This is a genomic window from Granulicatella sp. 572.rep1_STHE, assembly GCF_001073445.1.
Classification (GTDB): domain Bacteria; phylum Bacillota; class Bacilli; order Lactobacillales; family Aerococcaceae; genus Granulicatella; species Granulicatella adiacens.
The window spans coordinates 57,672-113,562 of the sequence record NZ_JVBO01000019.1 but is presented as its reverse complement, the minus strand read 5'-3'; the positions used below and the strand labels follow the sequence as shown (position 1 = coordinate 113,562).

73 protein-coding genes and 1 pseudogene (2 of these 74 only partly in view) are annotated in these 55,891 nt (G+C 37.4%); 70 read left to right on the top strand and 4 right to left on the bottom strand.

Going from position 1 to position 55,891, the window contains the following annotated elements:
* From ADH99_RS04515 to ADH99_RS04350, 35 genes and pseudogenes are all read left to right on the top strand, one after another.
* Nucleotides 1–136 carry the 3' end of a hypothetical protein gene (locus ADH99_RS04515; protein WP_049555220.1) on the top strand. Its footprint begins 185 nt before the window's first position, so the window shows 136 of its 321 coding nt (coding positions 186–321); its start codon lies beyond the left edge, outside the window; its stop codon occupies nt 134–136.
* Between the two features lie 2 nt (nt 137–138).
* On the top strand, nt 139–699 hold the full coding sequence (locus tag ADH99_RS04510) for a hypothetical protein (RefSeq protein WP_049555219.1): 561 nt from the start codon (nt 139–141) through the stop codon (nt 697–699).
* Nucleotides 700–1,191 carry a class I SAM-dependent methyltransferase gene (locus tag ADH99_RS04505; protein ID WP_049555218.1) on the top strand — a complete coding sequence of 164 codons (492 nt, stop codon included), beginning with the start codon at nt 700–702 and terminating at the stop codon, nt 1,189–1,191.
* Between the two features lie 61 nt (nt 1,192–1,252).
* A complete protein-coding gene (locus tag ADH99_RS10515) occupies nt 1,253–1,429 on the top strand; it encodes a hypothetical protein (protein WP_160313166.1) in 177 nt (58 codons plus the stop codon).
* A gap of 345 nt (nt 1,430–1,774) precedes the next feature.
* Nucleotides 1,775–1,984, top strand: coding sequence for a hypothetical protein (locus ADH99_RS04495; protein ID WP_049555216.1), 210 nt, complete (start codon nt 1,775–1,777; stop codon nt 1,982–1,984).
* A complete protein-coding gene (locus ADH99_RS04490) occupies nt 1,965–2,201 on the top strand; it encodes a glutaredoxin domain-containing protein (RefSeq protein WP_049555215.1) in 237 nt (78 codons plus the stop codon). The genes ADH99_RS04495 and ADH99_RS04490 overlap by 20 nt, the downstream gene beginning before the upstream one ends.
* 8 nt (nt 2,202–2,209) lie before the next feature.
* Nucleotides 2,210–2,494: a hypothetical protein gene (locus ADH99_RS04485; protein WP_049555214.1), complete on the top strand. Its 285-nt coding sequence runs from the start codon at nt 2,210–2,212 to the stop codon at nt 2,492–2,494.
* On the top strand, nt 2,484–2,924 hold the full coding sequence (locus ADH99_RS04480) for a DUF1492 domain-containing protein (RefSeq protein WP_049555213.1): 441 nt from the start codon (nt 2,484–2,486) through the stop codon (nt 2,922–2,924). Before ADH99_RS04485 ends, ADH99_RS04480 begins: the two co-directional genes overlap by 11 nt.
* A gap of 135 nt (nt 2,925–3,059) precedes the next feature.
* Entirely contained in the window at nt 3,060–3,515 is a 456-nt protein-coding gene (locus ADH99_RS04475; protein WP_049555212.1) for a terminase small subunit, read from the top strand.
* On the top strand, nt 3,508–4,860 hold the full coding sequence (locus tag ADH99_RS04470) for a terminase (protein ID WP_053091356.1): 1,353 nt from the start codon (nt 3,508–3,510) through the stop codon (nt 4,858–4,860). The genes ADH99_RS04475 and ADH99_RS04470 overlap by 8 nt, the downstream gene beginning before the upstream one ends.
* Before the next feature lie 19 nt (nt 4,861–4,879).
* Nucleotides 4,880–6,388 carry a capsid protein gene (locus ADH99_RS04465; protein WP_244266378.1) on the top strand — a complete coding sequence of 503 codons (1,509 nt, stop codon included), beginning with the start codon at nt 4,880–4,882 and terminating at the stop codon, nt 6,386–6,388.
* 146 nt (nt 6,389–6,534) lie between these two features.
* Nucleotides 6,535–8,448 carry a phage minor capsid protein gene (locus ADH99_RS10120; RefSeq protein ID WP_053091355.1) on the top strand — a complete coding sequence of 638 codons (1,914 nt, stop codon included), beginning with the start codon at nt 6,535–6,537 and terminating at the stop codon, nt 8,446–8,448.
* Nucleotides 8,435–8,563 carry a hypothetical protein gene (locus tag ADH99_RS10650; protein ID WP_275452440.1) on the top strand — a complete coding sequence of 43 codons (129 nt, stop codon included), beginning with the start codon at nt 8,435–8,437 and terminating at the stop codon, nt 8,561–8,563. The genes ADH99_RS10120 and ADH99_RS10650 overlap by 14 nt, the downstream gene beginning before the upstream one ends.
* Before the next feature lie 140 nt (nt 8,564–8,703).
* The gene (locus ADH99_RS04455) at nt 8,704–9,291 is read left to right on the top strand and encodes a hypothetical protein (protein WP_049555210.1); all 588 of its coding nucleotides are present in this window, start codon (nt 8,704–8,706) and stop codon (nt 9,289–9,291) included.
* Between the two features lie 26 nt (nt 9,292–9,317).
* Entirely contained in the window at nt 9,318–10,211 is an 894-nt protein-coding gene (locus ADH99_RS04450; RefSeq protein ID WP_244266377.1) for a capsid protein, read from the top strand.
* Between the two features lie 16 nt (nt 10,212–10,227).
* Nucleotides 10,228–10,503 carry a hypothetical protein gene (locus ADH99_RS04445; protein WP_049555208.1) on the top strand — a complete coding sequence of 92 codons (276 nt, stop codon included), beginning with the start codon at nt 10,228–10,230 and terminating at the stop codon, nt 10,501–10,503.
* A 2-nt stretch (nt 10,504–10,505) separates the two neighbouring features.
* Nucleotides 10,506–10,877 (top strand): hypothetical protein, encoded by a 372-nt coding sequence (locus ADH99_RS04440; protein ID WP_049555207.1) that lies wholly within the window; start codon nt 10,506–10,508, stop codon nt 10,875–10,877.
* Nucleotides 10,877–11,215, top strand: a complete 339-nt coding sequence (locus ADH99_RS04435; RefSeq protein ID WP_049555206.1) for a hypothetical protein — start codon at nt 10,877–10,879, stop codon at nt 11,213–11,215. The genes ADH99_RS04440 and ADH99_RS04435 overlap by 1 nt, the downstream gene beginning before the upstream one ends.
* 6 nt (nt 11,216–11,221) lie before the next feature.
* Complete coding sequence (locus ADH99_RS04430) at nt 11,222–11,602, top strand: minor capsid protein (RefSeq protein WP_049555205.1); 381 nt, start codon at nt 11,222–11,224, stop codon at nt 11,600–11,602.
* Between the two features lie 2 nt (nt 11,603–11,604).
* On the top strand, nt 11,605–12,012 hold the full coding sequence (locus ADH99_RS04425; RefSeq protein ID WP_049555204.1) for a phage tail terminator protein: 408 nt from the start codon (nt 11,605–11,607) through the stop codon (nt 12,010–12,012).
* A gap of 2 nt (nt 12,013–12,014) precedes the next feature.
* Entirely contained in the window at nt 12,015–12,461 is a 447-nt protein-coding gene (locus ADH99_RS04420; RefSeq protein WP_049555203.1) for a phage tail tube protein, read from the top strand.
* 61 nt (nt 12,462–12,522) lie between these two features.
* Nucleotides 12,523–12,732, top strand: a complete 210-nt coding sequence (locus tag ADH99_RS04415; RefSeq protein WP_049555202.1) for a hypothetical protein — start codon at nt 12,523–12,525, stop codon at nt 12,730–12,732.
* Entirely contained in the window at nt 12,732–13,031 is a 300-nt protein-coding gene (locus tag ADH99_RS04410) for a hypothetical protein (protein WP_049555201.1), read from the top strand. Before ADH99_RS04415 ends, ADH99_RS04410 begins: the two co-directional genes overlap by 1 nt.
* Nucleotides 13,028–13,213: pseudogene (locus tag ADH99_RS10645) on the top strand (Gp15 family bacteriophage protein); the annotation flags it as partial. The gene ADH99_RS04410 and the pseudogene ADH99_RS10645, both read left to right, overlap by 4 nt.
* A 12-nt stretch (nt 13,214–13,225) precedes the next feature.
* Nucleotides 13,226–13,357 carry a hypothetical protein gene (locus ADH99_RS10640; protein WP_275452439.1) on the top strand — a complete coding sequence of 44 codons (132 nt, stop codon included), beginning with the start codon at nt 13,226–13,228 and terminating at the stop codon, nt 13,355–13,357.
* Nucleotides 13,358–13,375: 18 nt separating this feature from the next.
* Nucleotides 13,376–16,615 (top strand): hypothetical protein, encoded by a 3,240-nt coding sequence (locus ADH99_RS10510; RefSeq protein ID WP_049555200.1) that lies wholly within the window; start codon nt 13,376–13,378, stop codon nt 16,613–16,615.
* A gap of 10 nt (nt 16,616–16,625) precedes the next feature.
* Nucleotides 16,626–16,964, top strand: coding sequence for a hypothetical protein (locus ADH99_RS04395; protein ID WP_049555199.1), 339 nt, complete (start codon nt 16,626–16,628; stop codon nt 16,962–16,964).
* Between the two features lie 10 nt (nt 16,965–16,974).
* Complete coding sequence (locus tag ADH99_RS04390) at nt 16,975–18,912, top strand: hypothetical protein (protein ID WP_049555198.1); 1,938 nt, start codon at nt 16,975–16,977, stop codon at nt 18,910–18,912.
* A gap of 14 nt (nt 18,913–18,926) precedes the next feature.
* The gene (locus ADH99_RS04385; protein ID WP_049555197.1) at nt 18,927–20,978 is read left to right on the top strand and encodes a DUF859 family phage minor structural protein; all 2,052 of its coding nucleotides are present in this window, start codon (nt 18,927–18,929) and stop codon (nt 20,976–20,978) included.
* A gap of 11 nt (nt 20,979–20,989) precedes the next feature.
* Nucleotides 20,990–21,205, top strand: a complete 216-nt coding sequence (locus ADH99_RS04380; RefSeq protein ID WP_049555196.1) for a hypothetical protein — start codon at nt 20,990–20,992, stop codon at nt 21,203–21,205.
* Nucleotides 21,205–21,633, top strand: a complete 429-nt coding sequence (locus tag ADH99_RS04375; RefSeq protein ID WP_244266376.1) for a phage holin family protein — start codon at nt 21,205–21,207, stop codon at nt 21,631–21,633. The genes ADH99_RS04380 and ADH99_RS04375 overlap by 1 nt, the downstream gene beginning before the upstream one ends.
* A gap of 2 nt (nt 21,634–21,635) precedes the next feature.
* Entirely contained in the window at nt 21,636–21,992 is a 357-nt protein-coding gene (locus tag ADH99_RS04370) for a phage holin, LLH family (RefSeq protein WP_049555194.1), read from the top strand.
* 58 nt (nt 21,993–22,050) lie between these two features.
* Complete coding sequence (locus tag ADH99_RS10115; protein WP_053091354.1) at nt 22,051–22,944, top strand: CHAP domain-containing protein; 894 nt, start codon at nt 22,051–22,053, stop codon at nt 22,942–22,944.
* 81 nt (nt 22,945–23,025) lie between these two features.
* The gene (locus ADH99_RS04355; protein WP_049555193.1) at nt 23,026–23,355 is read left to right on the top strand and encodes a hypothetical protein; all 330 of its coding nucleotides are present in this window, start codon (nt 23,026–23,028) and stop codon (nt 23,353–23,355) included.
* A 339-nt stretch (nt 23,356–23,694) separates the two neighbouring features.
* On the top strand, nt 23,695–25,728 hold the full coding sequence (locus ADH99_RS04350; protein ID WP_082160265.1) for a heavy metal translocating P-type ATPase: 2,034 nt from the start codon (nt 23,695–23,697) through the stop codon (nt 25,726–25,728).
* Between the two features lie 66 nt (nt 25,729–25,794).
* Here ADH99_RS04350 and ADH99_RS04345 read toward each other — a convergent pair whose 3' ends face one another.
* Entirely contained in the window at nt 25,795–26,070 is a 276-nt protein-coding gene (locus ADH99_RS04345) for a hypothetical protein (protein WP_005606727.1), read from the bottom strand.
* 195 nt (nt 26,071–26,265) lie between these two features.
* Between ADH99_RS04345 and ADH99_RS04340 the strand changes: the two genes are divergently transcribed.
* From ADH99_RS04340 to ADH99_RS04265, 16 genes are all read left to right on the top strand, one after another.
* Nucleotides 26,266–26,667 (top strand): DUF2187 domain-containing protein, encoded by a 402-nt coding sequence (locus ADH99_RS04340; protein WP_308609700.1) that lies wholly within the window; start codon nt 26,266–26,268, stop codon nt 26,665–26,667.
* A gap of 110 nt (nt 26,668–26,777) precedes the next feature.
* The gene (locus tag ADH99_RS04335) at nt 26,778–27,683 is read left to right on the top strand and encodes a hypothetical protein (RefSeq protein WP_005606723.1); all 906 of its coding nucleotides are present in this window, start codon (nt 26,778–26,780) and stop codon (nt 27,681–27,683) included.
* A gap of 51 nt (nt 27,684–27,734) precedes the next feature.
* Complete coding sequence (locus tag ADH99_RS04330) at nt 27,735–27,950, top strand: cold-shock protein (RefSeq protein ID WP_005606721.1); 216 nt, start codon at nt 27,735–27,737, stop codon at nt 27,948–27,950.
* On the top strand, nt 27,943–28,350 hold the full coding sequence (locus tag ADH99_RS04325; RefSeq protein ID WP_005606720.1) for a ribonuclease HI family protein: 408 nt from the start codon (nt 27,943–27,945) through the stop codon (nt 28,348–28,350). The genes ADH99_RS04330 and ADH99_RS04325 overlap by 8 nt, the downstream gene beginning before the upstream one ends.
* Before the next feature lie 12 nt (nt 28,351–28,362).
* Entirely contained in the window at nt 28,363–28,626 is a 264-nt protein-coding gene (locus ADH99_RS04320; RefSeq protein ID WP_005606719.1) for a hypothetical protein, read from the top strand.
* A 3-nt stretch (nt 28,627–28,629) separates the two neighbouring features.
* A complete protein-coding gene (locus ADH99_RS04315; protein ID WP_049555192.1) occupies nt 28,630–28,920 on the top strand; it encodes a DUF1294 domain-containing protein in 291 nt (96 codons plus the stop codon).
* A 5-nt stretch (nt 28,921–28,925) separates the two neighbouring features.
* The gene (locus ADH99_RS04310; RefSeq protein ID WP_049555191.1) at nt 28,926–29,582 is read left to right on the top strand and encodes a YoaK family protein; all 657 of its coding nucleotides are present in this window, start codon (nt 28,926–28,928) and stop codon (nt 29,580–29,582) included.
* Between the two features lie 11 nt (nt 29,583–29,593).
* On the top strand, nt 29,594–30,112 hold the full coding sequence (locus ADH99_RS04305; RefSeq protein WP_049555190.1) for a cysteine hydrolase family protein: 519 nt from the start codon (nt 29,594–29,596) through the stop codon (nt 30,110–30,112).
* Between the two features lie 12 nt (nt 30,113–30,124).
* Nucleotides 30,125–30,337 carry a hypothetical protein gene (locus tag ADH99_RS04300; protein WP_005606713.1) on the top strand — a complete coding sequence of 71 codons (213 nt, stop codon included), beginning with the start codon at nt 30,125–30,127 and terminating at the stop codon, nt 30,335–30,337.
* 65 nt (nt 30,338–30,402) lie between these two features.
* Nucleotides 30,403–30,744 carry a thioredoxin domain-containing protein gene (locus ADH99_RS04295; protein ID WP_065427315.1) on the top strand — a complete coding sequence of 114 codons (342 nt, stop codon included), beginning with the start codon at nt 30,403–30,405 and terminating at the stop codon, nt 30,742–30,744.
* 155 nt (nt 30,745–30,899) lie between these two features.
* Nucleotides 30,900–32,228, top strand: coding sequence for a DUF2130 domain-containing protein (locus tag ADH99_RS04290; RefSeq protein ID WP_049555188.1), 1,329 nt, complete (start codon nt 30,900–30,902; stop codon nt 32,226–32,228).
* Between the two features lie 269 nt (nt 32,229–32,497).
* Nucleotides 32,498–33,856 carry an FAD-dependent oxidoreductase gene (locus ADH99_RS04285; protein WP_005606708.1) on the top strand — a complete coding sequence of 453 codons (1,359 nt, stop codon included), beginning with the start codon at nt 32,498–32,500 and terminating at the stop codon, nt 33,854–33,856.
* 262 nt (nt 33,857–34,118) lie between these two features.
* Nucleotides 34,119–35,003 carry a YihY/virulence factor BrkB family protein gene (locus ADH99_RS04280; protein WP_049555187.1) on the top strand — a complete coding sequence of 295 codons (885 nt, stop codon included), beginning with the start codon at nt 34,119–34,121 and terminating at the stop codon, nt 35,001–35,003.
* The gene (locus ADH99_RS04275) at nt 34,975–36,222 is read left to right on the top strand and encodes an FtsW/RodA/SpoVE family cell cycle protein (protein WP_005606705.1); all 1,248 of its coding nucleotides are present in this window, start codon (nt 34,975–34,977) and stop codon (nt 36,220–36,222) included. The genes ADH99_RS04280 and ADH99_RS04275 overlap by 29 nt, the downstream gene beginning before the upstream one ends.
* Entirely contained in the window at nt 36,219–36,572 is a 354-nt protein-coding gene (locus tag ADH99_RS04270) for an arsenate reductase family protein (protein WP_005606703.1), read from the top strand. Before ADH99_RS04275 ends, ADH99_RS04270 begins: the two co-directional genes overlap by 4 nt.
* 1 nt (nt 36,573) lies before the next feature.
* Nucleotides 36,574–36,939: a glycine cleavage system protein H gene (locus ADH99_RS04265; protein WP_039849088.1), complete on the top strand. Its 366-nt coding sequence runs from the start codon at nt 36,574–36,576 to the stop codon at nt 36,937–36,939.
* A 51-nt stretch (nt 36,940–36,990) separates the two neighbouring features.
* Here the strand turns inward: ADH99_RS04265 and ADH99_RS04260 are convergent, their stop codons facing one another.
* Complete coding sequence (locus tag ADH99_RS04260) at nt 36,991–37,737, bottom strand: gamma-glutamyl-gamma-aminobutyrate hydrolase family protein (RefSeq protein ID WP_049555186.1); 747 nt, start codon at nt 37,735–37,737, stop codon at nt 36,991–36,993.
* Between the two features lie 158 nt (nt 37,738–37,895).
* Here ADH99_RS04260 and sufC point away from each other — a divergent pair, with 158 nt between their 5' ends.
* Genes sufC through sufB form a run of 5 tightly spaced genes read left to right on the top strand, consistent with a single transcriptional unit; the run spans nt 37,896 to nt 43,031 of the window.
* Entirely contained in the window at nt 37,896–38,666 is a 771-nt protein-coding gene (gene sufC / locus ADH99_RS04255) for a Fe-S cluster assembly ATPase SufC (protein WP_005606700.1), read from the top strand.
* Nucleotides 38,667–38,676: 10 nt separating this feature from the next.
* Entirely contained in the window at nt 38,677–39,969 is a 1,293-nt protein-coding gene (gene sufD, locus ADH99_RS04250; protein WP_039849086.1) for a Fe-S cluster assembly protein SufD, read from the top strand.
* Nucleotides 39,962–41,194 carry a cysteine desulfurase gene (locus tag ADH99_RS04245; protein WP_049555185.1) on the top strand — a complete coding sequence of 411 codons (1,233 nt, stop codon included), beginning with the start codon at nt 39,962–39,964 and terminating at the stop codon, nt 41,192–41,194. The genes sufD and ADH99_RS04245 overlap by 8 nt, the downstream gene beginning before the upstream one ends.
* The gene (gene sufU / locus ADH99_RS04240) at nt 41,181–41,621 is read left to right on the top strand and encodes a Fe-S cluster assembly sulfur transfer protein SufU (protein WP_049555184.1); all 441 of its coding nucleotides are present in this window, start codon (nt 41,181–41,183) and stop codon (nt 41,619–41,621) included. Before ADH99_RS04245 ends, sufU begins: the two co-directional genes overlap by 14 nt.
* A gap of 15 nt (nt 41,622–41,636) precedes the next feature.
* A complete protein-coding gene (gene sufB / locus ADH99_RS04235; RefSeq protein WP_049555183.1) occupies nt 41,637–43,031 on the top strand; it encodes a Fe-S cluster assembly protein SufB in 1,395 nt (464 codons plus the stop codon).
* Nucleotides 43,032–43,129: 98 nt separating this feature from the next.
* On the opposite strand, the gene ADH99_RS04230 is transcribed toward sufB, so the two are convergent.
* Nucleotides 43,130–44,269, bottom strand: a complete 1,140-nt coding sequence (locus ADH99_RS04230) for a site-specific integrase (protein WP_049555182.1) — start codon at nt 44,267–44,269, stop codon at nt 43,130–43,132.
* An 81-nt stretch (nt 44,270–44,350) separates the two neighbouring features.
* Nucleotides 44,351–44,995, bottom strand: coding sequence for a helix-turn-helix domain-containing protein (locus ADH99_RS10110; protein ID WP_053091353.1), 645 nt, complete (start codon nt 44,993–44,995; stop codon nt 44,351–44,353).
* A 138-nt stretch (nt 44,996–45,133) separates the two neighbouring features.
* On the opposite strand from ADH99_RS10110, the gene ADH99_RS04220 reads away from it, so the two are divergent.
* From ADH99_RS04220 to pip, 14 genes are all read left to right on the top strand, one after another.
* Nucleotides 45,134–45,340 carry a helix-turn-helix transcriptional regulator gene (locus ADH99_RS04220; protein ID WP_049555181.1) on the top strand — a complete coding sequence of 69 codons (207 nt, stop codon included), beginning with the start codon at nt 45,134–45,136 and terminating at the stop codon, nt 45,338–45,340.
* A 64-nt stretch (nt 45,341–45,404) separates the two neighbouring features.
* The gene (locus tag ADH99_RS04215) at nt 45,405–45,692 is read left to right on the top strand and encodes a hypothetical protein (protein ID WP_049555180.1); all 288 of its coding nucleotides are present in this window, start codon (nt 45,405–45,407) and stop codon (nt 45,690–45,692) included.
* A 37-nt stretch (nt 45,693–45,729) separates the two neighbouring features.
* Nucleotides 45,730–46,014, top strand: coding sequence for a hypothetical protein (locus tag ADH99_RS04210; RefSeq protein ID WP_049555179.1), 285 nt, complete (start codon nt 45,730–45,732; stop codon nt 46,012–46,014).
* A gap of 106 nt (nt 46,015–46,120) precedes the next feature.
* Nucleotides 46,121–48,487 (top strand): DNA primase family protein, encoded by a 2,367-nt coding sequence (locus ADH99_RS04205; RefSeq protein WP_049555178.1) that lies wholly within the window; start codon nt 46,121–46,123, stop codon nt 48,485–48,487.
* A 413-nt stretch (nt 48,488–48,900) separates the two neighbouring features.
* Nucleotides 48,901–49,137 carry a hypothetical protein gene (locus tag ADH99_RS04200; protein WP_049555177.1) on the top strand — a complete coding sequence of 79 codons (237 nt, stop codon included), beginning with the start codon at nt 48,901–48,903 and terminating at the stop codon, nt 49,135–49,137.
* 37 nt (nt 49,138–49,174) lie between these two features.
* Nucleotides 49,175–49,744 carry a hypothetical protein gene (locus ADH99_RS04195; protein ID WP_049555176.1) on the top strand — a complete coding sequence of 190 codons (570 nt, stop codon included), beginning with the start codon at nt 49,175–49,177 and terminating at the stop codon, nt 49,742–49,744.
* A gap of 222 nt (nt 49,745–49,966) precedes the next feature.
* The gene (locus ADH99_RS04190; protein ID WP_049555175.1) at nt 49,967–50,362 is read left to right on the top strand and encodes a hypothetical protein; all 396 of its coding nucleotides are present in this window, start codon (nt 49,967–49,969) and stop codon (nt 50,360–50,362) included.
* A gap of 35 nt (nt 50,363–50,397) precedes the next feature.
* Nucleotides 50,398–50,643 carry a hypothetical protein gene (locus ADH99_RS04185; RefSeq protein WP_049555174.1) on the top strand — a complete coding sequence of 82 codons (246 nt, stop codon included), beginning with the start codon at nt 50,398–50,400 and terminating at the stop codon, nt 50,641–50,643.
* 910 nt (nt 50,644–51,553) lie between these two features.
* The gene (locus ADH99_RS04180) at nt 51,554–51,736 is read left to right on the top strand and encodes a hypothetical protein (protein WP_049555173.1); all 183 of its coding nucleotides are present in this window, start codon (nt 51,554–51,556) and stop codon (nt 51,734–51,736) included.
* Nucleotides 51,737–51,977: 241 nt separating this feature from the next.
* The gene (locus ADH99_RS04175) at nt 51,978–52,373 is read left to right on the top strand and encodes a hypothetical protein (protein ID WP_039849084.1); all 396 of its coding nucleotides are present in this window, start codon (nt 51,978–51,980) and stop codon (nt 52,371–52,373) included.
* A 17-nt stretch (nt 52,374–52,390) separates the two neighbouring features.
* Nucleotides 52,391–53,284, top strand: coding sequence for an SPFH domain-containing protein (locus ADH99_RS04170; RefSeq protein ID WP_005606687.1), 894 nt, complete (start codon nt 52,391–52,393; stop codon nt 53,282–53,284).
* A gap of 2 nt (nt 53,285–53,286) precedes the next feature.
* A complete protein-coding gene (locus ADH99_RS04165) occupies nt 53,287–54,366 on the top strand; it encodes a hypothetical protein (protein WP_049555172.1) in 1,080 nt (359 codons plus the stop codon).
* Between the two features lie 106 nt (nt 54,367–54,472).
* A complete protein-coding gene (locus tag ADH99_RS04160) occupies nt 54,473–55,063 on the top strand; it encodes a uracil-DNA glycosylase family protein (protein ID WP_049555171.1) in 591 nt (196 codons plus the stop codon).
* Nucleotides 55,063–55,891, top strand: partial view of a prolyl aminopeptidase gene (gene pip, locus ADH99_RS04155; protein ID WP_005606683.1) — the 5' portion only. Its footprint extends 128 nt past the window's final position; only the first 829 of its 957 coding nucleotides appear in the window; it begins with the start codon at nt 55,063–55,065; its stop codon lies beyond the right edge, outside the window. Before ADH99_RS04160 ends, pip begins: the two co-directional genes overlap by 1 nt.

Below are 55,891 nucleotides of genomic sequence, written 5' to 3'. Positions count from 1 at the left end.
TGCATATGTTGATGAAGCTTTGATTGATAAATACGGGTTCAAAAAAGTAAACGAAATGGTGAAAGAAAAAATCAAAGAACGAATTGAAAGTGAAATGGAACGTGAATTCAAGTTTTTGAAAAGATATGGAGGATAACGATGAAAGATAAGAAACAAGATGTAAATGTGTTGGAAGAGTTGTCGAAGGCAGCTGATGAATTTCGAAAATGGGTTGTTGATTTTGGAGATAAATTATCAAAAGTATTGGATGATATTCAAAATTCTAAGAAAGAGGAAGATACATGGAAAATGAAATGCCCGTTCGAGAATGGGAATGAATACTATTTGTTGAAAAGCTCTGGGGATTTTCAAAAAATGGAATGGACAAACCATCTTTTTGATGAACTTTCTTTGATACAGGGTAACATCTTCACAACTGAAGAAGCGGTCAACCTAGAAGTGAAACGCAGAAAACTACTGACACGATTTAGAGCGTTTCGTGATGAGTGTAATGGGGATTGGAATCCTGATTGGAAAAGTCACTTAGACTCAAAGTATTATATTTCTTTTGTAGGAAAAGCAAAGTTAACAATTTTTTACACAGGCACCACTAACAATTTTCAATTATTCGGTTTTTTCAAAAATCAAGCAGATTGTGAACGTGCTATCGAATTATTCGGTGACGAAATCAAAGAATTATTTGTGGAAGGTGATGCTTAAATGAAAACAATTAACGAAATACAAGACCATGAAAAAGTAAAAATTTTGGATGTGTGTTGTGGATCAAGAATGTTCTGGTTTGACAAAAATGAGCCACACACGACATTTATGGATATAAGAAAAGAACAATTTGAAATTCATGGAAAGAAGGTTAATGTTCAACCAGATATCGTTGGTGACTTTAGAAACATCCCATTTGAAGACAACCGTTTTGACCTGGTTGTATTTGACCCGCCTCATTTAAAATGGGCTGGACCTAATTCGATAATGAAAGCCCAGTATGGCCAATTAGACAAGCATACTTGGAAGGAAGATCTTGCAAAAGGATTTGAAGAGTGTATTCGTGTTTTGAGAGTTGGCGGAACATTGATTTTCAAATGGTCAGACTGCCAGGTAAATGTCAAAGATATTTTAAACGCTATTCCGTTCAATCCATTATTTGGCCAGCAAAGAGGGACAACACACTGGATGACATTTGTAAAATTTGAGTAGGAAAAGTTTATGAAATTGATGAAGATATCAATCCATTTGTGGATTTGGAGGAGAAATAAAGATGTACATCACGATGATTGCATTAGGTGTGATTCTATCGTTCTTGTTTGTAGCCCTGTTCGTTTGCATCTTCAACTTCGCTTACATCGTTTTCGACATCGCTGAATGGATTGGAGATACGATTGCCGATGTAGTTGAATGGATATTCGATACTTTCGAAAGGATGTGGCAACGATAGAACGGATCAATTATATATTGACGAACGAGGGATATTCGTTCGAGTTGCATGGCTACACCAAAGAAGACAAAGCTAGTGGAAAGTTAGTTGGACTAGAAGTTCCACACTATAAGATAAAACATTGGGATGTCCTATTCTTCAAATTGAGAAAGATTCAGAAAGATAAATTGAATTATATTCGATTCGTATATGACATCTATATTGATTTGGATGCGTTACGTAAACTTACTCATGAAGAAGTTTGCCATCTCATATCAAACGTGATTAGGGACGATATAAATAAACACATTAAAAACATATACAAAAAAGTAAATCAATTGGAACTTGAAAAGGAGAATGAAAAATATGGAACTAACTTTATTTTTAGAAAATGGAAAAATATTAAGATTTGAAAACGTGACTAATTTAGAACAAGAATCATATGTGACGAGCCTTATTACATTTAATTATGTAAGTGCGTCTGATGGGAAGAAGAAAAGTGCGATTTTTGACTTCAACAGTTTGATAGGTTTATCAGTCGATAAGGAGGACTTCGATGTTAACAGTTTATTCTAAACCGAGATGCATGCAATGTGAGTTTACGAAGATGTGGTTGACTAAAAACAAGGTTGAATTCGAAATAATCGACATCGAAGCAAATCCCGGTGCGTTTGAACTATTGAAGCATTATGGATGGAAGACTCTCCCTGTTGTAGTGATTGATGGCAAAATTGGCGACCCAGCACAAACTTGGGTAGGATTCCAAGTCGATAGATTAGAAGCTCTATTGTGAGGTGAATAATGGACGATAGAGGTTATTACTTATTATGTGCCGGAATCATTGAAAGGGCTGTTGATGATTACAAAGCAACCTTGAGGTACTTGCTTTCAAAAAAGGTCGTTGATTCCAATTGGAATCTAAAAGAAAAACATTTCAAGAATAGGCATCATAGAACAGCGTGGAATGTGAAGATGGATTGTGAACGATTCTTTTTCAGTCAGTATTTTGATTATTTATCAGATACTGAAGACTTTGGTCCAACGTTAGCCCAAAAGATTAGAGAGGATGTGAAGAATGGGAATTAAACATCAATTAAAACAAATTCGTTTAATCGATTTGGAAGTAAAAACTAAAATGGAAGAGTTAGATCGCTTGAATAATTCTTTCTTGAAATCTCCTTCTCTAAAAGAAATTAATGTGCAAGAGTCGAAAGCGGGTCTCAAAGACGATGCTTACGTTAAGATAATCAACTTGAGTGATTATATAGATGAGACGGTTGATAAGCTGGTAGATTTGAAATATCAACTTATTCAGGCGATTGAACAATTGGATGATTCCAGAGAGCGGACAATCATTTGGATGAAATACATCTCTTCTAAAGGTTGGGATGAGATTGCTGAAGAATTACAGATATCCAAAACAACACTTTTTATTCTTCATGATGAAGCTATCAAAAAAATAGAAAAATGTACTAAAAAAGATGATTCTGTACCAAACAGTACCAAGCAGTACTAATGATTCTATGATATAGTTACGATGTGAAAAGATGTGAAAGAATTCTTTTTGCTCATGGTTTTACTCCTTTAATTTTTACCCTTCGAGTCCTCCAGCTCGAGGGGTTTTTGTATGCATGAAAAGAGGTGATGGAAAATGACGAAAATGACATTGAAACAACAACGATTCGCTGATGAGTACATCATCACGGGAAATCTTTATAAGTCAGCGGTTGAAGCTGGTTATTCTGAAAAATATGCAAAATCTCAAAGTCATAAATTGTTGGAAAATGTAGGAATAAAAAACTATATTGATGAACGACTTGCAAAACTCGAATCTGAGAAGATAGCAACACAAGAAGAAGTCCTTCAATATTTGACTAGCGTGATGCGTGGCGAGAAGACTGAGCCTCTTTTGGTCTTGGATGGTGAAGGAACTCAAAAAGTTATCGAAGCGGTCCCGAGCGTGCAATCAAGAACAAAAGCAGCTGAGCTTCTAGGCAAGCGATATGGAACGTTCACGGATCGTGTGGACATCAACGCTCAGATTGAATCGAAACCAAAATTCGATGACATCGTGAACCAATTAGGAGGAAGTGGGCTCGATGAATAGCTTCCCACTCTCTCAAAAATACATCGATTTTTGCAACACAGTAGATAATGTAGATGCGGACTTCCTAGAAGGCACGACAGCCGCTGGAAAGACAACGGTGGGCTTGGGTGTCAAGTTTATGAGAATGGTCTCTAGGAGTAGGAAAAAATTTCACATCATCGCAGCCAAGACGGTCGGTGTTGCTGAGAAGAACTTAATCAATCAAGATAATGGCATCCTCGATATCCATCGGGATGCTTTTTATTTTGGCAATGGGGATAAGGACTACAAGATTCCTCACATTAAATTCGAGGATAAAATCATCTACATCCTTGGATACGATACGAAAGAGAAATGGCAACTTGCCCTAGGGGGACAATATGGATGTGTGTATATCGATGAGGTCAACACAGCGAACATCGAATTCGTTCGTGAGGTCTCAGCTCGTAATGATTATTTGATGGCAACTCTGAATCCAGACAATCCCGACCTTCCTGTGTATAAGGAATTCATCAACAGGTCTCGCCCTTACAAGAAGTACGAGAAGGATGTTCCTCGTGAGATTATGGCTGACTTGAAAGAACGGCACAATCCAAAATGGAGATACTGGTTCTTTACGTTTAAAGATAATAAATCTTTGAGTGATAAAGATATTCAAAAGAAAATCGACTCGGTTCCACTCGGGACAAAGATGTACAAGAACAAAATTCTTGGTCTTCGAGGTCGTGCGACTGGTCTCGTCTTTCCTAACTTTGAGAGAAGTAAGCATGTCATCAAACGAGATGCAGCGAAGAAATATAACTTCATCAAATTCTCGGCAGGATTGGACACAGCTTATTCATCCAAGAGCCCTGATACGATTGCGATGATATTCCAAGGAATCACAGATGACGGGCATTTGATTACATTAGACGAGCAAGTGTACAACAATGCGGACTTGAATGTTCCAATTGCTCCGTCTGATACAGTCCATAAGTTTATTGCGTTCTTGGATAAGAATAGAGATGATTGGGGATTCGCAAGAGATGTGTTCATAGATTCTGCGGATCAAGCGACAATCACAGAATTGAATAAGTACAAGCGACAATTTGGAACGATATACAACTTTATCAATGCTTATAAGAAAATGAAAATCATCGATAGAATCAACTTACAAATTGGTTGGATAGCTCAAGGATATTATTTAGTGCTTGAGCATTGTGAGCATCACATACGAGAGATGGAATCGTACTCGTGGCAAGAAGATAAAGAAGTTCCAGAAGATAAGAACGACCATACAATCAATGCGAACCAGTACACATGGTTACCATACAAGAAGATGATTGGAAAGAGAGGAATAAAAGATGGGGTTGGTGAATATGATTAGGAATGGAATGAGGAGCTTTTTGCAACTGAAAGAAGCTCAACCGAATCAGATTATTATTAACGAGGCAATGACATTCGAAGACAACGCAGCTAAGAATCAAATTTGGTATCGAGGCGAGTCTTTTGAATTGGCTCAATTGTATTCGCAATTGCAAAATACAAAGAATAGCTTTTGGGGTGCGAATTCATCCCAAGGTCAAGAGATTAGAAAAATACACACAGGAATCCCTGGTTTAATTGTGGATAGACTTGTGGATATAGTCGTTTATGACATGAATGACTTCGAATTTAAAGACACGAAACAAAGTGATTTATGGGATTCTATCCAAGACGAGAACGACTTTGAGCAGCAATTGAAAGATGCTATTAAAGATGCTCTTGTGATTGGTGATGGTGCATTCAGAATCTCGTTTGATTCAGAGGTGTCCCAACTTCCAATCATTGAATGGGTAGGTGGCGAACGGATCCAAATTAAGAATAAGCGTGGGCGTTTGAATGAAGTCATCTTCACAACTCGATTTGAAGAGAACAGACGAACATACACGCTTGAAGAACATTATGGTTTTGGTTACGTAAGAAATAAGCTATATCGTGATGATAATGAAATTGATATGCAATCAACAGAATACACTCGAAATATTAGTGATTATGAATTCGATAAGTCATTGATTCTTTGTGTACCGTTCAGTGTTTTTGTTTCAAAGAAAGAAAAAGGAAGAGGGCAATCTATCTTCGAAAGAAAATCGGACACGTTTGACAGTTTGGATGAAGCGTGGTCTCAATGGATGGATGCGTTGAGAGCTGGACGAACTAAGACCTACATACCAGAATCTCTCATCCCTAGAGACCCTAATACTGGAATGTTGTTAAGACCGAACGCTTTTGATAATCGATTCATCAAGACTGCAGACGACACGACCGAGAATGGTAAGAATGTGATTACGCAATTACAAGCGAACATTCCACACGATAGCTACTTAGCTACATACGTGACTGCTCTCGATTTAGCGCTCCAAGGTCTTATCAGTCCATCAACTCTTGGGATTGATGTGAAGAAGCTTGATAATGCTGAGGCTCAACGTGAGAAAGAGAAAACAACGTTATACACTCGAAACTCGATTGTAATTTCGTTGCAAAAGTTCATTCCTCGATTAGTATCGATGACAATCAATAGCTTCAACGTATTGAATCATAGACCTATCGAAGAAATTACAGTCAACGTCCCTTTTGGGGAATATGCGAACCCGTCATTTGAATCTCAAGTTGAAACAGTAGCTAAAGCCAAGACAGGTGGCATCATGTCCATCGAGGCTTCAGTAGATGAGTTGTATGGTGATTCTAAGGACGAACAATGGAAGTCCGAAGAAGTGGCTAGATTGAAAGCTGAGCAAGGATTCAGCGAAGTAGAAGAGCCATATATCAATACGGACTTAGATGGATTCAGCGTTGAAAGAGGTGATGAACTTGCTAGTGAGAATCATGAACAAGAACTACCAAATGAGGCAGGACCAAGCGAAAGCGATGCTTAATATGAGCAAGGAATATTGTCCTTTTGGAATTTATGCGGTCGAGAAAGACAATCAGATTGAGATGATGAACTTGAAAGCAACATCCATAACTCAACTCAAGAAGATGGTTCGACAGTATCGAGCAAAAGGATTTAAGGTGCATTGTAATGGTTTATGATGTTAGCAGAGCATTTGAACGAATCGAGAATGAATTGCTTGAATCCATGATTCGAAATCTCAAGAAACATAAAGCAGAAGAGACTGAGCTGGGATTCGAATGGACTCAATGGCAGGCGGTTCAACTTGAAGAATTACAACGATTTAAGCTCGAGGTATCTAAGAAGTACGGTCTTGAGTTTAAATCAATGAATCAAAAGATTAGAGAAACCATCGCTGAAGCTATGATGCAAGGTGCAAGTGATGAAGAAGTGAATGTGTTAAAAGCGATTGAAAAAGGATTGGTTCTCAATCGAGAACAAGGACTAAGTGCTGGATTCTTCCAAGCGAATCAAAAGCGACTGGATGCATTGATGAATGCGGTCGAGCATGACATGAAGACAGCTCAAACCGCTGTACTCAGGTACACAAACGACCAATACAGAAAGATTATCTTTCAATCACAAGTTGCAGCAAGTTCGGGAGCCTTAACGTATGACAAGGCTGTGGACATGGCTACAAGCGACTTTTTAAAAAAAGGAATCAATTGCATCACGTATTCCAATGGAGCTGTACACAACATTGCATCGTATGCTGACATGGCTGTGAGAACAGCAAGCAAACGAGCCTATCTAATGGGTGAAGGTCAGAAACGACAGGAATGGGGAATATCCACCGTTATTCTGAATAAGCGTTTCAATGCGTGTCCTCTTTGTATGCCATTTGAAGGCAAAGTCCTCATCGATGATGTGTGGAGTGGTGGAACTTCTAAAGACGGACCGTATCCACTAATGAGTTCAGCGATGGCAGCTGGATTGTATCATCCTAATTGCAAGGATAAGCATTCGACATACTTCGAAGGCATAAGCCCAAAACCTGAATCAAGGTACTATGAAGAGAAGCCCGTCATCGAGGAACGTCAACGGATCGAGAACAAACTGAATCACGCTAAACGACAAGCAAAGAGCTATAATCGTCTAGCGAAGAACAGTCTTGATGCTGAGAACCAAGAGACATATCGTGCTCGTGCTACTGAGTGGCGTGATAAGGTGAAGGAATATCGAGAGGAATTGAATCGATTTGATAGTGCTAACGATTTGAATATAACAAAAACTGAATCACAAACAATATTCACGAAAACGAATGTAAAAGATTTGCCTAAAAGATTACAAAAAACATTATTTGATTATACAAATGGAGAGTTTAGAAACGTTTGCGAATGGTCTCAATATATTACAGATAAAGATAATTTTAGAAGTACGTACTTATGGGACGAAGGAAAAAGCATTTCAAAATCTATAAAAGAAGATGTTGATGATATACATGAATTGATTAAGGAACAGCCTAAAGAAAAAGGTAAGCTTATTCGATTCGAAAGGGCAAATCATATAGATTATGGAAGGTATAGTGGAATGTATGAAAATTTCAAAGAAGGAAATTATCTAAATCTTGGAATTCGTTCTACTACACGTGATTTAGAATTTGTTGACAAACTACTGAACATGGAAGTCGAAGGTCTTGAAAGCTATCATAAAAGAGCTAATGAGTACGGACATATCAAATATGTATTTGATTCAAGTCGCTCTTTGGACGTTTCAAATATATCAGCATATCCAGACCAACTCGAGGAGTTAGTCTATGGTAAGTACAAAATAACAAAAGTGACTCATAACAAAGGAGTTGATGGAGGTTATGAATATATTCGAATGCCAATGAAAGAGTACGTAAAAGAAAACAACCTTGAAACTGAAATTCGAATAAGCAAAAAAGGGAATGAGAATATCGTTGTTCACATGAAAGACGGAAAAGAAAGGCTATATCCAAAAACTCAATGGGATGAAGACAAAGTATTCTTAAACGATACTGTTTACATACAACCTAAATTCGATTATTTGGAGGTGCATTTGGAATATGTCGATGAATAAGAAAGAAGCTCAAGATTTGTACAATCGAATGATTGGGCAACCTGTATCGATTCCTAAACCGAGACCGAAAAAACAGGATTCTAAACCAAAGGAATCTAAACCAAAATCAAAATAAATAAATAAATACATTAAGAGTCACCCATCCGGAGGGTGGCTCTTTTTGGTATGCCCGAAGGCGTAAAACTACGAGGAGACACCTGTGAACAAAACTGAATACAGGGAGACACCCTAACAACTGAGAGGAGGAACATGAAAATGTTCAAACACAAATTTTTCTTTGATGAATCGGCAAACGCTGGGGCATCAACAACACAGGATCCGCAACCAAACTCAAACAATCCAGCTCAGAGTACTCCAGCGATTGATTATGAGAAGATTGCGAGCATCGTGGAAGGCAAGCAAAAGGTCGCTGAGGACACAGTCTTGAAGAACTACTTCAAGAACCAAGGCTTGACAGGGGAAGAGATGGCTCAAGCAATCTCGAGCTTTAAAAGTCAAAAAGCCTCCGCCCAACCAGATGTGAACACCCTCCAAGAAGAGCTTCGAGTGGCACAAGCTCAAGCACTTCAAACCAAAATCGAGAGCAACTTACAACTTGCTGCAATCAAGCAAGGTGTGGGCTCGAACGTGTTGCCATACGTTTTGAAATTGGCAGACCAAACCAATCTTACGTTGGAATCGAAAGGTGAAGACTATGAAGCTGTGATTGCGAAAGTGTTGGAAGACGTTCCAGCTTTTAAACCAGAAGCAACAGCACCAACAGGATTCACACAAGTCGGATCCACGGGGACAGCAAAACAATCGACAACGAATGACGAAATTTTAAAAGTATTCGGAGTTTAAGCATAAAGAAAAGAGGTAAATAAATTATGGTATTAAAATACGCAGAAACATTTGCTCCAGCTTTAGAGCAAAAATACGCTAAGGAATTAACATCTTATGATTTATTCCAATCAAACAAACAAGTGAAATTCATTGATGCACAAACAATCAAATTACCAAGCATTACTCTATCAGGATACAAAGACCACACTCGTGGCTCTTTAGGATTCAACACAGGAACAATCACGAACGAATGGGAACCTAAGAAATTAGCTCATGACCGTTCAATCGAATTTGTAATCGATCCGATGGATGTTGATGAAACAAATAAAACTGTATCAATTGGAAATGTACAAAACACATTAGAGGAAGAACAAACAATTCCAGAAAAAGATAGCTATGTATACTCTAAGTTATATCAAGAAGCTACTACTTACGCATCGAATGGAGCAACAATTTCGACTGAGGCTCTTACAGCTGAAAACATTTTGACACAATTTGATGAAGCAATGGAAAAAATGGACGAAGCTGGCGTTCCTGCTGCTGGTCGTTTACTATACGTTACTCCAAAAGTGAACAAGCTATTCAAAGAAGCAAAAGACATCCAACGAGTGATGGGAGTTACAGGAGAAGGCTCTATCAAGCGTACAGTCCATGATGTAGATGATGTGAAAATCATTGTGGTTCAATCTGCTCGATTGAAATCAAAATACAACTTCACAGAAGGATGCGTTCCTGCTGGTGATGCTAAACAAATCAACTTCATCTTAGTTCATCCAACAGCAGTCATTGCTCGTGACAAATACTCATACATCAATGTGTTTGAGCCGGGTTCTGATTCAAGAACATCAGACAACTACTTACTACAATCACGCTTCTACATGGATGCATTCCTTGTCAAGAATCGTGCGAATGGTATCTACATCAACGCTCAAGCGTAATCAAGGAGGTATTTGAATGTATACAGCAGAAAAAGGCAATAAAGTTTATACAATCACCGAATTAGAAAAAGAATACTACAAAGCAAGAGGATTCGATATCTATGATGAACATCATACTAAAATTGATTCAGGTGCTCACAAAGTAGATTCATCTACTTACAATGAGGCTCTTGACAAAATTGCTGAACTAGAAGCAAAAGTATTGGAATTAAGCAAAAAAGGAAACCGTAGAGGAAACAACAAAGGTAACGAAACATCTGAAGAAGAATCAACAGAAGAAGCGGGTGAGTAGTCATGATATATGCTGATGAAGCGTTCTATAAGAACGAATATCTTGGAACTCACAATTCAGAAAATCTCAATCGAATCTTAAAGACGGCAAGTCAGCATATCGACACATTAACATTCAACCGTATTGTGGGGATGGGGTTTGATAATCTTACTCCATTCCAACAATCGGTCGTTCGTGAGGTGTGTTGCCAAATGGCTGACTTCATGATTGAGAACAAAGACTTAATCGAGACCACTGTATCATCGTATTCAATCAATGGAGTATCGATGGCGTTTGGTGACAATTGGAATGTAGTTACATCGCAAGGAATCGCCTTGAGTCGTAGCACGTTCGAATTGCTCAAACAAAGCGGACTTACAAGGAGAGTGATTTGATGCACTTTCCAAATTTAGTTTTACCGCAGTTTTGCAAGACTCCAATCAAGGTCACAGTCAATACGGAAGGCGTATCCGAGGATGGAGAGCCTATCAAAGCTATTGAGTTGGATTTGAAATGCAACTATCAAGACAAGGTCATGACAGTACTGTCCGACCAACAAAAGATTGTTAAAATTTCAGGTTCAGCCTATTTTTGTGGCGATATTGCCCCAGATTTAGCGACTTTGAGTGGTGGAAGGGTAAATATATTCGGAATCGATAGAAACATCTTAGATAGTCGAAAATCGAGAAATCCAGACGGGACCGTGAACCACACTTACCTAGGATTGGAGTGATGAACGATGATTCATGCAAACAGTAGAGTGATTTTTGATTTCGGAGCAATCAATCGACTCAAGAAGGCTCAAATCCAAGCTTTAGAACAAACGGGTGAATTCCTACATACAGAAATCATCCAAGCTCAAGTGGTCCCGTTTAGAGATGGTACATTGCAAGGTGAGGCGTTCTCAGTTGATTACTCGGAAGCTGGGAGAGGTCGAGTGTCTTTGACTCATTCCACGCCTTACGCTCGAAGATTGTACTATCATCCTGAATACAACTTCAACACGAGCACGAATCCAAATGCTCGAGGCAAGTGGATGGATGATTGGGCAGACGGATCCAAGACAGAAGATATCAAGAAAGCTTATGCGGCTTTCTATAAGAAATTATCGGGGGTATAGAGATGGTAACACTAGCAGAAGTTAGAGATTGGTTGAAGACATTCAACGCAGCTCAACACTACTACATCGGAAAGCTCGATAATAAACAACTGTATAGCATTGGAGTCTACCAACGAAAGACGAATCAAGAGCCCAGAATAGCGATTGGTGGGAGACAATTGGCAAGCTATGATGTGAAATCCATTAGCATCTTGATACATCACAATCAAAATGCTAATGAAACTGAAAAGCGTGCGAATTATCTATACAATCAAATTCTTAAAGCTCGAGAAGTTGAAATCGGAAGTACTCCAATAAAAGTGATTAGGCTTTTATCTAATGAGCCTATCGATGTAGGAACTGATGACAATAACGTTTATGAACGTGTCATCGAATTAGATTTATATTACGAATTAGAAAGTGAGGAATAACAATGGCAGAAAAACGTACAGGGGTATTTCCCGTATATGAAAACCAATTCCAAGTAAACACAGGAACGAAAGATGATGCTACTTGGACAGAAATCAAGGAGCTGGAGAGCTTCTCAGTATCATTTGACAACGGTGTCGAAGAATGGAAACCATTTGAACACAAAGGATGGGTTCGTCGTTTAATGACAGCTAAATCTGTGACTATCTCAGTATCTGGAAAACGTCACGTTGGTGATGCTGGAAACGATGCAATCGCTGCTATCGCATTGAAAAACGGACGTGATGCTGAGAAAGACTTTCAATGGACATTCCCGGATGGGGCTAAATTAGTGTTCAAAGAAGCTGTAATCAACATTAAAGACTTCGTGTCAGGAGATAGCACAGCAGTAGCTCCATTATCATTCGATATCATGTCAAATGGTAAACCTGAATACACGCCAGCAGCTTAGAAATCACATTTTGAGGGGTGAATATCGCCCCTCTTTTTTTATACAGAAGGAGGAATATGGAATGTATAAAGCACTTATCAAGTTTATTGATGCCGAAACGCTAAGAGAATACAACATCGGAGATGAATTCGATGTGACAGGAATGACGGATGAACGAATCCACGAATTGACAACTGAGAACAATCGAATTGGTGTTCCACTTATTTGTGAAGTAGAAGAAACAGAAACGACAGAAACATTCACAACAATGAAAAGCGAGGTATTTGAATAATGGCTAAGGTTATTAACATTACAGAACAATTGAACTTTGAAGATAAACCGAAACTTAAAATCAAAAATATAACGATTGAAGTTGATGATTCAGCAACAAATGCATTGAAGTTAATGGAAATCATGAGCAATGCTGGAGAAAATCCATCAATCAATGACCTAAATTCGATGTATCATGCGATGTTTAGTGAATCTGACCGAGCTAAAATTGACAAATTATCTCTAAATATCAATGATTTCTCGATTTTAATTAACACAGCAATCTCTCTTATCACTGGAGACCAAGAAGCGGGGGAATAAGTGAGCCATATTACGACATATTTGAAGATTGGGACTTAATGGTCTCGTCATTCAGAACGCAATATGGCATATCATTCTATACTCATTCTTTCCATGACATGAGATGGAAGGAATTTAGAGCTCTAGTCTCTGGACTTTCATCGGAGACTCCTCTCGGACGAATTATCCAAATTCGAAGCGAGGACGACCCGAAAATGCTCGAATCGTTCTCACCGGGACAACATCGAATCCGAGACGAGTGGCGAAATAAACGAGCAAAACAACGAACACAAGAAGAGCTTGATGCGGTTCTCAAGGAACTTCAACAAGCGTTTTCTGAATGGTAGTAAGAAGGAGGTGGACAAATGGCAACTAAAATCGGCGATGTTGAATTGGGATTGGTGGTGAATCAACAAGGATTTACGAATCAATTGAACGGAATCCAACAAAAAGTCATGGGCTTTGCAAAAGTCCTCGCTGGTGCGTTTGCGGTCAAGAAACTCATTGATTTTGGCTCTGAGGCAATCAAGCTCGGGTCCGATTTGAACGAGGTTCAAAACGTGGTCGATGTGGCATTCCCAAAGATGTCGAAACAAGTTGACGAATTCGCAAAATCGGCAATGTACGCATCGGGATTGTCTGAGACAATGGCTAAACGCTACACAGGGACATTCGGTGCAATGTCCAAGGCTTTTGGATTCAGCGAACAACAAGCCTATGAGATGTCCACAGCGTTGACGAGCTTGGCGGGGGATGTAGCATCGTTCTACAACATAAGCCAAGACGAGGCGTACACGAAATTGAAATCTGTATTCACAGGTGAGACCGAAACATTGAAGGACTTAGGGGTCGTAATGACTCAAACAGCTCTTGATGCATATGCGATGGCGAATGGATTTGGGAAGACCACCGCTGAGATGTCTGAGGCGGAGAAAGTGGCTCTAAGATTCGCATTCGTTCAAAGTCAACTAGCTCTTGCAAGTGGTGACTTCGCAAGGACGAGCGATTCATGGGCGAACCAAGTGCGAATCATGAAATTGCAATTCCAATCGTTCATGGCATCCGTTGGGCAAGGACTCATCAACCTGTTCACGCCTGTGATTCAAGTTCTTAACTTCCTACTAAGTAAACTCTTAACTGTCGGGAACGCATTTAGGGCTCTTACTGAGCTATTGACAGGAAAGAAATCTCAAGCAGGTGGTGGAATACAAGAGACCGCCGATGCTGTCGGAAACCTTGCGGACAATATGCAAGGTGCTGGCGGTGGAGCTGGCGATATGGCTGATGCTGTGGATGATGCTGGTGGAGCTGCTGACAAGGCTGGCGGTGCTGCTAAGAAGGCAGCGAAAGAAATGAAATCCTTAATGGGATTTGACAAAATCAACAAACTATCCGAACCAAATGACGACTCTGGCGGAGGCGGAGGCGGCGGTGGAGGCGGTAAAGGCAAAGGAAAAGGAAAAGGCGGTGGAGGCGGAGGCGGTCTTCAACCTAAAGGCTCTCAAGTCGATATGGGCAAGATTGCCGAAGGGGATAACCAATTGAAGAAATTCTTCGAAGACTTATTCGGTCGAATTGGTGAACTCTTAGCCAAATTCAAAGCTGGATTCGATGCCGCATTCCACTCAGAAGGTTTAGAACGCATGAAAGTGGCTCTCGAGAGAATCGGAGCTACCCTCCAAGAAATCTTCACGGATCCACAAGTCGTCCAATCGTTCAATACGATGCTTGACAAGTGGGCATATATGTGGGGGCAATTTGTAGGTTCAATTGCATCTGTTGGAGTTGGGATTGGTGTATTCCTTACTGAATCCATAGCGAATGCGTTGGAGAATCACAAAGAACAAATCAAACAAGCTCTCATCAAGTCCATGGATTCTCGTGGAGATATGTATGAAGCAGCTGGAAACATTGTCCAATCATTAGGCGATGGAATCTATAAGATTTTGACAAGCGAAGGAGCAATCAAAATCGGAACAGCAATCACAGGGGCATTCATTAGTCTCTACTCAGATATTGAAGAAATTGGTTCTAAAATCGGACGAGATGTGATGAAAGCTATCGAGTCTATTGTCACTAAGAACGCTCCAAAACTCACTCAAACAATCAACACAGCATTGAAGAACATTGCACCAGTATTTGAAACAATCGAAAGAGCTGTTGAAGATACAGGCTCGATGTTTAAACGTGTGTACGACAATAGTATCGGACCGTTGATTCTTCAATGGGGAGATATGATGTCGGGATTGGTTGGAACAATTATTGATGGATTCAACAATCATGTGAATCCCGTCCTTGAGAAAGTCGGGAAAGCATTTAGTGAAGTATATGAACAATACGTGAAGCCTATGATTGATTCACTAGGCAATGCCATCTCAAGCATTGCGGAATCTATAAGCAAGGTTTGGACAGTTCTTGAACCACTATACAACTTACTTGCTAGTGCATTAGGTCCGATTCTCGGAGTTATTGCTGGCTTGTTAGGTGGTTTGTTACTTTCTGCAATTGCTGGAGTCTCAATCGCATTAAAAGGTTTATTTGATTTTGTAAGTTGGATTTTCGATATGTTTGGCGAGGCTGTGGTTGCAATCTCTGAATTTGCTGATAAGGTGATGACAGCCATTCCAGAAGGATTCCAATTCGCTTGGAATGGAATCGTGAACACTTGGAACGGAATCGGTCAATGGTTTACGGATCGTTGGAATGATGTAGTTAATGCTTTAAGCGGTGTATCAACATGGTTTACAACGATGTTCACAAACGCTTGGAACAATGTCGTGAATGCATTCAAGAATCTTGGACAATGGTTCAGAGACCGATGGAACGATGTAGTAAACGCACTATCAAATGTAGCTTCCTGGTTTGGAAACATGTTCAAGAATGCATGGTCTAATATCGTGAACGTATTCAGCGTGGCAGGTTCATGGTTTAGTGGCATTTGGGGCGGTATCAAGGCAGTATTTGCTGGTGTATCTGAGTTCTTCAGAGGTATCTTCCAAGGTGCTTGGAACACGATTACGAGCATCTTCTCAACGATTCCAAACTGGTTCAGCAACATCTTCTCAAAAGCATGGGCAGGTGTTCGAGATGTATTCTCAACAGGTGGACGAATCTTCATGGGAATTACTGAAGGTATTCTCGGAACATTTAAAACTGTTGTAAATGGAATTATCAGCGGTATCAATCGAGTAATTACAATTCCATTCGATGGAATCAATAACATCCTTGCGGGGATCCGTGGAATCAGTGTGATGGGTGTGAGCCCATTTGCTTGGATTGGTAGCATTAGCACCCCACAAATCCCAATGTTGGCTCAAGGTGGATTCGTTAAGGCGAACACTCCACAACTCGCAATGATTGGGGATAACAAGCACTACGGTGAAATTGTGGCACCAGAGAACAAGATGCTTGCAATGGCTCGTGAAGCTGCTCGATTATCTAAAGATTCGAGCAATAGTGCGGAAGTCGTTATGTTACTAAGACAATTAGTCACACTTGTGGCTGGATTGGATTTGAACATCGATGGTGAATCGGTGACGAGAAAAATCTTTGAAATCGGGAACGAAATTCAAAGAAGAACAAATCAACCATTATTAGACTATTAGGAGGTGCAAGATGGCAGAAATCACAGTAAATGGAGTTGCTCTTGCATCTCCTGTGTCTATATCAAACAGCGATGAAATCATTTGGAGCTCTGGGACTGGTCGAAGTGCGAACGGTCAAATGAGTGGAGATGTCATCGCAAACAAAAAAACAATTCAAATCTCTTGGGGAATCTTAACTCAAGATGAATATAACGCCATTCGAAACATCCCAAGTGGGTTCTTCAATGCGGTCGTGCAAGGTCAATCGATTAGAGCGTATCGAAGCACAATCTCGGGAAGTTGTCTTGGGACTTTTAGCGATGGCGTAACGTACTATAACGATGTATCGACATCGTTCATTGAGCAATAGAGGTGATGAAATGCTAGAAACAACACAAGAGTACAGAGATGCGATTATGTCTGATGTTCGAGTGATTCACGCTTCATTCACGCTCAACAATCAGACTTATGATAAGTCACATCTTAAAAAAATCGAACATGATGCTTCCATCTCTGGAGGCTCATCGTTCATTCCTGGTGGCACATTCATCAATTCACTATCAGTCGAACTGAACCAAGTGGTTGAGGGGATTGAGGAGATGATGCCATCAACAGCGAGCATCGGTGTTCAAACAGCAGACGGTCAAGCGGCAATGTTGCCACTTGGTCGTTTTTTTGTTACAGACATCAAGCTCGACCGTAATTCAAAAATTACAAAATTAAAGCTTCAAGATGAATTCGTGAGGTTACTAGGACCGTACGAAAGTAAGCTCTCGTATCCAACAGGAACACGAGAAGTCTTCCAAGAAATCGTGACGATGACGGGAATTCCTGTGAGTGATGCTATCAGTCTTCCAAATGTGTCTATCAAGGCTAAATTGGAAAAGGTAACATTCAGAGATGCCATCATGTATCTTGCTCAATTGGATGGAACATTCGCACGATTCAATCGAGAAGGCAAGCTTGACTTCATCGATTTAAAACCTACAATGAAACAAATCACGAGAAGTCAATATGGGGCAACTGGATTGGTTAGAGACGAAATCAAGTACAAACTTGGCTCGATTGAATGTACTGTCGATAAGACCAAGATTATATCTGGGAATCGTTCTGGGAATAAGATGGTGCTCAAGAATCCATGGATGACTCAACAATTGCTCGACCGTTTATACAACAAATATCGAGATTTGAGCTTCTACCCATATGAATTGACATGGCGAGGCGACATCGACACCGAACCTGGGGATTGGATATCAGTCTATTGGGGTGAGGAGAATACACGATTCGACATTCCTGTGTTCTCGCATCACATCACATTTGATGGTGGATTGAGTTCGAAGACGAATGCGAAAGAATCAGGACAATCTCAATCACAATACAAGTATCGAGGACCTGTCCAAGAGAAACTTGATTATATTGAGAGCCTTACAACAAAGATAGGTCGATTGTATTTGGACGAGGCAGAACCTATTGACCCAAAAGAAGGCGACAAATGGATGAAGCCAAGTGGTGGCTATGCCATCATGTATGAACGTGTAGATGGGCAATGGATCCGTAAGGTAGACACAGCGGATCTAAATAAAATCATCGAGACCATCACGACCGATGAAGTTATTGCTAAGAAGATTAGTGCTGGATTGGTTCAATCATTAGAAATCAATGCACGACAAATCACAGCGGGCTCGCTTGACTTGAATCGAATATCCATCACGAATGGCAGCAAGCCAATTCTTGAGGTTAGAGATGGGAAAATCTATTTTGATGTTTCAAGTGTTGAAGACTTCAAGAAACCAATCAAGGAAGTCGAAGCCAAACTCGAAATGAAGGCGGACAAACTCATCACAGAAGACCAATTGAAGCATCTACAAGACCAACAATTGGTGATGATGCAAGAGATGAAAGCGAAAGCGACTCTTGAGACTGTATTGGAGTGGAAGGCTAAGTATGAAGCGTTCGTCAAGTCGAACGAATCAGACAGGAAACAAGCCCAAGATGACCTTGTGGCACTCTCTCAACGTATGATTGGGATTCAAAACGACTTAGGCTCTATGACCGCCATTTGGAACGCTATCGATAGAAATATGAAATTTGGGAATGAAGGGCTCTCGATTGGGAATCCTCAAGGAGATAGCTCGATTCTCGTTTCTGACAATCGAATTTCGATGATGAGTGGTGGCCGGGAAGTCATGAGTATCTCTCAAGGGGTTATCCACATCGATAATGGGGTGTTCACGAAATCGATTCAAATCGGATACTACGTGGAATCTCAATACAACGTAAATCCAAAATACAACGTTATTCGTTACGTTGGTCCGTAGGAAGGAGGTAGACGATGGGAATTAAATATTTCAACGGGAACTGGCATGTTTACACAAAATATGAAGTGATTTTGCTTTCACAAAACAATCCCGAAAACTATTCTGATGTCGCTATCGACTTATGGATTGGGAATGATTCGGGTGGCTATCGTATCGAATTCGACCCCACGTATGGAGCTTACTTAGGCGTTCAATTCGCTGGTGATACTCAGTACGTGAAGGTTAGAGACTTATTTATTGCTGGCTCTGAAAAGTATCTTGGAAGGCTAAAATTTAGAGTCTATCACGATGATGATGGACAAGCGACACGAACAATTACTATTTGGTCGGGTTCAACTAGCGGAATCACATACGACGGTTGGTATGTTGGTGATTTGTATACTAGCTTCACAGAAACGTTCGAGAAGATTCCAAGGATGTCCACTATTGCTTCGGTCGAAGGAAAACGTGCTCTTGGTGAAGAACTTACAATCAACATTGAGCGTAAGGTCGACAACTTCACTCATCAAGTTTGGTATAAGGTATGGGGTTCTGATTGGATTGACCTCGGGAAGAATATCGGGACGAGTGTTAAGTTCACGCCTTCGCCTGAAAACGCAAGGCTTAATGTAAATGTGGTTTCAAGCACATTTGATATTTGTGTTCGTACTTTCGATGGTGAGAGTCAAATTGGACGTGATGAGTATAGCAATGGTTGGTATATAGGACTACCAGCCAATACGCAACCTAAACTCCAAACCATTGAGTTAACGGATAAGGCAAAAGCAACAAAAGACATTGTGGGCAAGAATACGTTTGTTCAAACGTTCTCGGAAATGGTTTGCCAATTCCAAGGAATGGAAGGAACTTACGGATCCACAATCAAGAATTTCTATGCTGAAGTCGTAGACCAAAAGATGTCAATCACCTCAAACGGTGCGACATTCCAGTTCTTCAAGAATTACGGTGATTTTCAGGTCCAAGCATATGTGATTGATAGTCGAGGACTCAAATCCAACATAGTGACAGTTCCAATCAAGGTGCTTCAATACTTCGCTCCTATGCTTACATTTGAAGCTGTGCGAGGTGGTGGAGACCAACAAACAATCGTAGTTCGAAGAACAGCTAAAATCGCACCACTCATTATTGATGGTGTGCAAAAGAACCCAATGAGATTGAAATTCAAAGTGAAGCCCGCTTACGATGGCTACTTCACCGAGAACGCTGGTGGTGGGATTGATTCACGAGTTATCAACTCGGTCACGAACTCAAATGCGGACTTGTTTGGAACGTTCTCAGCTGATAAGGCTTGGATTGTAGAAGGAACAATCTCGGATGCTTATGCAAGCTTCACATTCACCGCTCCGATCGTGGGACCTGAAGAGTTAGTTCAATGTCGAACTCCGAAAGGGACTGGATTTGGGAAGGTATGGGAACGAGGGACAATCGATGCGAAGGGTGACATCTACTCACACAATGAGCTTGTTCAAGTCGGAAGGCTTACTCAAATCAATGGGAAATCCATCAAGATGACAGGTTCAGCAAACAATTTGATGAAAACAGGATTGTTCTACTCTCATGGGATGAGCGACCTCCCTTCAAATTTGACGGGCTCTCAACTATATGGATATATCCAAGTGAATACACATCCTACTGATGAGAATTACGTGATGCAAACATATACGCCATACGATGCGAATGTAATTTACATGAGGCGTAAGACTCCAATAACAGGATGGCAGCCATGGGTTATATTCACTCCTAGCGGGAGCGTAAGCGAATGGAAAACGGCAACTCTTCAACGTGGATGGAAACCATATCAGGGTGAAAGAAATGTTCAATACACGAAACAAGTTGATGGAACTGTATTGATTCGAGGAAGTTGTCAAGGCGGAGATGGAAGCGCAGGAACTCTCTTCTATCTCCCGGATGGATACAAACCAAGCATGACAGTATATTTCGTCGGAATCGCAGGAAGCGGGACTCCATTTTATGGCGGAATCAACACTCATGGAACTGTGTATACAAGTCAAAACGTAAGAAACAATTGGTTATGCTTAGACGGAATATCATTCAAGATTGATTAGGAGGAATAAATATGAATTTAGAACAAACAAAGATTCGCAAGACTCAACTAGAACGAGAAGTTGAGGAAGTTCGACAAGAGATTTATGACAAATCTGTCGAGAAATCAAAATTAGAGCAACAAGCTCAAAACATTCAAGATGCCATCGAAGTGAAGAGTAGAAGCGTAAGCACTAAGCAACAAGAAATCAACACTCTAGCCATCGCAATCGAGGTAATGGAGAGATGATGGCAGATTTAGAAGTTAAGTTACTCGTAGAACATTTACACTCGTTATTCAAAAGTCCGTATATTCAAATTTTATTTTGGATTGTATGTTTTGACATCATTTCGGGCTATATCAAAGCCTTTAAATTGAAAAAATTTGATAGTAAAACGAGTACGAATGGACTACTCAGACATTTTCTTGTCATATCAGTAGTCATGATAGTTGCCCTATATGCTAGAGCTCTCAATCATAGAGAGATAGGAATAACTACATGTCTATTCTTCATTATGAGTTATGTCGGATCGTTGATGGAGAACTGGGAAGCGTTGGGCTTACCATTCCCAGAAGCGTTGAGACCGTACATCAACCAAATGCGAAAAAATCAAGAGAAGAAATTCCAAAAAATAATCGAAATTGAAATCGAAAATGAAAAGAAAGAGGTTGAATAATTATGGAACAATTACAAGCAACAATCATCAATGGAATCGTGAGCGTGTTAGTCGTCTTAGTTGGTTTAGCGTTTACTGGGTTGAAAGGATTCATCCAAACAAAGGCAAACGAATTGAAAGCCAAAACTGATGCTAAAAACTATGAATTGGCTAAATCAATCACTCACACGGTCGTGAACGCTGTAGAACAAATCTTCAAGGATGTCCATGGTGCGAGTCAAGACAAATTCCAAGCAGCTTACGATAATTTAACAAAAGAATTAGAAAAAGCTGGAATCAAATTGGATGACGAATCCAAGAAGGTGCTTATTGAATCGGTTGTAAATGGATTCAACGAATTAAAGAAAATTGAAGGTTAAGAATACTGATCATAGAGGGCTCATTGCGAGTCCTCTTTTTATTTAAGGAGGAATGAATATGGTAACAGTTAGAGAAGTCGTTGATTTTATTGTTTCGCTTGCGAAACTGGCTCAAGGCGTGGATGCTGATGGTGTGTACGGGACTCAATGTGCCGATTTGCCGAATTACATCTCATATCACTACTTTGGGAAGTGGTTGGCTGGCAATGCTATCAATTTACTAGATTCTGCGAAAGCTCAAGGCTTTGAAGTGATTTACGAAGGTCCGGGAGTGGTTGCGAAAGCTGGGGATATCTTTGTAAAACATTTCGTGGCAGCAGATGGTATCGATTATGGGCATACAGGTCTTATTATTGAAGATTCAGACGGATACACGCTCAAGACAATCGAGCAAAACATCGATGGAAACTGGAACTATCTTGAAGTTGGTGGTCCTGCTCGATTCAACACACGTACTTATGATGGCATCGTTGGATACATTCGTTTTCCTTATGGAACGGATACTAGCAAGAAAGTAGTGAAAGAAGGATGGATTCAAGATTCAACTGGATGGTACTTCAAGAATCCAGATGGTACATATCCATTCAATACGTGGAAAAAGATTGATGGGAACTGGTTCAGATTCAACAAGGATGGATACACTCTTGAGAATACTTGGTTCAAGGATGACGAAGGCTTCTGGTATTGGTTGAAGCCGGGTGGCTACATGGCTCTTGGATGGCAAAATATCAATGGCAAGTGGTACTATTTCAACAATGTTGGAGAAATGCAAACAGGATGGATTCAATATTTCGACAAGTGGTACTATTGCACGGAATCAAACGGTGATATGGTCTCAAAAGAGGCGAGAAAGATTGATGGTAAATATTACTATTTCAATTCGAATGGAGAGATGCTTGACCGTGCTGCGATTTACGTAGATGAAAGTGGTGCAATCCACTTCGAAGAATAATAAAACAAGCCTACCTTTCGGGGTGGGCTTTATTTTTTTGTCCAAAATACATATAATAAGAACTAATAAGGAGGAGTTTATATGGACACGATGAACCACAAGAAATTCTTAAATGAGCAACTCAATCTAATGATGGAAATAGTGGAAGATATTGAAGAATACGGTCCCGAGATTGAAGTGTTCGCAATATATGAATATATGATTGAAATTGGAGCACGTCTCATCACGGACTATTGGTATGTGAACGAGCCTGATGTTGGGTCTGACTTCGACGGATCGCAAATCATACTTTCACACTATGAAAAGCTAGAGAATCTCAAGAGTGAAGACACAGAGAAGATGACACTGTTTGAATTGATGGAACGATTTAGGGAGCAATTGGAATCGTTCAAGATTAAGAGAATTGAATAATTAGGGAAGCTTTAGGGGGCGAATAGGGGGCGAAAAAATCGCTTGGGTCGTCATTAGTTGTTCTTCATTCAACTTGTGAAGCCTTTAAAAACGCTATAATGACAACAAAAGAACACTTCTTGAATTTTCTTGAATGTCATATACCCCATCCGTAACCTACGTGGTAAAGCAGCACGTATCCAAGAACGTCGTCGTTAATAGAAACACCAAAAGAGATTGGCTTCGGCCAGTCTCTTTTTTTATCTAAAAATAATTTAGAATAATTTCAAGATATCTCTTGACACATGAATGTTCATTCATGTATTATGTGATTAACAAGAAATAGTAAGGAGAGATATCATGGATTTCAAAGAGCTAACACATAACCTAAAACATAAATTTGAACACCTTTTGAATAAAGAAGAAACTCATGAAGGAGAAACATGCCAAGATCATTACTTGCATCATGAAGATCACGACCACGATCACGAGCATGAGCACCATCATGAACATGGACATCGTCAAGGTCACAACCACGATGATAGTAAAGCAGTTATCTTTTATATTGCAGGACTAGTCCTTTACATTATCGGGATGGTTCTTAAATATATGGGGAACGGGATTGCGAATATTCTATTCATTCTAACTGTCATCCTTTCAGGTTACCATGTAACGATGGAAGGTGTTGAAGATACTATTGAAAAAACCAAAAAGAAAGGAAAATTCCAACCGAATGTGCATATTTTAATGACACTTGCGGCAGTTGGCGCAGTGTTAATTGGAAATGCGGAAGAAGGAGCTCTACTGATTTTAATTTTTGCGGGAGCACACTTCCTTGAAGAATATGTTGAAGAGAAAAGCCGTAAGTCGCTAACAGCGTTATTACAAATGAATCCAACGCAAGCACGTCTCATCCAAGAAAATGGAGAAGTGGTTGTCGTTGACGTGGCTAGCTTAAAAGTTGGGGATACATTAGAAGTATTGCATGGCGATCAAGTGCCAATCGATGGAGTCATCACAAAAGGATTAACATCGATTGACGAAGCGACCATTACAGGTGAAAGCATGCCTCGTTCAAAAGGCGAGGGAGATGAAGTGTTCGCGAGTACAGTGAACTTATCAAGCCGTATCGAAATGCGAGTAACTGCAGAAAGTACGGATACGGTCTTTGCGAAAATTATGAAGGTTGTGGAAAATGCTCAAGGTTCAATGAACAAGCAAGCGACCTTTATTCAAAAAATCGAACCAATTTATGTAAATGCCGTTTTAATCCTTTGGCCAATCTTCCTATTATTTGGATATTTCTTAATGGGATGGGATTTAAATACAACACTTTACCGTGGAATGGTTTACCTTATCGGGGTATCTCCATGTGCCTTAGCAGCAAGTGCCGTTCCAGCAACTTTAGCAGCGATGTCTCGTTTATCTAAAATGGGAATTTTAGCAAAAGGTGGAGCAGCCATCTCTCAATTACAAGACCTACGCGTGATTTCATTTGATAAAACAGGTACTTTGACAAAAGGAACTCCAGAGTTGACAGATTACTGGTTTGAAGATGAAACAATGATTCCAGCAGTGGTTGCGATGGAAAAACAATCGACGCATCCACTGGCGCAAGCAGTCGTTCAAAAATTCAGCGACTGGACAGTGCTTGAAGAAGAAATTGAAGTGGAAGTACTTGTCGGACAAGGTGTTCGAAGTGTCGTTCGAAACGAAGAAATTCATATTATTAAATCGATGGATACAGTTGACCGCTCTAATGAAGTTGCGTCTCGTATGAAAGAATGGGCAAGCGAAGGCAAGACAGTTGTAACGGTTGTAAAAAACAATAGAATTGTTGGTTTGATGGCGTTCATGGACCTTCCAAACGAAGCGTCAAAAGCGGTGCTCGATTACTTCAAGAGTCAACAGGTGCATACAACAATGATCACAGGGGATTCAAGAGAAACGGCTGAAATGATTGGGATGAAGCTTGGAGTACAAGAAGTTGTTGCCAATGTATTGCCTGAAGAAAAATTAGAAAAGATTCAGTCTCAAAAAGAACGCTATGGATTAACAGCGATGGTGGGGGATGGCGTGAATGATGCGCCAGCTCTTGCGACAGCAGACGTCGGTATTGCGATGGGAAATGGGACAGATATTGCGATTGAAACAAGTGATATCGTGATTATGCGAAACGACTTACAAAAGCTCGTTTCCGCTCATAAGATTAGTAAGAAATTACACCGTGTCATTTTAGAAAATATGATTTTTGCGATGTCAGTCGTTGTGATGCTCTTAGTCCTTAACTTTTTTGGATTAACGAACATCGGTTGGGGAGTTGTCTTACATGAAGGAAGTACGATTTTAGTACTCTTAAATGGATTACGATTGCTTGCACCAATAGAAGAATAAATGAAAAAGCAGAACAAGGACGCAGAGAAATAAGATTGTCCGAGTTCTGCTTTTTTGCACTTTGAATCACGCTTGTTCAAAACAAACGCGGTAAGTGTCACTTTCAGGAATGAGTTCTAATGGGAAATTCGTTCTATAAATACTATAATCAGGGAATTGCTCTAAAAACATGACGAAGTTATTTGGATAAATACTCAACATCTTTGTAAAGACATTATCTTGATCTATAATCACAGTTTTTATTTCACTGATATCTTTTACCCATGGGGTTTCTACATGGAAATAACTCCCAGGAGCAATATGATATTCATACTTTAAAATAGTTATCGCTTGTTCTAACATAAAATCCCTCCATTCATTACACTTTAAGTATAGTGTAAATGTATACGTTTTACAAATAGATGTTCATTTTTGAGCAAAATATCCCAAAAATTTCTACATAATAACCATTTTTCATTTCGGATTCATTAATAAAAAAGAGTAGAAAGAATGATAATTCAGAAATTAAGCCGTTTTTACATACAAAGGGGATACTTTGTGATACAATGGATAAAGAAGGTGTTGGAAATTGGCGAGACATGGAAAGAGGCGGGAGCAATGGTAAAACGTGTCACGAAAGAAATCAAGAGTACAGTAGAAACCGAACTCAGAAAAGGAACAAGCAAATCAAGAATTGCCCATTTGTTAGGTGTTCCGTATGAAGAAGGAGTTCAGATTATTACACAAATCAAGGAATCGATAAGACCAGAAGTTGGCAATCGGATTCGATTTACTTTTAGAGAGCAAGAGATGATTGGGATTATTTGGAAACTACTAGCCAATAGTGCTGTTGTTGTCATCGATTGGAATTCCTCTAACCAATGCATGAAGGATATTTGTGAAGCTAGAACGGTTGTTAATTTTAAGGATATTGTGGAATTTTTACCGATTGAAAAATAGAGGAAGGTCCAAGGTAGGATGAGCTACCTTAGGGCCTTTTTATTTTGATGAACTTTCTAATTTGGGTCCTTTAAAGTATAATATAAATGAAATGACTGTGGAGGAAATCGATGACTGAAAAATATACAATCACAAATGATCTTCAATCCGATGATTTTGAAGAGAAGTTAGAATGTGCAATCGAAGAATTTGAACATAAGATTAGCACAAAAGACTATCAAGCCGACTTAGTCCCTTTTTTACAATTGCTAGAAAAAGGGAAACGGTGGGACGATTTAACTTACTATGTAGAAGAAGCAGCACTTGAGTTTGACACCAAAGCGAATCAGTGGGAGTGGAAGATAAAAGTTGCGATTCATAACCATCAATTCCATCAAGTGGAAGAGTGGATGCAAAAAGAAGAACTGATATCGGTTTTAGGAATGGAACGTATTTTAGAATTAACGTTGTTATGTGAAAAAGAAAAAAGTGAATTTACCCAAAGTGAAGTAGTAAAACTGCAACAGTTAAGTGAGAAGCTTAAGAAGGATGAGGTTTTATCCGAGGAACAGAATTCCTATATTGTAAGAACGTTAACCCAGATGCAGACTCCTTTAAAATGGTCTGTAGTGGAGTCTTTTCTTTCAAGTGCCAACACACAATTATTTTGGAAAGGATTTTTAGTGGAATATTGGTTAAAAGAAGGTCCTTCTAAAAGAATAAATTTTTATGATGCTTTTTCTAATAATAGAGTGGAAATTTCTAAGGAGAATACTACATCGGTTTATGAAAATCGCATATTCATTGAAATTGAGTCTCTAATTTCTAAACAAGCCCAGTTAAGCGAAGATATGAAGGAATTGTTACTTCAAAAACTTCATTCGGATTTTTTACGTGTAGCTCCTTTTGCTGAAGAACATTTTAAAGATGCTGGGGAATGGGTAGAGACACAATTACAAAGGGATGATTTACTATTAAGCTTGTATGAAGGAGATAAGATTTTTATAAAAGCTCACCAAACACTTCATAACTGTTAAAAATTATCGTATCCAGTATAATAGAGATATATCATTAAAGGAGGAATCCATATGGAAGTCGGAATTGTAAAATGGTTCAATAACGAAAAAGGATATGGTTTTATTCGCAATACAAAGACGGATGAAGATATCTTTGTTCATTTCACAGGAATTGTGGCAGAAGGTTTCAAATCGTTAAAAGAAGGCCAAAAAGTGACTTTTGAAATTTCAAAAGGAACACATGGAGTTCAAGCGACCCATGTGGAGACACTTGTAAATCATGATTAAAGTATATACGGATGCAGCCGTCAATGGAAATCCCGGTGAAGTGGGGTTAGGAATTCTACTGGTAAAAGATGGGGAGCAATTTCCTTTTAAATTTCCTATCGAAAAGAAAATGGATAATCACCTTGCCGAGTTTACTGCGATTTCTAAAGCATTGGAATTATTAGATGCCCAGCAGCACCAAGAAGAGTTAATTTTTATACATACGGATTCTAAAGTAGCTGCAGACGCAATTTTAAAAAATTATACTAAAAGAGAGGATAATAGAATTGTCCTTCAGGAAATACAACGTCAGTTAAAACAGTTTCTTCAAGTATTTATTAAATGGATACCAGAAAGTGATAATCGTGGCGCAGATCAATTAGCGCGCCAAGCCTTACAGCAACGATTAACACATCAATAAAGGAGAGATTTCATGAACGAAAAAACTTTATATTATAGTAGCTTATGCCCAGATACAGCTCCCTTCAAAGAAGCGATGGCAAAACTTGGAATTTCTGCTAGAGAAGTGGATATCACCTCTAGTATGAAAAACTTAAAAGAATTTCTCAGATTACGAGACCTTGAAGAAGTGTTTATCCCAAGGAAAGAGCAAGGGATGGTGGGGATTCCTTGTTTGATTACTGAGGAAGGTGCGTTCATTTTTGAAGTGAGCACCTTAGAAGAAAGGTATCTCTAATCAGTGGAGTTTCCTAAAGAATCATTGCAGACAGTCCTTTTTATTTATTTTGTTGGAATCAATAGTTTATTATTCATTTTGATGGGAATTGATAAATGTTGTGCAATTTTAAAAAAATGGAGAATTCCAGAGAGAACTTTATTGTTGCTTGGAATTTTCGGTGGAGGTTTTGGGGGCCTACTTGGGTTATTCATTTTTAATCATAAAAAGAGGAAAAACTATTTTTTAATTACTTTTCTAGTGAATATTGTTTTCTGGTTAGTGATTGGGGTAGTTTGGATGTATAGAAAGTAGGATACATGGATAAACAAGAGAGATTTTATTTTGATATTTGGATTGCTTTATTAAGTATGTTATCGGGAATGGTTAATGTATTGACCTTGTTACTGTTTTTAATACCAGCTACCCATTTTACCGGGAATATTACGCAATTTGTTTTAGCGTTAAATGAGGGGGAATGGAGCGTGGTAATCCGCCTTCTAGGAATGATACTTTGCTTTGGCGGAGGCGGTGTACTGTCGGGGGTTTTATTTTCTAAGAAAAAATTTGAACCTACAAAAAGATACGGCCTTTTACTGTTAACATTCGGCATCATTATGTTAGGATTATTTTTGATAGGGCTTAGAGATGAACGCTGGCTCTATTATTTCTCATTTGTCGTGGGAACACAAAATGGAATGTTTATTTATTATCATGGAATGATTGTGCGAACCTCACATTTCACTGGATATTTAACGGATATCGGGGTTGTGATAGGTCGTTTAATTCGTGGTCAGAAGAAGGAACGTTGGAAGGTACTTTTCTATTTTACAAGTATGCTGTTTTTTGGAATTGGTGGGACTATTTCTTTCCAATTTTTCAAACTCTATTCGGATGCGACGATTATACTGATTAGTGTGGGATATATGATTCTTGGTTTTTATTATTTCTCATTCCGAAAACTATTTTTTCATTAGGAGGAAAATGTATGAAAGTTTTAATTGTTGTAGATATGCAAAATGATTTTGTAGATGGAGTATTGGGTTCAAAAGAAGCCGTTTCGATGATTGATACCGCGGTTGAAACCATTAACTCATTTGATGGGAAAGTATTTTATACTCAGGATACTCATGGAGAAGACTATCTAGATACTGAGGAAGGCCGTCATTTACCGGTCGTTCACTGTATTAAAGGAAGCGAAGGATGGAAAATTCATCCAAAAATTGAAAAAGCATTATTATTAAAAGGCGCAACAGGAATTGAAAAATCTACATTTGGTTCTGAAAAATTAATGGGAATCATTGAAAAGGAAGTTCCTGAGGTAGAAAGCATCACACTTATTGGGATTTGTACAGATATTTGTGTAATTAGTAATGCAATGCTTGCTAAAGCGCATTTTCAAAATACACCTGTTAACGTTATTTCTAGCGCTTGTGCTGGAGTTACACCAGAAAGTCATGAGAATGCTTTAGCAGCAATGAAGATGTGTCATATTGAAATTCAATAATGGAGGAAGCGTATGAAAGAGCAAGATCCAAAAGATAGAATTAGAGAAATGTCCGTGTTGAATCTCATCATGTTGATTGGGATTGCTATCGGATTTGGCATTGGAATTCTAATCGATAATATGATTGGTGGGATTGCCATCGGGATGTTAGGGGCGTTTATTTGTCGTCTATTATACATTCGTAAAAAATATAAAGAAATCAATCCAAAAGATAAGAAAGAGTAGGCACATTTGTTGCACTACTCTTTTTTCATTGTCATAATGGAGAAAAATGAATGGAGGGATTTTTAATGGAACAATTTGCAAAAGATGTAAGCCAATTTGTGGAAACAACTGCTGAGAAAGTAGAAGCGTTAATCGGTGAAGGAAAGGAAGTCGTTCTTTTTGTAGGACGCCCAACTTGCCCATATTGCCGTCGTTTTGCTCCAAAGATGAACGAAGCGCGTGAAGCTTTAGGAAAAGAAATGTACTTTATTAACTCAGAAGACAGAACAAATGAAGCTTTAGCAGCATTCCGTTCTAAATACAATATGCCAACAGTACCTGGTTTATTAGTCGCTCGTAATTGCGAAGTGCGTGTAGTTTGTGATTCATCACAAAGTGTGGAACAAATTAAAGCATTTATTGGATAATAAATGTAAAGTGAGACTCTCCGTGAAAGTGATTCGCGGAGAGTTTTTGCATGCAAAAAATAGTTTATTACCATATATGGTAATGAACTATTTTGGGTCTGTGCTCAAATTCGATATTGTGATAGAATGAAATAGAAATAAAAAGGAGGGGTTCGATGAACGAAATTAAATGTCCACATTGCCAAACGGTATTTACGATTGATGAGAATTCGTATGCAGATATTGTGAGCCAAGTGCGCAATAAGGAATTTGCAGAAGATGTTCATAAGCAGTTGGAATTTGCGAAGAAACAATTTGAGACGGAAAAGGCACTCGCAAAAGAGCAAGAAAAGCGTCTTTATGATGAGGAACGTGCCAACTTTGAACAGAAGATTCTTTCACTCGAATTAGCATTGAAAAATGCAGACGTTAAAGAAGAAAAGAATGTGCAAGAAGCACTCCATCAAAAAGAGAAAGAATTCAATGCACTTCAAGCAGAATTGGACCAATTAAAGCAACAACTCCAATTTAAAGAAGTAGAATTGTCTCAAAAATTCCAAGAAGATTTACACGCAAAAGAACGTACGATTCTTGAATTGAAACAAGAAAAAGAGTTGCAACAAAAAGAACAAGAAGTGCAACAAACGGCCTTAAAAGAAAAATACGAATTGGAATTACGTTCGAAGAAAGACCAATTCGAATTAGAGTTGAAGGCAAAAGACGAAGCCATTGCGTTCTATAAAGATTTTAAGGCCAAACAATCAACAAAGATGGTGGGAGAGAGCCTCGAACAACATTGCGAAATAGAGTTTAATCGTCTTCGTATGACGGCGTTCCCGCGCGCGGAATTTGGCAAGGACAACGATGCCAAAACGGGAAGTAAGGGGGATTACATCTACCGCGAATATGATGAAAATGGAATTGAAATTTTATCGATCATGTTTGAAATGAAGAACGAAAATGACGAGACAGCAACGAAGAAGAAAAACGAACACTTCTTTAAAGAGTTGGATAAGGACCGTCATGAAAAGCAATGTGAATATGCGATTTTGGTGAGTCTTCTTGAAGCGGATAATGAAATCTATAACACGGGTATTGTAGATGTATCCTATCAATATCCGAAAATGTATGTGGTGCGTCCGCAGTTCTTTATTCCAATTATCACCTTGCTTCGTAATGCGGCGCTAAATTCATTGCAATATAAACAAGAATTAGCTTTGATGCGTGACCAACATATTGATATTACCCATTTTGAAGAAGACCTAGAGACGTTTAAAAAAGGGTTTGCGCGTAATTATGAACTCGCAAGTAAGAAATTCCAAACGGCCATTGATGAAATCGACAAGACGATTAAGAGTCTAGAAAAAACAAAAGCCGCCTTGCTTTCTTCTGAAAATAATTTGCGTTTAGCCAATAATAAAGCGGAAGACCTAACCGTGAAGAAGCTCGTGAAGAACAATCCGACGATGAAACAACGCTTTGAAGAGCTAAATTCGGACGAATAATAAATACAAAGCTCTATTCCGTAGTAATGCGGAGTAGAGTTATTTATGATGAAATATCGATAACTGTTCTCATTTAGAATTAAAATTAAGAAAAATGACCATCTTCTATGAACACTTAAAAAATATTGAAAAATAAAGAAAAATTACTGTTTAAAGCGAATGATATCGTTTGCTTTTTATGTACCGAATGTGTAGGATATAAGAGTATAGATAATAATTATTCTTATCTAGAACAATAATAAACAAAAGTGTTTATAGGAGGAAATTTGATGAAAGTTGTAGTAGTTGGATGTACTCACGCGGGTACTGCTGCAGTCAAAACAATTTTAAATGACAATCCAGGAACAGAAGTCGTTGTATACGAAAGAAATGATAATGTTTCATTCTTATCTTGTGGGATTGCTTTATACGTAGGAGGAGTTGTTAAGGACCCTCAAGGACTATTCTATTCTAGTCCAGAAGAATTAGCTTCATTAGGAGCTACAGTTCGTATGGAACACGATGTAACAAGCATCGACACTGTTGGTAAAACATTAACAGTAAAAGACTTAAAAACAGGCGAAGAAAAGACTGATTCATTTGATAAATTAGTACTTACAACTGGATCATGGCCAATTCTTCCTCCAATTCCAGGACGTGAATTAGAAAACGTTCAATTATGTAAAAACTACAACCAAGCAAAAGAAATCTTTGCTAAGAAAACTGACAAGAAGAAAGTTGTTGTTGTCGGTGGTGGATACATCGGTATCGAATTAGTAGAAGCATTTGCTTTAGAAGGTAAAGAAGTAACATTAGTAGACGGGTTAGACCGTATCTTAAACAAATACTTAGACCCAGAATTCACGGATATCTTAGAAGAAGACTTACGCGAACGCGGTGTTAACGTTCGCTTAAACGAAATGGTTAAATCATTCGAAGGCGAAAACGGCGTTGTTAACAAAGTTGTCACTTCAGGTGGCGAATACGAAGCTGACATGGTTATCTTATGTGTTGGTTTCCGTCCAAACAACGACTTAGTAAAAGACCAATTAGAAACTATGCCTAACGGTGCTATCATCGTTAACGACTACATGGAAACATCTGTTAAAGATGTATATGCTGCAGGAGATAGCTGTGCTGTTAACTACAATCCAAACGGTGGACATGCTTACATTCCATTAGCAACTAACGCTGTACGTATGGGTTCATTAGTAGGTAAAAACATCAACGGTCACAAAGTGAAATACCGTGGAACTCAATCAACATCTGGATTACACTTATTCGGATGGAACATTGGTTCAACTGGGGTTAACGTAGGTAGCGCACCTCACTTTGGATTAGATGTACGTTCTGTATACGTGGTAGATAACCACCGTCCAGAATTCATGCCAACATACGAAAAAATCTACATGAAATTAGTTTACGAAGTAGGTACAAACCGTATCGTAGGTGGACAAGTAATGTCTAAATACGACTGTACAGCTTCTGCAAACACATTGTCATTAGCAATCCAAAACAAAATGACAATCGAAGACTTAGCTTACGTAGACTTCTTCTTCCAACCAGTATTCGACCGTCCATGGAACTACTTAAATATCTTAGGACAAGCTGCTGTTGAACAAGAACGCGTATTAGCGGAAGGTAAATAATACACTTTAGAAAGAGGATGCTTGCATCCTCTTTTTTGATACACTTTTCCTCGATGCTCAAAATTCACTTATAAGTGAATTTTGGGCATTTTCACTTTAAAAAAGATTTTTTTAAAAAGTGATAGAAGAACTCCACATGGAACCTTTTCAAAGCTGGTTAGACCGTTTCTTCCTAGAAGAAAAAAAGCTGTATTTATGATACAATAATTGAGATACAATAAAAGAAGTGTGGAATTCACTACAAGAAAAGGGGAGGACGGTTGTGCAGAGATTGAAAAAGTTTGGAAACAGGCTTTGGAGTATTATTCAAGAGAATTTAATGCACGTGAATATTGGTGTAGAATCTGCAGCATTAACATATTATATTTTGCTATCCATTATTCCGATTATTATGTTGATTGCCAATATCATCCCACTTTTACCAATCCCTGTTGATGTTATTTTTAAAACGATGAGAACTATTTTTCCTGCGGATATTAATGAAGTGTTGATTCCGATTTTAAGGAATTACCTTGGCAATTTTAATGGAGGAGCCCTTTCAGTGGGTCTTTTAATTTTATTTTGGCCAGCTTCTCAAATGTTTAGTAGTTTGCAAAGAGCATTGAATGTTTTATATGGTGCTCCTGTTCGAAGGAATTTTATTTTTGAAAGATTTTTTGCGATTGTAATTGCGATGGCTGCAATTTTAATGATTTTTGCAGTTTCTGTATTGTTTATCTTTGGAGAGCAATTTTTACGTCTTATAGGAGAGTTTTTCTCGTTAAATTTATCAACCATTATTTTAGATTTTTCATTTATTAAATGGGGAATGCTTTTCATAACGGTATTTTTATTACTGAGCTTTATGTATTTTGCAATTCCAAATGTGAAATGGTCGTTCCTTTATGCTTTACCTGGAGGATTCTTTGCAACCATTGGATTTGTATTAATTTCGCAACTATTTTCGATCTATATCCACTACGCCGGGCGCAATTTAACAGCGAATGGTGCATTTGGGACATTGATTGTATTTATGATTTGGCTGTATTTTATAGCTAATGTAATGATTTTAGGCGGAGTTCTGAATGTCATTATTTATCGATTTAGACACCCTAAAAAAGAAACTGAAGGAGTAACTGATGAAAAAAAAGAACTTAATGTACAATGATAAAGATTCACGAATCGATTATGGTGTCATTCTTCCAGTATTGTTATTGGCGTTTATTAGTATTGCTACACTATTTTCTACGACATATTTAATTAGTGGAAATGGTTCGTTAAGAATGGTACTTATGCAGGTTGTGTGGTATGTAGTTGGAGTCATTGCAATTATTGTCATTATGCAATTTGATTCGGAGCAACTATGGAAACTGACCACTTGGGGTTATATTTTAGGCTTACTCATGCTATTAGCCGTTCTCTTCCTTTATGATAGAGCCACATTTGCAGATACGGGGGCGAAGAGTTGGTTCAGATTCGGTACTTTCTCATTCCAGCCTTCAGAGGTCGTGAAGATTTTTTATATTTTAATCTTAGCAAAAGTTGCCACTTCTCATAATATGAAGACAAAATATAAAACGAGAAGAACCGACTGGCAATTATTCGTTAAATTAGTGTTATGGGCAGCTCCAGCATTGATCCTAGTCATCTTGCAAAATGACTTAGGAACAACCTTAGTTTTCTTAATGATTTTGGGTGGAGTTATGATTATGTCAGGGATTAGTTGGAAGATTCTCCTTCCAATTATCATTACAGTGATTTTAATTGGAGCCCTTTTAATCTATTTAGTTGTTTATAACCGTCAACTACTATTAAATATCGGATTTAAAAATTATCAATTTGCTCGTATCGATTCGTGGTTGGATCCATATCGTGATCAAGGTGGAAATGGTTTTCAATTGTTCCAAAGTTTGAAAGCAATTGGTTCTGGTCGAATGTTTGGTAAAGGATTTGGAGTCTCTGATGTTTATGTTCCCGTTCGAGAATCTGACCTGATTTTTGCGACAATCGGAGAGAACTTCGGATTCTTAGGAGGAACATTCTTAATCGCGATTTACTTTATTTTGATTTATCAAATGATTCGCGTTTGTTTTGATACGAAAAATGAATTTTATACTTATATCGCAACAGGCGTTATTATGATGATTCTATTCCACGTTGTTGAAAATATTGGAATGACGATTGGGCTATTACCACTTACAGGGATTCCATTACCATTTATTTCTCAAGGGGGTTCAAGCTTGCTTGGAAATATGATGGGGATAGGGCTTATTATGTCGATGCGTTACCACTTCAAGAGCACCATATTTGATGATGAAGAAGATGCATTCGGAGCAAAACACCAAGATGCGACCATGTTACGTTTACGTCAGGAGGATGGAAAATGATTGTTTATGTTCACCCAACATGTACAACTTGTAAGAAAGCTTTAAAATGGTTTGAATTAAATGGAGTAAAGTTCGAGCAAAAGGATATTCGTGAGAATCCGCCAACTGCCAAAGAACTTTTGAAAATTAAAGAAACTCAGAACTTAGAGTGGAAGAAAATGGCGAATACGAGTGGAGAGCTTTACCGCTCTCTTGGCTTAAAAGATAAATTACCTTCGATGAGTGATGAAGAAGCAGCAAGTCTCCTTTCAAGTAATGGGATGTTAATTAAACGTCCGCTTGTATTGGATAATGGCGAAGCAACATTTGGATTTAAAGAAGAAGTGTATGAAGAGAAATGGAAGAGATAAGATGAAAAAGTATAGTGAAAATGGACTTTGGATTAAAAAAGAAGGAGAAGAATATATAATCGGTCTTTCTCCTAAAGGGCAAGATGATCTTGGCGATGTGAGCTTTGTTGAATTGCTTAAAAATAAAGAAGTAACGACAGAAGATTCCATTATTAGCGTAGAAGCGGCTAAAGCAGTGACTGAACTGTTATCGCCACTTAGCGGAACAGTCGTTGTTTTCCATGACGATTTAGAAGAAAATCCAGAATTCTTAAATGAATTAGCAGAAGAGAAAAACTGGATTCTACGCCTAACAGGAGTAGACGAAGCAGCATTCAATGCTTTATTAGATGAAGACCTTCCATGTGAACAATGTGAAGTGAAATAAAGATAAAAAAAGAAAACTACGAGTTCTCAACGAGTGAGAATTCGTAGTTTTTTATTTTTCATTTTGCTTTGAGCGATTAACGCGTTCCACAAAATTATCAAATAACCCTTGCATCACATTACTATCTTCAATTAATAGTTCAGGATGCCATTGAACAGCAACCACACTTTGGTCCTCCGATTTAGATTCAAAGGCTTCAATAAGCCCATCCGTACTCCAAGCAACTGGAACAAAATCTGAGGCTAATTGTTTAACCGCTTGGTGATGATAAGAGTTCACAGGAGTCGTTGTTCCAAGAACGCGAGAAAGTTCGCTACCACTTGCGATTTGGATCGTATGAGTTGGTTGGCTCGGCATTGTTTTTTGTCTATGTTTCACAGAAATATTATCATATTGTGATTCAATATCTTGGTAGAGTGTTCCTCCAAGTGCGACGTTCAGAATTTGTAAGCCGCGACACACTGCAAAAATTGGTTTGTGTTGTATATAAGCTTCTTTAATGAGCTCAATTTCAAACGCATCACGAGCAGGATAAGTACGTGCCAAATTAAGATGTGGTTCTTCGCCATATAATAATGGAGAAACGTCTTGTCCACCCGCTAATAAAAGTCCATCAAGTCGTGAAATGAATTCTTTTGCAAATTCTGGGGTACTGATGGGAATAATGACAGGAATCGCATTTGCCTTTTCAAGACCACGGACAAAACCATTTGGCGCATACGATAAAATGTAGCGATCTTCTTCCGTGTTATCTTGGCGATGATTTCCTGCAATACCAATAAGTGGATAAGTTTGCATGTGCATCAGCCTTTCTTTCAAAAATTAGTACCATCATAACTCATTTTCATTGAATTGAAAAGTATTTGTATCATTTTTAAAGAGAGCGTCTATTTGCGAATCGTTCTCAATTAGGATAAAATAAGACAGAATAGAATGATTATAAAGGAGAATGAATCGTGGCAACTTTAGAGATTAAAAATCTACATGTATCGATTGAAGATAAAGAAATTTTAAAGGGCGTTAATTTAACGATTAACACTGGAGAAATTCATGCGGTGATGGGTCCGAATGGAACTGGGAAATCAACACTTTCTGCAGCTATTATGGGTCATCCAAGTTATGAGGTAACGCAAGGGGAAATCCTATTAGACGGTGAAAACGTCTTAGAAATGGAAGTAGACGAACGCGCTCGTGCTGGTCTATTCTTAGCGATGCAATATCCAAGTGAAATCGTTGGGGTGACAAATGCAGAATTCATGCGTTCAGCAATCAACGCACGTCGTGAGGAAGGCGACAAAATGGGAGTTCGTGAATTCATCAAGAAACTTGATGAAAAAATGGCCCTATTAGATATGCCAGAGGAAATGGCAGAACGTTACTTAAATGAGGGGTTCTCAGGCGGTGAGAAAAAACGTAATGAAATTCTTCAATTACTAATGATTGAACCAACTTTTGCGATTTTAGATGAAATCGACTCAGGCTTAGATATTGATGCCCTAAAAGTTGTGTCACGTGGAGTGAATGCGATGCGTGGTGACAATTTTGGATCATTAATTATTACGCACTACCAACGTCTTTTAAATTACATTGAACCTGATGTAGTACATATTATGATGGATGGCCGTGTTGTGATGACAGGAGATGCGTCTCTTGCTCGTCGCCTAGAAGCTGAAGGATACAAAGGAATCAGTGAAGAATTAGGAATCAAGATTGAACATCAAGAGTAGGAGTGAGATTGTGGCAGAGACAAAATTAACCATAACACCAGAAGAAATCACCGCATTCTCTCTTACAAAGAATGAACCAGAGTGGTTTCTACAAACACGTTTAAAAGGGTTAGAACTTGCTAAAACGCTAGACTTACCATTTATTGAACGTGTGAAATTCCACCGTTGGAACTTATTTCAGTCTTCAATTGGAGAAGGCACTTCAATGATTGAGGAGCTCCCAAAAGTGATTCCAACAGCAGCTGGAAGTGCCAAAATTGTACAATTAGGTGCGGTATCTTACTGGGAAGAAATGAATGCTGAAACAGCCATGAATGATGTTCTGGTGATGGATTTATTTGACGCTTTGGAACAATATCCAGAGCTTGTAAAACCGTACTATATGACAAAAGCTGTACCAGTCGATGAAGATAGCTTAACGGCTTATCACGCTGCGATGGTCAACTCAGGAGTATTTATTTATATTCCTAAAAATGTAGCCGTGGAAGAGATTATTGAGTCTCATTTCGTTCAAAACAACTTAGTGGACGAAGCGTTCGTGAAACACGTGTTAATTGTGGCGGATGAAAATAGCTCGGTCTCTTATGTGGAACGTTTTGAGAGTGTTGGAGACAAAAAGAATACAGCAAACATTGTTGTAGAAGTGATCGCCAAACAAGGGGCGAAAGTTCAATTTGCGGCTGTGGATACTTTAGGTCAATCAACAGATGCGTATGTGAACCGCCGCGGATACCTTGAAAAAGATGCAACGATTAACTGGGCGCTTGGCATTATGAATGATGGAAATGTGATTGCAGACTTCGACTCTGAATTACGTGGAGATGGTTCTCATTCACAAGTGAACGTTATCGGTATTTCTACAGGACGCCAAGTACAAGGAATCGATACTCGTGTGACAAACTATGCGCCACATTCTGTAGGGCATATCTTACAACATGGTGTTATTTTAGATAAATCAACCTTAACTTTTAACGGAATTGGACATATTATTAAAGGAGCGAAATTCGCAGATGCCCAACAAGAAAGCCGTGTACTCATGCTTTCAGAAGGCGGACGTGGAGATGCGAACCCAATTCTATTAATTGATGAAAATGAAGTAACGGCTGGACATGCAGCAAGCGTGGGGCAAGTAGATGATGAACAATTATTCTACTTAACAAGCCGTGGAATCTCTGAAGCAGAGGCAAAACGCCTTGTAATTCGTGGATTCTTAGGAGCCGTGATTCGTTCAATTCCTTCAAGCACTCTTCAAAAAGAACTTGTAGATATGATTGAACAAAAGTTGGTTGCAAGCTATGATTAGTAAAACGATTCGAGAAGACTTTCCGATTTTAAAGCGTGAAGTCAACGATGAAGTGCTTGTCTATTTAGACAATGCAGCCACCACACAAAAGCCACGTCCAGTCGTAGAAGCCGTGGAAAAATTCTATGCAATCCACAATGCCAATATTCATCGTGGGGTGCATACATTAGCACAGGAAGCAACAGACTTATATGAAGCGGCTCGCGCTAAAGTGACGAAATTTATCCATGCTGGGAGTACAAAGGAAGTGCTCTTTACGCGTGGAACAACAACCAGCTTAAACTGGATAGCACAAGGATTCGCACAAGGACGCTTGCAAAAAGGGGACGAAATTTGGATTAGCCCGGCTGAGCATCATTCGAATGTGGTGCCTTGGCAACAAGTAGCCAAACAAACAGGAGCCGTCTTACGTTATTTTTCATTAACCAAAGAGGGTGAATTAGACCTTGAAACAGCAGGAAAATCTTTAACCGAGAAGGCGAAAATCGTATCGATTAACCACGCTTCAAACGTTCTAGGAACAGTAACGGATGTGAAACGTGTAGCCGAAATGGTTCATGCAGTAGGAGGCATCCTCGTTGTGGATGGTGCTCAAGCAGCGCCACATCAAAGAGTGGATGTCCAAGCGTTAGATTGTGACTTCTATGCCTTTAGCGGGCATAAAATGCTGGCACCTACAGGGATTGGTATCTTATATGGAAAAGAAGCACTTCTTCAAGAGATGAATCCTGTAGAATTCGGTGGCGAAATGATTGATTTCGTGTACGATGAGGAGAGTACGTGGAATGAATTGCCGTGGAAATTCGAAGCAGGCACGCCAAATATCGCAGGAGCGATTGGATTGTCCGCTGCTATTGATTATTTAGAAGAAATCGGCATGGACAATATCCATCAGCATGAACAAGAAATTGTCGCATTTCTCTTACCAAAGATGCAAGAGATGGAAGGTGTGACAGTCTACGGGCCAAGTGACCCAGCACAACATTCTGGAGTCATTAGCTTTACGATTGATGGCCTCCATCCACACGACATCGCAACGGCGCTTGATATGGAAGGTTTTGCGGTTCGTGCAGGACATCATTGCGCGCAACCTTTAATGAGATGGCTGGATGTACCAGCAACATGTCGTGCAAGTCTTTATATTTATAACACGCTTCAAGAAGCTGAGAAGTTTTTAGAAGCATTAGAAAAAGTAAAGGAGTTTTTCCAATATGGCCTTATCTAAATTAGATCAGCTTTATCGTCAGGTGATTTTGGATCATTCTTCTCATCCTCACCATAAAGGATTGGTGGATGATGCGAGCATTCCAACGATTGAATTTAATAATCCGACGTGTGGAGATGTGTTGCAGTTGCAACTTGTCGTAAATGATAATGGCGTGATTGACGATGTTCACTTTGACGGACACGGCTGTACGATTAGTATGGCTAGTGCCAGCATGATGAGTGATGCGATTATTGGAAAGACAGTTGACGAAGCGGTCGCTCTAGCAGAAGATTTCTCAAGTCTAGTGCAGGGTGAAACCGTGGATGAAGAACCTTTAGGGGATGCAGCACTATTAGCCGGTGTTCAAAAATTCCCAGCGCGTATCAAATGTGCCACTCTTGCCTGGAAAGCATTAGAACGTGCAGTAGAAAATGAGAAAGCATAAGAAAGTGGTGACAAAATGAGTGGAGTTCCTGAATTAGCCGATTATAAATATGGCTTTCATGAGGATGTAACACCTGTTTATGAAACAGGAATGGGATTAAGTGAAGAAGTCGTTCGTACGATTTCAAAGGTGAAGAACGAACCACAATGGATGCTTGATTTCCGACTAAAATCATTAAAGACGTTCCAAAACATGCCAATGCAAACTTGGGGAGCGGACCTTTCAGATATCGATTTTGATGCAATTACTTATTTTAAACGTGCCAGCGATAAGCCAGCGCGTTCATGGGATGATGTTCCTGAAAAAATTAAAGATACCTTCGAGAAAATCGGGATTCCTGAAGCAGAACGTGCTTATTTAGCAGGAGCTTCAGCACAATTCGAGTCTGAAGTGGTTTACCATAATATGAAAGAAGAATTCGATAAACTTGGAATTATTTTTACAGATACAGATTCTGCTTTGAAAGAATATCCAGAATTATTCGAAAAATACTTCGCCAAACTTGTACCACCAACGGATAATAAGTTGGCTGCTTTAAACTCAGCAGTATGGTCAGGCGGAACGTTTATCTATGTACCAAAAGGTGTGAAATGTGATGTGCCACTTCAAACGTACTTCCGTATCAACGACCAAAACATGGGTCAATTCGAACGTACGCTCATTATCGTAGACGAGGGAGCAAGCGTACACTATGTTGAAGGATGTACAGCACCAACATATTCTTCAAATAGTTTACATGCAGCGATCGTTGAAATTTTCGTTGAAGAAGGCGGATATTGCCGCTATACAACGATTCAAAATTGGTCGGATAATGTGTATAACTTGGTAACGAAACGTGCCAGAGCTGCTGCTCACGGAACGGTTGAGTGGATCGATGGAAACCTTGGGGCGAAGACAACAATGAAATATCCTTCCGTCTTCCTAGAAGGACCATACGCGAAAGGAACGATGTTATCCATCGCATTTGCTGGAGAAGGCCAACACCAAGATACAGGTGCGAAGATGATTCATAATGCGCCACATACTTCAAGTTCAATCGTTTCGAAATCGATTGCTAAAGATGGCGGAGCGGTGAACTATCGCGGTCAAGTAACGTTCAGTAAAAAATCAGACTATTCGATTTCACATATTGAATGTGACACGATTATTATGGATGACAAGTCGAAATCAGATACGATTCCATTTAACGAAATTCATAATGATAAAGTGGCACTTGAACACGAAGCCAAAGTCTCAAAAATCTCTGAAGAGCAATTGTTCTACTTGATGAGCCGTGGAATTAGCGAGTCAGAAGCGACAGAGATGATTGTCATGGGATTCGTTGAACCATTTACAAAAGAACTTCCAATGGAATATGCTGTTGAACTAAACCGTTTAATTGCGTACGAGATGGAAGGTAGCGTAGGTTAGTTTATAGTAATACCCTAGAAACGCTGTTTTAATAACGTTTCTAGGGCTTATTTTTTTATAAAATTTAAAACTGACCCAGATAATGACCCAGATTTGTTTTAAAAATTGACATATTTAGCAAAATTATCAGCTATTTCATCTCTTTGCTTTTCTGTTACATGAGTATAAATATCCATAGTAGTTTTGATGTTAGTGTGTCCTAATCTTTCTTGAACTACTTGAATAGGGGTACCCATTTCAAAGAGTAGTGAGCAATGACTATGACGGAAACCGTGAATAGTTATCTTTTTAAGATTGTACGTTTTAATAATAATATCTAGCCAATCATTTACATAACATGGACGGTATAACCTGTTATTTCGATAAGTAAATACTAACTGATGTTTATTTAATGAGTTGATGCCCTTTTTCATGAGTTTTTGAGCTTGCTCAAGTTTCCATTTTTTGAGAGTTAATACCGTTTCATTATCAATACTCACGGATCTAACAGATTTATTAGTTTTAGGAGTAGAGATAATAGGGGTATCATTTTCATCTAAAGAAACGCCTTTTGTGATATGAATTATTTTGTTATCAAAATCAATATCAGACCATTCAAGGGCTAAGGCTTCACCTTTTCGCATACCAGTAAAAGCAAGTATACGGAAAAAAGCAGTAAACTTTAAGTTTCCATAGTCTTCTAGACAATCAAAGAAAAATTTTAACTCTTCTGTAGTATAAAATTTGTTTATTTCCAACATTTGAGCCTTCTTTTTAGGAAGTCTAACCTTTTTCATAGGGTTATCACTTATTAAATTTAGTTTTATAGCATAGTCAAACACTTGTTGAGTAATACCTTTAGGGTATTTAGCACTGTTAAAGTGTTCTGCCCATTGGTTAACAAGTCTTTGACAGTCTATTACAGAAAAGCTATCTATTTTCTTATTTCCAATTTTAGGTAAGATGTGCAGTTTAGCATATCTAACACTAGTTGCATAAGTACCAGGCTTAACAACGTTTCTATGTTCGATTAAAAACAACTCATATACCTGTTTAAAAGTATATTTTATGCTGTTATTTTTAAAGGCATTATTCTCATAATCTAGTTTTAATCTAGCCTCAACTAGTGTAGCCTCTTTTCGTGTTTTTATGCCTCTTCTAGTGGTTTCTTTTTGTTTTCCCGTCAAAGAGTCAACACCTAGGTAAATTTTAACCTTATATCTTTTTTCTCCGTCTTTTGTTTTATATTCAATTATCATATTATATCCTTTCTATTTCCACCCCCACGGCAAAAATAAAAAGCATACTAAAATATGTGATTGTAGCTATTTATAAAAAGATTACTGTTTTAACTCATTTTTGAGTTTATTTAGTTCTAAGTTAGAATCATCGAGAATTTCAATAATTCTTTTAGCTATATTCTTATCAATCTCTTCAATGGAAGAAATTGATAAATTATTTTCAATAGTAGGAGAGGAACTAATAAAATTATAGATTTTATTAATTTCAGATTGATTACCCCTAATTACAGAGTCTATAAGTTTGGTTGTATTTGTTGGGGTATTTAGAAATTCATTAAATTTCGTTACAACAAATTCGTCAATTTCATTATATGTAATATCTGAAAATTCCATTGAATTTAATGAATGACGAATATAATCAATAAATTGAATGCTATATTTTTCAATTAGAATTTTATCAGAATATGATACAGATTTTGCTTTTTTGATAAGTGAATTGCATAGAGAAACAGCGTATTCAATTTTACTACCTCTTAATAATTCATCTATTGTAATATTACCAATTTTTGATATCAATTTTAGTCTTTCAGGACTTGGAATCGATGAACCTTTTTCCCACTTTAAAACATTACTTTTATCAGCTCCAAACAGGTTGCCAAACTCTTCTAAAGTCATTCCTTTTTCTAATCGAATTGAATTAATTCTTTTTCCGATTGCTGCTTTATCATATTTTTCAGATGGCATAACATCACCTCACAAAAACAGTATACACCAAAATAATATTTTTTTGCAATAAAAGTTTCATAAAGTGGAATAAAAGTGTTGACTTATTTCAAAAATGGGGTTAAAATAGTTTCATAAAGTGGAAAGGAGGCAAAGAGTATGGCTAATCCAAATAAAATCAAAGGATATAGATATATGTTAGGTTTAAGCCAGGAAGAAATGGCTGTAAAATTGGGTATGTCTAAAAAAACATACATTAAAAGAGAAAGAGGAGCGATGCAGTTTAAAGATGATGAAAAATTAAAATTTAAAAAATTACTTGTAGATATTTTTCCTAATATTACAATTGAGCAAATATTTTTTTAAATAAAAAGTTGAATAAAGTTTCAAGTATTTGTTATTTTTAGAAAGTGAGTAAAGGAGGCAAGCGATGAACGAAACAGGAATACCAGTATATCTACCTAAAGATGTGCAGCAAGAAATATACAATGAAATTCTAGCGCTAACATTTACGGCGATTGAAAAAGCCAAGAAAGAAATGAAAGCTACAACTAATACCCGTTATTTGAATAAAAAAGGGCTGTGTGAGTATTTTACATGTGCTCCTAAAGTTGTAGAGCAATGGCAAAGAGAAGGGCTTAAAAGCTTCTTAAAAGGCAATCAGATTATGTTTGACTTGAAAGACGTTCACGAGTTCTTAGAAAAAAAGAAATTTTAATAACACCCCCACGGCAATTATAAAAGGAGATATAAAAATGAAGAATAGAAATGAATTAATTGAGTATTTTATGGATAGTTTAGAATACGAGGATAAGAAGAATATCGTTGATGAATTAAAAGAAGAATATAATGCCAGAAACTCTGACTATATGCGAGCAGAAAAGAGAATTACAGGGTTATTACCTTTTGAAGATTTTGATAATTATGATACTGCAATGATCGATTTAATGACCATTATAGTATGTAATGCTTTTATTTTAGGATATGAGCAATGTAAGAAAGATATTTTAAATCACATTAATGGAACAAAAAAACGCTAAAGGTAACTAATAACCTAAAGCGCCATAACCAATATAATTATATATTAAAAATAAATTATTGGCAATGGTTAAAAGTTACAAAAGTCGCAAGAAAGGAGCTTTACATTTGCCTATTTATTTAGAAAGAGGCTTTAAAAATAATCAGATTGAAGTGCTGCAAAATACTACTTCAAGTTTTGAATGGTTATCAGTATATAAACCGATAATCATTGATAAAAAGCCAACAGAAACAAATGAGGAATATTTAAAACGGCTTGAAGAACTGAAACCGAAACAACAGTATTTTATTAGCGGATACATTGAACCAGACGAAAATGGAAAGGTTAAAAGAAATAATGAGAGTCTTATTAGAAGAGATTTAATCATTATTGACTACGATGCAATAGATTGTTCAAGTAAAACCTTTAAAAAACGTATTGTAGATAAACTGCCTAATATAAATATTATTATATATCCAACTATTAGATATAAGGATGAAAAACCACGCTTCAGAGTTGTTATAGAGCCGTCAAGACCCTTGTTAAAATATGAATATCTTGAAATTTTAAAAGAAATCACACATAAAATTAACCTGCCTTATGATACAGCAAGTGAAACATGGAGTCAGTGCCAAGGGTTACCCGTTTTGACCGAATGGAATAAAAATGAAGGCTTAACCGTATATAGAGGCGATCATTATGAGGTGCCAAATAATATTGAACCACCAATACAACACAAACCGTTTAAAAATACATTTAATGATAATACAGTGGGCGCTATTTCACATTCAAAAGCGATTGAGATATTTAAAGAGTATTTAGAACATGAGGAGGCAAATTTATACGAGTATAGCAACGCTATTCATGTAATTTTAGTACTTGCTAAAGCTGTACGAGAAGGCGAAATTGAATATAATACCGCCTTAGAATGTAGCGAATTGCTTGCCCTGGGAAATAACGAATGGATAGAAGGAAATAGGGAACAACTTAACCACGCAATTCAAAAAACTGAAATTAGAACACCATACACGTTTTCCAGAAAGTTCTATGACTTATTTAAACAAAAAGAATTAAGAACTATGAAAGACGTTTACCAAGTGTTAGAAGAGCAGGGAGAAACGTGGAGAATAGAAAATGCAGAAGAAAACGAAAAAACAGGGAAAGTTAAATACCCACAAGTACCATATTTCAAAATAGCAGAAATCATTGTAAGAACAATCCCTATAATTTTGTTAGGGGATATGACGTCTAAAGATAGAAGTTTACTATACTACTACAATTTTGAAACAGGATTATATACCTATAGCGATATTGAGATAAATAATCTGATTTTGAAAGTAGAGTATCGTGCACAGGTTGGAACATTCAAAAATGTAGTAGAGATTATCAAAACGCTAGCGCCGTTAAAAGAACAATTACAAGATAGAAATTTAATACCTGTTGAAAATGGTATTTTCAATCTTAAAACAAAAGAATTAGAACCGTTCAGTGCTGATTATATTATTACAAGTAAAATTGCCACAGCATACAATCCAAACGCTAAAAAGCCTCATTATTTCGATGTTGATGGTTGGTTTAGCAGCTTAGCATGTAAAGATGATGAAATTGTTACCTTATTGTGGGAAATGATTAACGAGGCAATAAACCCAAACTATACAAGAAAGAAGATAGGCTTTCTAGTTGGTGCTAGTGGTAACAACGGAAAAGGAACCTATCAAATGTTATTAGTCAATCTGATTGGTAAGAAAAATGTTTCTACTTTAAAACCTAATGAATTTTCAGAGAAGTTTAAAACAGCCCAAATAATTGGGAAAGTTTGCAACATTGGTGATGATATAGGAGATGCTTACCTTGATGATATTTCTAATTTAATGAGTATAGCAACAGGGGACGGTATTACAGTGGAGGAAAAAGGGCAAAAAGCCTTCTCAATCTATACAAGAGCATTCTGTCTATTTAGTGGTAATAGCTTACCACGAGCAAGAAATAAAACAGGGTGGATTAGAAGAATGTTAATTATACCTTTTAATGCCGATTTTAGCGGAACTGTGGAAAACTCAGACATTAAAGAAAAGTTTGTATCAGACCAAAATGTATTGGAATATGTGCTGTTTAGAGCCTTAAATTTAGAGTTTGAGCAATTTTCAAAGAGTAAGGCGGTAGAAGAGGCTTTAAGAGAATACAACAAACACAACGATTATATACAGGCTTATATTGAAGATGCATATATTCCTAATGAATACCATCTACTAGAAAAAGTGCCTTTAATCTTCATTAGAAGAGATATAAAACGATATTTTGAAGAAGAAGGACTAAAGCAACATTTACCGTATGGTTTTGGTAATGAAGTTGCTATAAGGTTATCAAAAACTACCAAAGGTGTTTATAAATTAAAAAAAGGAAGGCTTAAAATCGAGGATATAGATACATTCCCAAGTTGGACTGTATCAGAAATTAATACAAAAAATGTTACCAATATCATTTTTAAAGAATAAATGTTGCCGTTTGTTGCCGTTGTGTTGACATTATAAGGCTACAACGTCAACAAAAAATAAATTGATTTAACAATGATTATTGAAGTTTGTTGCCGTTGTTGACGTTCTATATATATTCTTACGTGAAGAAAGAATATATAAAAACAAATATATATATATTATACGCGCATAAGAAATATAAAAGAACGTCAACAAGTGCTACAACGTCAACAAAGATACAAAAACTTTGATTTAACAACGTTTTGAGCTGTCGACGTTCTTTAAAACAACGTCAACACAACGGCAACAAAATTACTAATGAAGAAAGTAACAGATAAAAAATACAATTCATAATTGTATAAAATGTAAAAAAGCGTTTTCAATATCCTTCGCCTACTTTTTAATTATTAATAGATAGAAGGGGGGGTGATAATATGCCAAAAAATCCTAATGATATTATTAATGGCACCAACTACTGTAGGAGCATAGATAAAGGAGATGAAGTTACAAGTCTTATCTATGGACTATACAGAGGCGAAAAAAGCAAAGTTATAGGATATGCCCCTATAAGCTGGGGATATTTTAGAAATTTGTTAGTGCAAACAGATACAGGGATTAACTTTTACATTTACCAACACTATCTACAATACTGGGAAGACTACACAAGTTAAAAAAATTAAATTAAGAACATGAAAAGAGGAACAAATTATGACAAAAAAATTAAACGAATTACAAAAAGAATTAGAAACATTATTAACAAAAAATCAAGATGATATTCAATCTGTTATGGATCAGTTAGAAAGTAAACAAAAAGAAATGAATACTTTACAAGTTCAGCTAAAGAAAGCAGAAGAAGAAATTAATATTTCTGAATATGAAAAAGTAAATAAAGAACTTTGGGTTACCAAACAAACTATTAAAATGTTAGAAAAAAAAGTACAAAAGTTAAAAACTGAACCAATTATTACAAAAGAACAAATGCGTGAGTATGACCGTGAGATTAATAAAAGCACACAAGAACAAATGAAGAGCGCAAGAGCGTTAGTTAAAAAAATTGAAGATGATTTAAAAAAAGCAATCTTAATGGATTTAGATGCACGAGTAACAGGAGGACAACTTTTAGACAAGGTAGAAAGAGACCTTGTAAGAAAAAATAGAGAGCACTTTAAAGATGAAAAAGGTAACTACACATCACAACTACTGTTAAATATTGGGAATACAACATTAGATTATGAAGTAAAAGAATTCATGATGAGTACATTAAAAAACAAAAAATAATGTGATTACTTTGAAAAACACCTTAAAATGATTGTGAATTTAACATATTGAGAAAATGTAAATTCAAAATGTTAAAACTTATGAAACGTTATTAAATCAATAGTTTAGAGAACCACTCGAATTTAACACAATGTAAGATATGATAAATTCAGATATGAACGAAAAAACAGAAATAAAGTTAATATTCTAATCAATATCAGACGAAAAAGAAAGGTTTAAATAATGAAAATTATCAAATATCGTACATCATATTATGTTGAAGACGATATAAGAATTAAAATCAATAGTATGTATTTTCATCGTATGTTTAGGATAAATCAATTAAAAAATCTATCTAGTGCAAAGGAAAGAAAAGACCTATCCATTTTTTATGAAATACTTGATAATATGGATGAGTTAAGTAAAAAGCTTATTTTTGAAAAGTATTTCAAGTACGCTACAATGCAGCAATCAAAAAAGAAATATGGATGCCTTCATATAGACTATGTGATAAACCACCTAAGCAATACAGAGCATGCAAAAATGTTAAAAATGCCACTGAAAAAATATAGTTCTTTGTTAGAACAAGCATTAAGAATGTACATTACAGAGTTAGCATACAAGAAAGGGCATCAGTAGGATTTACATTTTATTAGATTGGAGGGGGGAAAATAATGCCAAAAAAACATAGTGACAGGTTTAGAAGTGATGAATATTTCAGAAGTATAGCGTTAGGGGATGTAGTAACTACAACTAGAAACGATTATAGACGAGGTAAACCCTCAACAGTAATTGATATAGGGCAAGTTTCCTTAGATGAATATCTTAGACTAAAAATAGAAACTTGCGATAAAGAAGAGTTCTTTGTATCACAACAAGACCTAATATATTTTGAAGACTACCCCCTCATATTTTTATAACGATCTCATAGAAAAATAGTAACGCCCCCTATAACTTAGAATCATATTCAAGTTATAGGGGGCGTTATATTACCTTAAAACAGCTTATAGGCGAATTGAAACAACAATAACACATTTATTTTACCTTACGATTAAAAACGCCCCTAGGCAGGAGAATGAGCCTTTTACGTTATAGTGAGAGGAAAGCTAACAAGACATAAAACCAGTTTAAAAATACTGACTAGAGGTTATGTATAGGTATCATAGATACATCTTGAAAAAAATTAAAAAGAATATTGTTTTGTTTTCTATTAAATCATCATGAAATAAAATTAAAAATAAAATGACTAATACGTACATAGGGGGGAGGGTACCTACCCTGCAGCTCTCGCGACCTTCACGCAGTCACTGTACAAATTTTCTCGCGCCAAACTTCCAAATGGGAGAAAATATAAAAAATCAAAAGAGCATCAGTGTAAATATACAGCTGAATATTATAAAATAATAAGGTATAAGCACTCATATAGGAGGCTTATACCTTATTTTGTTATTAAATATATATACTTCTTTTAAAATGTAAGTATGCAGCATAAAGGGGGGGGAAAAACTATCCTTTTTACTTTGGCCGTAGGGGTGGAAATGTTTTATAAACTGACCCAGAAAGTGACCCAGATTTAAATTTATTCAAGTATACTTTTATAAGCGTTTCAATGCTAAAAACGTTGAAACAACAACGTTCATAAACTGTTGTAAAGTGATGTAATATATTATTTTTTAATGGAAGGGTCCGTTGGATAGATGACATAAGCCAAGAAACATTGTTTGAATCAGGTTTCTTGGCTATTTATATTCATAACTCTATTGAATATAATCTTTAGTAATTATATGATTGTAGTAGTTTAATGATAAATAAAAATCGAGGGATATGTTTATGATTAGTGAAGAATATATAGAAAGAGAAAAACGAGTAGCAGAATGCTATAAGAGATACTTTGATTCTAGACCAGAATTAAAGAAAGCATTAGATGAATTACATGATTTGATTGAAAATGATGAGATTTCATTTGAGGAGTTCAGGAAAAGAGCTCTTGAAGCCGGAAAAAAATATGGTTAAGCATCTAACAAGTAATTAGGTGCTTTTTTTGATTGAATCTTAAATTATTTCTCGATGAATCTCTGTAAGGATTCGATAAGGTAGGCTGTTATTCAATGAATAATCTACTCCAAAAGGAAAAAGCTTCTTTATAGTTCTATATTATTTATAAAATATTTTTAAATCGAGTATATTACACTTGTATTATATTCGAGACATGTTATAATATGGTCATCAGAGAAAAAAAGAAAGGAGAATGGGAATGAGAAAACAACCGTGGTCGAACGAAAATAAGACAGAGCGGATTAACTTCACGATTGAACCTTCTTTAAAAGAAGCATTTTTGAAGATAATTTCGACTGATGTTTCAACTTATTTTAGATCGGTCATCGAGAAAGAAGTCGAAGGTCATCAAAAAAAAGTTGAAAACTGGCCGGATGCCATTAAGAATTTATTGCATGGACAATTTAAGGCGTTCTCCGAGCAAGTATTTGGAACATTTAATTACCGAGGACGAAACTATCCTTATAAGATTTTGGATGTTATGTCCGTTGAAGAAGGCCAACCATTGGAAGTCATTGACTATGAAGATGGATTGGTTTATGTTAAAGTGATTGAGGAGCTCAATCCAGAAAAATTAGTATATGTAACTTTATAGAAAGAAGGAAATTTATCATGCCATTAACAATTATTATTATCGCTTTAGTATTAGTTTTATTAATTATCGCGTTCAAATCAATTCGTATCGTACAACAAGGACACAAAGCTGCTGTTCAATCATTCGGACGTTATGTTGGGGAATTAGGACCAGGGTTACACTTTGTAACACCAATTATTCGTAACATTGCTTACGTTGTAGATATGCGTCAACGTTCATTAGATTTAGATCCACAAGAAATCATCACCAAAGATAACGTTAATTTAACAATTGATGCTTCAGCTAAATACCACGTAGATAATCTTGAAGAATACTTATATGGAAACACAAACCCAGAAGGATTATTACTTTTAGATATCCAAAACGAATTACGTGACATCATCGGTACAATGACGATGGCTGAAATTCTTGGTGGTACAAACAAAATCAACACTGACTTAAACCAACGTGTATTCGGTAAAACAGACTCTTACGGGGTTACAATCGACCGTGTTAACATTGGTGAAGTTATTCCTCCACAAAGCATCGTTGAAGCGATGAACAAACAAATCACTGCTGACCGTGAACGTGATGCTGCGTTAATCGCTGCTGACGCTCGTCAAAAAACAGTTGAAATGGATACAAGAACTCAGAACAACAAATTATTAGCAGATGCTCGTGCTCATGCTGAAAAAATCGCAATTGACACTCAAGCAACTGTTGCTCAATTAACAGCCATCAACAACGCATTAAATGAATCTAACTTAAATGCTGCTGCATTAGAATACTTAGCAATCGATGCTAAAAAAGCTCTTGCTGAAGGTCCAAACAATACAGTTGTATTAATGGATGGACAAAATAACGCAAAAATTGCCGAAAACATTGCTTCATTAGCATCAGGACGTAAAGTTTGGGACGAAGCAGGTAAATAATCATGAAACAACGAGCTAGCAAATCTTTCTTTAGATTGAAGTGGCTTGCCGTGTTGATTGTCAGTTTCTTCATGATGGGAACTTTCTATAGTGTTGCTGTAAATACAGTATATGCAGAAACGACCTCAGATAATTCTAGTAAAATGGTGGGGTCGTATGAAACCACGGTTAATGTTCAGGCAAACAAAAATTTTAATGAAACAATTACGGTTCCTTTAAAGTTTAACAATCCTGATTATGATTCTGTGAAAGTACCTGTTCAACTCAACAATCTAAAAGAAGGAGACTATAAACTTCAATTTTTTGTATTCAGAGAAAATAAAAAATACAAAGTAGATGTCTTTCTCTTAAATAAAAATAATCTATCTATTCACCTTGAATTTATTGATATAGTGGATGGGAAAGTCGTTAAGCCATTCCAATATGATAGAGCAACGGATAAAAGAGATGTAGAGGAGATGACGACTGAAGCCGTAAATGAAAAAGAAAATCAGTCTAATCTGCAATCTACGAATCAAAAGAATAATGACAATAACACAAAGACCAATACGTACGGTAGTGAAAAAAATTCTAATACGAATGACAATAAGAAAATTAGTTTCTTGTTGAATAATTTAAATCTAAAAGATGGCGAATTTTATTATGTATTAGGACAAGCTTTGTTTTTTATCGTATTAATTCTAATGGTATTTGTTTTTATTGGTAAAAAACAAAATAAGGCAAGAAATAACTCACAAAAAGAGAACTCTAATATGAATATGAGATCTCCTAAGAGAAATGAACGACGACAAAATAATACGGATTCTAGATTGGAAGATATTCCACAAAGAGTTTATCGTCCACGTCATAGTATTTCGAATCCAAAACAACGTTCTCAAGCTAAAAAACAAGCGACTAAACAGGCATTACAATCTACAAAACACCAAAGAACTCAACAGAGCCCAGAAGAGTTTGTTGGAACTCAACGTCCAACAAGACCGGTAGTGTATAAGACAAAATCTAAAGAAAAGTCTCATACTTTACCTAGAGTACTTTCTAACAAATCTCTTCCTCGAATCATAAAAACAGTTCGCTTAAAATAAAGCGTCAAATCCTCTAAGTTGTAAAAGACTTAGGGGATTTTTTACAGGGAAGCATTTGCAGTCTATAAAGAATGGGAGTATTCTAAGTGTGAAGGGTGGAATATGGATGCAAAAAATACAAAAACTAATGAAAAAAATTGAGGCAGATCCTCAAAATACCGAGTATACAAAAGCCGGAATACAGCCATTATTTTCTGCGCCACGACGCGCAAAGATTTTGATTGTTGGGCAAGCTCCTGGAATTAAAGCGCAAGAGAGTCGCTTATTCTGGAACGATAAAAGTGGAGATAATTTAAGAACGTGGATGGGAGTTACTCGTGATTTCTTTTATCAATCCGATTTATTTGCAGTTGTGCCGATGGATTACTATTATCCAGGAAAAGGTAAATCTGGAGATCTTCCACCACGTAAAGGTTTTGCCGAAAAATGGCATGAAAAAACTTTAGCCTTAATGCCGGATATTGAACTAATTATATTGGTTGGAAAATACGCACAAGACTATTATTTAAAAAATACAAAGAAGAAAAACTTAACTGAAACCGTAAAAGCGTACAAAGAATACTTACCGAAGATGTTTCCTTTAGTACATCCATCTCCTTTAAACCGCAGATGGATGGCAAAAAATCCATGGTTTGAAAAGGAAGTCTTACCTGAATTTCAAAAGAGAGTTCAAGAAATCATTAAAGGAGCCAAGTAATGAGAACAGAGGTATATCCAGAAATCGAAATCTATAACGAACATATGATTCCAGTGGGGGCCTTGCATACCATTTACGTGGAAGAGTCAGGAAACCCATTAGGACATCCAGTTGTTGTTTTACACGGCGGACCAGGAGGGGCATCCTCTCCAGCGAATCGTCAATTTTTTGATCCAGAATTTTATCGTATTATCCAATTTGATCAACGTGGATGTGGAAAGAGTACCCCTTTTGCATCGTTAGAAGAGAATACGACGCAGGATTTAGTAGCGGATATGGAGAAGATTCGTACCACATTAGGGATTGATAAATGGCTTGTCTTTGGTGGTAGCTGGGGAACAACGCTAGCCTTACATTACACGATTGCACACCGTGAACGCGTCGTAGGATTGATGCTTCGTGGGATTTTTCTTGGCCGACAAAGTGATGTAGATTGGCTGTATCAAGATGGGGCGTCTCATTTTTATCCAGAGAACTTCGAGAAGTTTAAGGCACCGATTCCTGTTGAAGAACAAGGAGAATTGGTGAATGCGTACTACAAGCGTTTGACGTCAGAGGATGAATCGATTTGTCTAGAGGCAGCGCGTGCATGGGCAGAGTGGGAACATGGTCTCGTGAAGTTGATTCCGTATGATCCAATTGTCTGGGATGAAGCAGGTATTCGCGGGGCTCTTACAATTGCGCGAATGGAATGTCACTTCTTCTATCATCACTGCTTTGTAGAAGACGATAATTTCATCTTGAATCATGCTGATGCCTTCAAGGGGATTCCAATGCATATCGTACATGGGCGTTATGATGTGGATTGCCTCCCGAGCGCGGCGTTTG

Coding starts and splice junctions, on each gene's coding strand:
- ADH99_RS04510 (WP_049555219.1), top strand. CDS start 139: ATGAAAGATAAGAAACAAGATGTAAATGTGTTGGAAGAGTTGTCGAAG.
- ADH99_RS04505 (WP_049555218.1), top strand. CDS start 700: ATGAAAACAATTAACGAAATACAAGACCATGAAAAAGTAAAAATTTTG.
- ADH99_RS10515 (WP_160313166.1), top strand. CDS start 1,253: ATGTACATCACGATGATTGCATTAGGTGTGATTCTATCGTTCTTGTTT.
- ADH99_RS04495 (WP_049555216.1), top strand. CDS start 1,775: ATGGAACTAACTTTATTTTTAGAAAATGGAAAAATATTAAGATTTGAA.
- ADH99_RS04490 (WP_049555215.1), top strand. CDS start 1,965: ATGTTAACAGTTTATTCTAAACCGAGATGCATGCAATGTGAGTTTACG.
- ADH99_RS04485 (WP_049555214.1), top strand. CDS start 2,210: ATGGACGATAGAGGTTATTACTTATTATGTGCCGGAATCATTGAAAGG.
- ADH99_RS04480 (WP_049555213.1), top strand. CDS start 2,484: ATGGGAATTAAACATCAATTAAAACAAATTCGTTTAATCGATTTGGAA.
- ADH99_RS04475 (WP_049555212.1), top strand. CDS start 3,060: ATGACGAAAATGACATTGAAACAACAACGATTCGCTGATGAGTACATC.
- ADH99_RS04470 (WP_053091356.1), top strand. CDS start 3,508: ATGAATAGCTTCCCACTCTCTCAAAAATACATCGATTTTTGCAACACA.
- ADH99_RS10120 (WP_053091355.1), top strand. CDS start 6,535: ATGGTTTATGATGTTAGCAGAGCATTTGAACGAATCGAGAATGAATTG.
- ADH99_RS10650 (WP_275452440.1), top strand. CDS start 8,435: ATGTCGATGAATAAGAAAGAAGCTCAAGATTTGTACAATCGAATGATT.
- ADH99_RS04455 (WP_049555210.1), top strand. CDS start 8,704: ATGTTCAAACACAAATTTTTCTTTGATGAATCGGCAAACGCTGGGGCA.
- ADH99_RS04450 (WP_244266377.1), top strand. CDS start 9,318: ATGGTATTAAAATACGCAGAAACATTTGCTCCAGCTTTAGAGCAAAAA.
- ADH99_RS04445 (WP_049555208.1), top strand. CDS start 10,228: ATGTATACAGCAGAAAAAGGCAATAAAGTTTATACAATCACCGAATTA.
- ADH99_RS04440 (WP_049555207.1), top strand. CDS start 10,506: ATGATATATGCTGATGAAGCGTTCTATAAGAACGAATATCTTGGAACT.
- ADH99_RS04435 (WP_049555206.1), top strand. CDS start 10,877: ATGCACTTTCCAAATTTAGTTTTACCGCAGTTTTGCAAGACTCCAATC.
- ADH99_RS04430 (WP_049555205.1), top strand. CDS start 11,222: ATGATTCATGCAAACAGTAGAGTGATTTTTGATTTCGGAGCAATCAAT.
- ADH99_RS04425 (WP_049555204.1), top strand. CDS start 11,605: ATGGTAACACTAGCAGAAGTTAGAGATTGGTTGAAGACATTCAACGCA.
- ADH99_RS04420 (WP_049555203.1), top strand. CDS start 12,015: ATGGCAGAAAAACGTACAGGGGTATTTCCCGTATATGAAAACCAATTC.
- ADH99_RS04415 (WP_049555202.1), top strand. CDS start 12,523: ATGTATAAAGCACTTATCAAGTTTATTGATGCCGAAACGCTAAGAGAA.
- ADH99_RS04410 (WP_049555201.1), top strand. CDS start 12,732: ATGGCTAAGGTTATTAACATTACAGAACAATTGAACTTTGAAGATAAA.
- ADH99_RS10640 (WP_275452439.1), top strand. CDS start 13,226: ATGCTCGAATCGTTCTCACCGGGACAACATCGAATCCGAGACGAGTGG.
- ADH99_RS10510 (WP_049555200.1), top strand. CDS start 13,376: ATGGCAACTAAAATCGGCGATGTTGAATTGGGATTGGTGGTGAATCAA.
- ADH99_RS04395 (WP_049555199.1), top strand. CDS start 16,626: ATGGCAGAAATCACAGTAAATGGAGTTGCTCTTGCATCTCCTGTGTCT.
- ADH99_RS04390 (WP_049555198.1), top strand. CDS start 16,975: ATGCTAGAAACAACACAAGAGTACAGAGATGCGATTATGTCTGATGTT.
- ADH99_RS04385 (WP_049555197.1), top strand. CDS start 18,927: ATGGGAATTAAATATTTCAACGGGAACTGGCATGTTTACACAAAATAT.
- ADH99_RS04380 (WP_049555196.1), top strand. CDS start 20,990: ATGAATTTAGAACAAACAAAGATTCGCAAGACTCAACTAGAACGAGAA.
- ADH99_RS04375 (WP_244266376.1), top strand. CDS start 21,205: ATGGCAGATTTAGAAGTTAAGTTACTCGTAGAACATTTACACTCGTTA.
- ADH99_RS04370 (WP_049555194.1), top strand. CDS start 21,636: ATGGAACAATTACAAGCAACAATCATCAATGGAATCGTGAGCGTGTTA.
- ADH99_RS10115 (WP_053091354.1), top strand. CDS start 22,051: ATGGTAACAGTTAGAGAAGTCGTTGATTTTATTGTTTCGCTTGCGAAA.
- ADH99_RS04355 (WP_049555193.1), top strand. CDS start 23,026: ATGGACACGATGAACCACAAGAAATTCTTAAATGAGCAACTCAATCTA.
- ADH99_RS04350 (WP_082160265.1), top strand. CDS start 23,695: ATGGATTTCAAAGAGCTAACACATAACCTAAAACATAAATTTGAACAC.
- ADH99_RS04345 (WP_005606727.1), bottom strand. CDS start 26,070: ATGTTAGAACAAGCGATAACTATTTTAAAGTATGAATATCATATTGCT.
- ADH99_RS04335 (WP_005606723.1), top strand. CDS start 26,778: ATGACTGAAAAATATACAATCACAAATGATCTTCAATCCGATGATTTT.
- ADH99_RS04330 (WP_005606721.1), top strand. CDS start 27,735: ATGGAAGTCGGAATTGTAAAATGGTTCAATAACGAAAAAGGATATGGT.
- ADH99_RS04325 (WP_005606720.1), top strand. CDS start 27,943: ATGATTAAAGTATATACGGATGCAGCCGTCAATGGAAATCCCGGTGAA.
- ADH99_RS04320 (WP_005606719.1), top strand. CDS start 28,363: ATGAACGAAAAAACTTTATATTATAGTAGCTTATGCCCAGATACAGCT.
- ADH99_RS04310 (WP_049555191.1), top strand. CDS start 28,926: ATGGATAAACAAGAGAGATTTTATTTTGATATTTGGATTGCTTTATTA.
- ADH99_RS04305 (WP_049555190.1), top strand. CDS start 29,594: ATGAAAGTTTTAATTGTTGTAGATATGCAAAATGATTTTGTAGATGGA.
- ADH99_RS04300 (WP_005606713.1), top strand. CDS start 30,125: ATGAAAGAGCAAGATCCAAAAGATAGAATTAGAGAAATGTCCGTGTTG.
- ADH99_RS04295 (WP_065427315.1), top strand. CDS start 30,403: ATGGAACAATTTGCAAAAGATGTAAGCCAATTTGTGGAAACAACTGCT.
- ADH99_RS04290 (WP_049555188.1), top strand. CDS start 30,900: ATGAACGAAATTAAATGTCCACATTGCCAAACGGTATTTACGATTGAT.
- ADH99_RS04285 (WP_005606708.1), top strand. CDS start 32,498: ATGAAAGTTGTAGTAGTTGGATGTACTCACGCGGGTACTGCTGCAGTC.
- ADH99_RS04275 (WP_005606705.1), top strand. CDS start 34,975: ATGAAAAAAAAGAACTTAATGTACAATGATAAAGATTCACGAATCGAT.
- ADH99_RS04270 (WP_005606703.1), top strand. CDS start 36,219: ATGATTGTTTATGTTCACCCAACATGTACAACTTGTAAGAAAGCTTTA.
- ADH99_RS04265 (WP_039849088.1), top strand. CDS start 36,574: ATGAAAAAGTATAGTGAAAATGGACTTTGGATTAAAAAAGAAGGAGAA.
- ADH99_RS04260 (WP_049555186.1), bottom strand. CDS start 37,737: ATGCAAACTTATCCACTTATTGGTATTGCAGGAAATCATCGCCAAGAT.
- ADH99_RS04245 (WP_049555185.1), top strand. CDS start 39,962: ATGATTAGTAAAACGATTCGAGAAGACTTTCCGATTTTAAAGCGTGAA.
- sufU (WP_049555184.1), top strand. CDS start 41,181: ATGGCCTTATCTAAATTAGATCAGCTTTATCGTCAGGTGATTTTGGAT.
- sufB (WP_049555183.1), top strand. CDS start 41,637: ATGAGTGGAGTTCCTGAATTAGCCGATTATAAATATGGCTTTCATGAG.
- ADH99_RS04230 (WP_049555182.1), bottom strand. CDS start 44,269: ATGATAATTGAATATAAAACAAAAGACGGAGAAAAAAGATATAAGGTT.
- ADH99_RS10110 (WP_053091353.1), bottom strand. CDS start 44,995: ATGCCATCTGAAAAATATGATAAAGCAGCAATCGGAAAAAGAATTAAT.
- ADH99_RS04220 (WP_049555181.1), top strand. CDS start 45,134: ATGGCTAATCCAAATAAAATCAAAGGATATAGATATATGTTAGGTTTA.
- ADH99_RS04215 (WP_049555180.1), top strand. CDS start 45,405: ATGAACGAAACAGGAATACCAGTATATCTACCTAAAGATGTGCAGCAA.
- ADH99_RS04210 (WP_049555179.1), top strand. CDS start 45,730: ATGAAGAATAGAAATGAATTAATTGAGTATTTTATGGATAGTTTAGAA.
- ADH99_RS04200 (WP_049555177.1), top strand. CDS start 48,901: ATGCCAAAAAATCCTAATGATATTATTAATGGCACCAACTACTGTAGG.
- ADH99_RS04195 (WP_049555176.1), top strand. CDS start 49,175: ATGACAAAAAAATTAAACGAATTACAAAAAGAATTAGAAACATTATTA.
- ADH99_RS04190 (WP_049555175.1), top strand. CDS start 49,967: ATGAAAATTATCAAATATCGTACATCATATTATGTTGAAGACGATATA.
- ADH99_RS04185 (WP_049555174.1), top strand. CDS start 50,398: ATGCCAAAAAAACATAGTGACAGGTTTAGAAGTGATGAATATTTCAGA.
- ADH99_RS04180 (WP_049555173.1), top strand. CDS start 51,554: ATGATTAGTGAAGAATATATAGAAAGAGAAAAACGAGTAGCAGAATGC.
- ADH99_RS04175 (WP_039849084.1), top strand. CDS start 51,978: ATGAGAAAACAACCGTGGTCGAACGAAAATAAGACAGAGCGGATTAAC.
- ADH99_RS04170 (WP_005606687.1), top strand. CDS start 52,391: ATGCCATTAACAATTATTATTATCGCTTTAGTATTAGTTTTATTAATT.
- ADH99_RS04165 (WP_049555172.1), top strand. CDS start 53,287: ATGAAACAACGAGCTAGCAAATCTTTCTTTAGATTGAAGTGGCTTGCC.
- ADH99_RS04160 (WP_049555171.1), top strand. CDS start 54,473: ATGCAAAAAATACAAAAACTAATGAAAAAAATTGAGGCAGATCCTCAA.